Origin of the sequence: Sphingopyxis sp. (assembly GCF_965227415.1) — a bacterium.
Taxonomy (GTDB): domain Bacteria; phylum Pseudomonadota; class Alphaproteobacteria; order Sphingomonadales; family Sphingomonadaceae; genus Sphingopyxis.
In genome coordinates, this window is record NZ_OZ245749.1 from 230,686 (window position 1) to 288,356 (window position 57,671).

Sequence of the window (57,671 nt, forward strand, 5' to 3'; positions counted from 1 at the left end):
AGCAACTGCATGAAGGCGATCGTGTCGGCGGCGATATAATAGCCGCCGGTCGCGTGCATCGCCGGATTGCAGCTCCCCGAGACGTGGATCATCGCCGGCACGTCGAGCTCAACCATCTTCTCGTAAAAGGGATACCAGTAGCGGTCGGTCAGCGGCGGATGCGTGAAATGCCCGCCACCCGGATCGGGGTTGAGGTTGCAGCCGATGAAGCCGAGCTGCGTGACGCAGCGTTCGAGCTCGGCGATGCTGTTGGTCATGCCCGCCTTGGGGGATTGGGGTAGCATGCACACACCGGCAAAGGTGTCGGGAAACAGGCCGACGACACGTGCGATCAGGTCGTTGCAGCGGATTGCCCACTCCTTCGCCACCGCCTCGTCACCGACATGCGGTGCCATCGCCGAGGCGCGAGGCGAAAAGATGGTGAGATCGGCGCCGCGCTCCTTGATCAAGCGGAGCTGGTTCGCTTCGATCGTCTTGCGGATCTCGTCGTCGGAGATGTCGGGATAGGCTGGCGCCGCGACGTCGGTCTTAAAGGCCGATTTCTGCCCCTCTCGCCAGGCGTCATGGCCTTTCGGCAGTACTGTGTAATGTCCGTGGCAGTCGATGATCATGCCGGCTGCTCCTTTTTTTCGATATCGGCGGGTCCTGCGTCGATGACGGCGAGCTTGGCGGCGAGACTTGTGGGCGCCTCGATGCCGAGCGCGCCGAGCTCGCGCTGGCGCTCGATCGTTCCCCTTGTCATTGCCGGATCGACGCCAAGCGCTTCGAGCGTCTTTGCTACCTCTTCCATCTCGGCAGCCCGCCGGGAACCGTGAGCGAGCATGCGATCAAGCGCATAATCCATCTGCTCGCCCCAGGACGCGGGCTTTGAACTCGCGTCGAGCGAGCGGATGACGGCATCGACTACGCCGGCTCGGGTGGCGGCGAGCAAACACTCCGCCGTCAGTGCTTCCAGGCCCTTGACGACCACTGAACGGATCATTTTGATAGCGGAAGCATCACCGATGCCGGGACCGGCCACAACGACATTCTCAAATCCCAGCGCAGCGAGCATTGCCGCACCCGTCTCGGCTTCGGGACCCGAGACAAGCAGAGGCACGCGCAGCTTAAGGGGATGCACGGGTGCGAGAATGGCCAAATCGATGTAGCGCGCTCCGCTCCCCGCCACGAGACGGGCAGCCGCCCTTTTTGTCTCGGGCGAAACGCTGTTCCCGTCAAAAAACAGAGCGCCTGGCGCGAGGCTCGGCACAGCAGCGGCGGCTGCGCGGATTGCCTGATCGGCAGTTACAAGCGACAGAATCAGCCCCGCGCCGTCGGCGGCATCGACTGGGGTGGACCGTCCCGCAATGCCGTGCGCGGCATAGTCGCTCCATTTCGCCGCGCTTTCGCCGGGGAGGTCGGTCTTGCGGTCGTAGGCCCGGGCGCGATCGGACCAGTCGGCGCCCGACGCGAATGCGGCGGCCGCCTCTCCGAACCCGATAAAAGCGATGGCATCATGCATGTGCCGATCTTAATTGGTCCCGGCGGTCCGCTGCCAATCAAAAGCATGGCGCCGATATTACTTTATACGAATAGATGTTTCGAAGCTGTCACCTCCCTCGCGTAATAGTTGAAAGAAACGCTGCTGGCGGACCGTCGGGCGCCAGTCGGCCCTGATCGTTGCACCGATCGTGCGGCCGAGATCGCCCGGCGCCGGGCCAAAAGATCGCAGCCAGCCGGCTTCGAGCTCGACGGAGATCTGGTCGGCGGAAAGAAGCGTGAGATGATCGCTCGCGATGAGGATTTGCCGTATCATCAATCCCGAGCCGCATTCGATCGCGACGTGCGGAGCCTTTTCGCCCAGCTGCTCGAACATGCGACGCCAGAGCGTGCGCAGCGGAGTCGATTTGCCGGGCACGATCCATGGATAAGAGAGCAGGCGCTTCCCGTCTATCGCCCCGGACAGATTCTTAAGCGGGTGGCCGGCACGCCCCACGATCAGAGGAATATCACGAAAGAGGGGCTCAGTGACGAACTCCGCCGCGCTTTCCTGCCGGAGCGCGCCGACAAGAATATCGACCCTGCCGTCACGTAGAGGATCGACGAGTTCCGCGTGCGAGCCCTCGATGACCGCGAGATCGGTGCCCGGATGCTCGGCGTGAAAGCGCGCGATGACATCGGGCAGCAGGCGGGCGCGTGCCAGCGGCATCGCGCCGATCGTGATGCGACCGATCTCGCGACCTGCCAGCGCTGCAATGTCGACTAGCGCAGCTTCCAGCTCCACCACTGCGAGACGTAGGGAGCGAGCGATTGCCTGACCTTTGCGCGTCAGGATGAGGCGTCGGCCGCGACGGTCGAGCAGCGTGCCGCCGTAAGCCGCAGACAGGTCGGAAACCGCGCGGTGCAAGGAGGCCTCGCTCAGTCCCGTGGCGGCTGCGGCCGATGCATAGGTTCCGCCCGACGCAAAGGCGAGGAAGGCGCGGATTTGCGTCATGCTGGTTCGCCGGGATGCAATTAGTCGCAACGCGACTTCGGCCCGTGCCGCAAGGAGCGAGCAGGCCTCGGTCGGCTCCATTCCGTCGGGACGACGCAAAAAAAGGGGCATGCCGAGCGCGCGTTCGAGTTTGGCGATGCCCTGCGTGATCGCAGGCTGGGTGAGATGGACGGTGCGCGCTGCGCCGCTGACCGTACCGAGCGCGCGCACAGCTGTTACGGCGGCCAAGTGGCGGAGGTTGAAGTCTCGTATCTCCATTGCCGACCATTAGCACAAACTTATGGAGCGTGCAGCGAAGCAATTTGCAGATGCCGCCCGAGCAGGGCCATGTCGTCAGCCGATTTTTGGGAGATTGATATGAGCTGCATTGTCAAGCAGACGATCGAGCGTGCGAACCTCACGGTCATCGATGGGCTCGCCGCTGCCGGCGTTGCGACGGTGCATGAGGCGCAGGGCCGGATCGGACTTCTCGCGCATCATCTGCGGCCGATCTATCCTGGTGCGCGGATCGCAGGAAGCGCAGTCACTATTTCCTCTCCGCCGGGCGATAATTGGATGGTCCATGTCGCGATCGAGCAGTTGCAGGCCGGCGACATTCTTGTCCTTGCGCCCACCAGTGCCAGCGTAGACGGCTATTTCGGCGACCTCCTCGCGACCAGTGCCATGGCGCGGGGCTGTCGCGGCCTCGTTATCGACGCGGGAGTGCGCGACGTTCGCGACCTCACCCATATGGGATTTCCGGTCTGGTCGAAGGCGGTGTTCGCGCAAGGCACAGTCAAGAACACGCTGGGCTCGGTCAATGTACCGATCGTCTGCGCGGGCGCTGCCATCGAACCGGGCGACGTGATCGTCGCCGACGACGACGGCGTGTGCGTGGTGAAGCGCGATGATGCCGCGAGCGTGCTCGAGAAGGCGCAGGCCCGTGAGGCGGCCGAGGAAGGCAAGCGCCAGCGGCTCGCGTCAGGCGAGCTTGGCCTCGACATCTATAATATGCGCCCGCGACTTGAAGAAATGGGCCTCAAATATGTCTGACGGGGTACCCGTGATGTGGATGCGTGGCGGCACATCGAAGGGAGGCTATTTCCTGAGGGATGACCTGCCTGCCGACATCGCGGAACGCGACGCCTTTCTGCTTCGCGCCATGGGCTCGCCCGATCCGCGACAGATCGATGGCATGGGCGGTGCCGATCCGCTAACGAGCAAAGTTGCGGTCGTAGCCAAGTCGGAGCGTTCCGGCGTCGATGTCGATTATCTCTTCCTGCAGATCTTCGTCGACCAGGCGATTGTCACCGATGCGCAGAATTGCGGCAATATCCTTGCGGGGGTCGGGCCGTTCGCGATCGAGCGGGGACTTGTTGCGGCCCGTGACGGCCGAACCCGCATCGCGATCTTCATGGAGAATACGAAGCAGGTTGCCGTCGCAACGGTCGAAACGCCTCGCGGGCGGGTGCACTACGACGGCGACGCCGCAATCAGCGGCGTGCCCGGCACCGCCGCGCCGATCCCGCTCGCCTTCCGGGACACAGCCGGCTCGAGTTGCGGCGCGCTTCTTCCTACCGGCAACGGCGTCGATGTCATTGCCGGGCTCGCCTGCACCCTCATCGACAACGGCATGCCATGCGTCGTGATAGCCGCCGGTGACGTTGGCATCACGGGTCATGAGGACCGCGAGACGCTCGAAGCCGACGCCTCGATGAAGGCAAAAGTCGAGGCCATCCGGCTTGAGGCCGGGGCCCTGATGAACCTCGGCGACGTAGCCGATAAATCGGTGCCGAAGATGATGCTCGTCGCGGCCCCCGAAAACGGCGGCGCGATCGCGGTTCGATCGCTGATTCCGCACCGAGTCCACGCCTCGATCGGCGTCCTCGGCGCTGTCAGCGTAGCGACGGCTTGCCTGATCGAGGGGTCGCCTGCCGCGAACGTCGCCGCCGTGCCCGACGGACTCAGCAAGACGCTGGGCGTGGAGCATCCGACCGGTGTTACCGAATGCGTGGTTACAGTGGACGAGCAAGGTGCGCCCGTCGAAGCTGGCATGTTGCGTACGGCGCGCAAATTGATGGATGGAGTGATCTTCGCATGAGTATAGACGCCGATGGCCGCATCCGGAGCTGGGCACTCGCGCCATCGAATCCGCACTTCGCAGTTCCCGCCGGCGCGATCGACGCGCATTGCCACGTATTTGGCCCCGCAGCCGAGTTTCCTTTCAGTTCAAAGGCCAAATATAGGCCCCAAGACGCGGGTGCCGATGCGCTCTTCGCGTTGCGCGACCAGCTCGGCTTTCAACGAAATGTCATCGTCCAGGCGAGCTGCCATGGCACAGACAACCGCGCGACACTCCATGCTATCGCTGCCTCGAACGGCCGCGCTCGAGGGATCGCGGTGGTCGATCCCGCGATCGGCATCGAGGAGCTTGAGGCGCTGCACGAAGGCGGCATCCGCGGAATTCGCTTCAACTTCCTCAAACGTCTCGTCGACGACGCGCCGAAGGACAAGTTTATCGAGGTCACGAGGCGATTGCCGGCCGGCTGGCACGTCGTGATCTATTTCGAAGCGGACATCCTGGAAGAGCTGCGCCCCTTTTTCGAAGCGATCCATGTGCCGATCGTCGTCGATCATATGGGCCGCCCCGACGTGAGCCAAGGTCCGGACGGACCCGACATGCGCGCCTTCCGCAGGCTGCTCGACAGCCGGGACGACATCTGGTTCAAGGCAACCTGTCCCGACCGGCTCGATCCCGCCGGGGCTCCCTGGAACGATTTCGCGAGAGCGGTGGCGCCGCTCGTCTCCGATTACCGTGACCGCGTGCTCTGGGGCACTGACTGGCCGCACCCTAATATGCAGGACGCGATCCCCGACGACGGCCATCTCGTCGACATGATCGAGCGTATCGCTCCGACCGCCGCGCTCCAGCGCAGGCTTCTCGTAGAGAATCCGATGCGCCTCTATTGGGTGGAAGAGGTCGCCTAACCGGGCGCTGCCCTCTCTCCATGAACCGGCGGCCTCGGGAGAGGGCGCGCCGAAGAGCGGTCGCGCTGATCGTGGCTCCCCTCCACGTCTCCACTGTCCGCCGTCAGCGCCAATGGCACAGATTTGAGGTTGTGATTTAAGGAGGATTTGGGCTTCGTCGTAGTGACGAAGGAACGAAGATGAAGCCCAAATCCTCCTTGATAAAATCGGCGCCGAAGGCCCCAGCTGAGCGGGTGGTGAAGGACATACGGCGTGCGACGCGCCGGCACTTCTCTGCAGAGGACAAAATCAGGATCGTGCTGGAGGGGCTGCGCGGCGAAGACAGCATCGCCGAGCTGTGCCGCAAGGAAGGCATCGCCCAGAGCCTGTATTACACCTGGTCGAAGGAGTTCATGGAAGCGGGCAAGCGTCGTCTGGCCGGCGATACCGCCCGAGCTGCGACCACCGGCGAGGTGCACGACCTGCGCCGCGAAACCCGTGCCCTGAAGGAATGCGTGGCCGACCTGACGCTGGAAAACCGTCTGCTCAAAAAAAGCATGATCGCGGATGGGGGCGACGAAGAATGAGGTATCCCGCATCTGAGAAGCTCGAGATCATCAGGATCGTCGAGCAGTCGCATCTGCCCGCCAAGCGGACGCTGGACCAGCTCGGCATCCCCCGCCGGACCTTCTATCGATGGTATGACCGCTACCTCGAAGGCGGGCCGGAGGCGCTGGAGGATCGGCCATCGGCGCCGAGCCGGGTGTGGAATCGCATCGGCAACGATATCCAGCAGCAGATCGTCGAGATGGCGCTGGACCAGTCCGAGCTATCGCCCCGCGAGTTGGCTGTGCGCTTTACCGACGAGAAGCGCTACTTCGTGTCGGAATCGACGGTTTACCGGCTTCTGAAAGCCCATGACCTGATCACCAGCCCGGCCTTCATCGTGATCAAGGCAGCCGATGCGTTCCACACCAAGACGACGCGGCCGAACGAGATGTGGCAGACCGACTTCACCTACTTCAAAATCATCGGTTGGGGCTGGGTGTATCTGTCGACCGTGCTCGACGACTTCTCCCGCTATGTCATCGCCTGGAAGCTTTGCACCACCATGCGCGCCGGGGACGTCACCGACACGCTGGAACTGGCGCTTGAAGCCTCGGGCTGTTCGTCAGCCAGGGTCGTGCAAAAGCCCAGGCTGCTCAGCGATAATGGTCCGAGCTACATCGCCGAGGAGCTGGCCCAATGGATCGGTGCCAACGGTATGAGCCATGTCCGCGGCGCCCCGATGCATCCCCAGACCCAAGGCAAGATCGAGCGCTGGCACCAGACCCTCAAGAACCGAATCCTGCTGGAAAATTACTTCCTGCCCGGCGATCTGGAGACCCGGATCGAGGCCTTCATCGACCACTATAATCACCGCCGATATCACGAAAGCCTCGGCAATGTGACGCCCGCCGACACCTACTTCGGCAGGGCTGACGCCATCATCAAACAGCGCGAAAGGATCAAACGGAAGACCATCGAACACCGACGCTTGCAGCACCGCAAGCTCGCCGCTTAATATCAACCCCAGGACGAGGCCCGCGCTCCGCTAATCTACGCCGCGATCTGCGCCAAATGTTCTGACGACGGACACTGCTCCGTGTCGGGCTATGGGCAAACAGGGGACAAGCGCGACAATCCCGCGATCGACAATATCGTCCAGGCGACGAGCGGCATGATGTCAATCAATGCTGATCCCGATCAGGCTGCGCATATGACCAAATATACCGTCGTCGACAGCTACACGGCCACTATGGCTGCATTGGCAATCGTCACGGCATTACTGCAGCGCAAGCAGGATGGCCTCAGCCAGTTCATCGATGTGGCGATGATGGACTCGGCGATGACCCTGATGGCGAGCACGGCCGGTCCTTTCCTCGTCACGCGCGAGAAACCGAAGACGGCCGTCGGGCGCGGTTTTTCGAATTCACCCGGGAGCGGCCTGTTCGTCGGTAAGGGGGGGCGGCGTATCGCCCTTGGTGTGGTACAGGACCACCAGTTCGGAGCGTTCTTCAAGGCAATCGGCAGGGACGATCTCGGGTCGGATCCGCGATATAGAACCGCGCAGGGCAGGGCAGAGCACTCGGACATTTTGCGTGCCGAGATCGAAGCCGAGGTCGCAAAGCGCGACGTCGACGCACTTGAAGCACTGCTCGTGGGACATGATGTGGCGGCTGGCGTCGTGCGCGACCTCGAAGAGGCTGTCGGAAACCCCGACCTCAGGTCTCGCGGAGCAATCCAGTCATTGCCAATCCCGGGCTATGCCGGTGGTGTTGCCGAAGTGATCGGCCTGGGTTTCCGGTTTGAACATGACGGGCCGTCGCTCACGGTCCCGCCGCCTTATATCGGACAACATAGCGCAGAAATCCTCCGTGAACTGGGGTACGATCCGGACGAGATCGGGAGTCTCATTTCTAGCGGAGCGGTCAGCCAGTATGAGGAGCCGCATACTGGGTCAGCTTGACCGGGCCTGCCGAACTCGAACCTTTAATGCGCCATACCGGCTTGAAATGCCTTTGCTTCGGCGCTTCCAAAGCCCATGGACTCCTCGCCCGAACGGAGCCTTGCGCGAGGCGCGCGTCAGCCCGCTACCACGTGACTGGCCGTCAGTCCGATTTCGCCAAGCAGCCGGTCGATCCGCGCCAGGTCGATATCTCGACGATCCCCCCATTCAATCGTGATCGCGCGGGCCGCTACATCGTCGCACCCGATCCTTGCAGGTGCGAAATCCGCGAGCACTTCTTCCGACTTGATAACTGCCGCTCGCTGACGGAGCTTGAAGCGTTCGATCTTGCCGACCGGGGTAAGTGGCATCTCGTCGATTACGACGATCATCCGGGGGCGTGCCGGTGGTTCGACAAGTCCCTCCTCCACGGTCCGCTCAAGATCCGACAAATCTGCATTGTCGTGGCGAACAACGAACAATATCGGCAATTCCCCCGCATAGGCATCCGGCAGGCCGACCGCGGCGGCATGCCGGACTCCTGGATGGAGATAGGCAGCTTCCTCGATGGCGACAGGGTCGATATTGTGTCCGCTGCGAATGATGACGTCCTTGGAGCGTCCCAGAAGCTGCAGCTGGCCGCTCTCGTCGAACGCACCGAGGTCGCCTGAGCGGAGCCACTCGCCGGGCTCTCCCACCCGTCCGTCGGCCGTGCGATATCCAAGGAATAAATTTGGTCCGCCGATCCGCACCTCGCTCAGGCCCGGCGCGATCGGGTCGAGAGCGATTTTTAGTCCGGGCGCCGGATAACCGACCGCGTGGGCGCGGAAGATGCCATCAACGGGCTGCGCAGAGCAGATTCCTGCCAGCTCCGTCATGCCAAATACCTGGCTCATCGGTACGCCAAGCTTCCGCTCGACGCGCTCCACCAACTCCGCGGGCGCGGCCGCGCCTCCGGTCATGGCGCCACGCAGTGACTTCGGAGGTTCGCCTTCCGCACTGCCGATAACGGCTGACCAGCTCGTCGGCACGATGGATGGCACCGTTATGCCATGATTGGCGCACAAGGCCCAAAAGTGACGGACCAAACCCGGATCGCGCCCTCCGAAACGGCCGATCGTATAAACCGAAGCCCCCCGCGACAACGCCGAGAGCGTGACCGCAAGAGTTCCCCCCACATGAAAATGTGGAAGGGCACAAAGAATGCGATCGTCTTTGGACCACGCGCAGGCGGCCGCGGCCATTTGAGGTCCCGCCGCAAGCGCTCGCTCTCCGAGCTCTGCGAGCTTAGGGTTTCCTGACGTGCCCCCAGTGTGGAAAAGCGCCGCGACGCGGTTAGGGTCATTTGGCGGGGTTGCGGCGCTCGGCGTCGCATGCAGGAAGTCGTTCCAATTCAGAAGGTTTTGACCGGTCTTTGCCAAATGATCGGCCGATGCCGGGGTCTTGATTTCGATGAGCAACTCGAGGGGCTGCTCCAGCATAAGGACCTCCTGTAGCCGATCCCAGATCGGTAGCTCCGGATCGGGGCCATAGGCAATGCATGCACGTGCCCTCGCAAGGGCAAGCTGCTGCGCCAGCGCGGCGGGAGCGAGGAGCGGGTTAACCGGAAAGGCCGTTGCGACGGAGGAAGCCGCGACGAATGCGATCAATGTATCAGGCGTGGTTGGAGACAGGATGGCGACGGCGTCCCCCTCCTTCACTCCCGCCGACCGCAGTGAAAAGGCGACGCGATGGATGGCATCGATGACCTCCCGGAACGTCCATATACGAGGCTTATCGTCGAGGGGATTTTCAAGGTGAACCAGGGCTTGCCGGTCCGGAAAGCGCTCGGCTGCCTCCGCTATGACCTCCAACAACCGCGGGTGCAGTGCGATCTCCAATTCATCTGGGTCGTGCAATGTCTGATCCTCGTCCTAAAGCCGGGCTAGTCTGCCATCAATGTACGACCGCCCTAATATGCGGCCGGCGCGCGTACAAGGCCGTCGGTGACCGGCCCCCACCGAGTGGTCCGCGCGGATTGTTAGTGATGGGGTGGACGCCCCCCGACGGCATCAATGTGCCAAAGTGGAGGTGTTGAACACCACTTGAGGGAGGCGTCCATGTCGGAAGTTAGCATTATCGGGTTGGATATCGCAAAGAATGTGTTTCAGGCGCACGGAGTTGACGTTGGCGGGCGGAAGCTTTTCAGTCGGCGGATTGCGCGCAGCAAGGTCCTTGAGTTCTTCGTCGGGGTACCGCGTTGTCTGGTGGCGTTGGAAGCGTGCGGCGGTGCGTACCACTGGGCCCGGGAACTGGTGCGGATGGGCCACGAGGTTCGGATCATGCCACCAGCCTATGTAAAGCCGTTCGTAAAGCGACAGAAGAACGATGCGGCCGATGCCGAGGCGATCTGTGAGGCGGTGCAGCGACCGAACATGCGCTTTGTCGCGATCAAAAGCGAGGAGCAGCAGGCTTCGGCGCTGGTATTCCGTACCCGTGATTTGTTGGTCAAACAACGCACGCAGATCATCAACGCCATTCGCGGCCACATGACCGAGTATGGCTGGGTAGCACCTAAGGGCCCCTCTTGGGTAGCGATGCTACGCGACCTAATCGACGAAGAGATCGGCGCATCCTTGCCGCAGGCGGCTCGGGAGATGTTCCGGGTAATGCTCGGCATGCTCGACGAACTGGACCAACGAATCGCCGAGCTCGACAAGGAGATCGCACGCCGAGCTCGCGAAGATGAGGTTGCACGCCGGCTGATGACCATCCCGGGCATCGGCCCGATTGTAGCGACGGCAATCGCCGCCCTGGCCCCCGCCGCCGAGACGTTCAGGCGTGGTCGGGACTTCGCCGCTTGGCTCGGACTCACGCCACTGCAGAAGTCGACGGGTGGCAAGACGAAGCTCGGACGAACATCCAAGATGGGCGAACGCACTTTGCGGCGGTTGCTAATCATCGGCAGCAGTTCCGTCGTGCGCCAGGCTAGCAGGCGTGGCGCTCCCGAAGGATCATGGCTCGCCGGCATGCTAGCGCGCAAGCCGCGTATGTTGGTCACCGTGGCGCAAGCGAACAAGACCGCGCGCATTATCTGGGCGCTGTTAACGAAGAAGGAAGATTACAAGGCTCCGGTGGCTGCGTCGGCGTAAGCTGGGCAGTTCGCCAGAGGTCGTCGGAAGACGTAGGCGGTCGAAGGAGGGTATGGCACAACAGTCGGTGAGACGAGGCCGGGAGAACCAGTTCAATGCACGGTGCCAAGAGCACGCGTTAGTGATGTGGTTCCGGTCCGCGAACTCCCATACAGGCCCGCAGCGTAGATGCTGCTCAATGAGGCCGGACAGATGGCAGCATCCGACTACGTGCCCAAGCCCAATTTACCGCTTGCGTCTGTCGGGGCGTCCACAGATGCATTGACGCCTCCATCGCCAGTGTTGGCCGTAGGTGGAGCGAAGCGGAACCGGAGGGCGACACTGGCGATGGAACGGCCTCGGGCGCCGGTGGTCGATACCCGAGCGAGCTGTGCGGCCGGACGGTGTTGTAATGCCGCCGCCAAGCTTCGATCAGGATCTGGGCCTCGGCGAGCGAGTAGAAGATCTCTCCGTTGAGCAGCTCATCGCGCAGCGATCCGTTGAAGCTTTCGCAATAGCCATTCTCCCATGGCGATCCGGGCGTGATGTAGAGCGTCTTCACGCCGATCTGGGCGAGCCATTGCTGCACCGCCGTCGCGATAAACTCCGGGCCATAGCACATTGGGAAGCAGCCTTTCGAAGGGCCGCGATGCCTTGATGGAGACAAGGGCGCGTAGCGCCCGCCGGCTTCATCAAGGCAGTCATGACCAGCCAGCAGGTCTCTAAAGAGATGTTGTCGACACAACCCTTTGGAGGCTGACCGATCATGACCAAGTTTCATTCTACTCCACCCGACGCCGTGCTGGTAGCTATCGATATGTCCAAGCATCGCCAGGAGGTTCTTCTCGAACGACCGGAGGGCGGCCGCCGGCGCCGCATGACCGTAATGGCGACGAAGGCGGACTATGACCGGCTGGCGGACGATCTGACGACCATCGGTAGGCCCGTGATCGTCGGCTTTGAAGCAACCGGCAACTATCACCGCACGTTGGCGCATCGATTGCTGTCCGCCGGGTGCGAACTGCGCCTGATTTCGTCGGTCGCCTTGGCCCGGACACGCGAAGCGCTGCACAATGGCTGGGACAAGAATGATTCCAAGGACGCGCAAGTCATCCTGCACATGCTGAAGATCGGCGCGACCCAGCGCTATGTCGATCCGCTGGCGGCAGGGATCAACGATCTGCAGGAGATGTCGAAGACGCATGAAGCCATATCGAAGGCGAAGACCCAGACCTGGCATCGGATCCTCACGCATTATCTGCCACTGTATTTTCCGGAGATCGAGCGTTTCGCCGGCAACAGCCGGTCCGACTGGTTCCTGGCGTTGATCGAACGCTTCCCGACGCCGGGCAGCATCACCTCGATCGGACGCGAGGCGTTCACCGAACAGGCCTGGCCGCTGATCGGTCGCAAGGTCTCCAAGGCCCGGGTGGTCAACGATATTTACGAGACCGCCTGTGCATCGATCGCGCTGCCGATCGACGAAGATTCCACGGCGGTCACAATGTTCCGCATGGTCATCTCCCAGGCGCGCACCCTGATTCAGCAGCGTAACGAGATCGAGCGGATCGCCCATGACGCGCTGGCGACGAACAGCGATTATCAGCTCCTGCGCATGATCCCCGGTATCGGTCCGATCAACGCTCTGACGATCCTGGCCGAGGCCGGCGATCTACGCCGGTTCAGCCACCATCGCCAGTTCCTCAAGTTCTGCGGCCTCGACCTCGCTACCTACCAGTCAGGGATATTTCGGGGGCGGACGAAGCTATCAAAGTACGGCAATGCCCGGCTGCGACGCACCTTCTGGATGGCCACGCAGGTCGCGATCCGACAACCCAACAACAGCTTCCGTGACAAGCTCTCCCGCTATGTCGATGGCCATGCCGACGACCCCGATCGCCGCCGCAAGGCGATGACCGCTCTCACCGCCAAGATGGCGCGCGTCGTGCACGCCGTCATCAAGACGGGAACCGAGTACCGCCCGTTCGTCGAACGGGCGGACACCAGATGGAAGGACCCCTCTCTGCTGTGCCGTGAGGGCGCTACGGCGACCCTGTAGATAATGTTCGGGCCTTCCATCTGGCATGCGTATCTCATCTTAAGGACGGTGAGGACCACGATCCCGATGATCGATGGATCCTATGTTTGCTATGGCCGAGAGCGCCTTCCTTGACGATGGAAGCCATCTGGATCATAAAATCATCAGCGCCGATCACATTCGGCGCAACGAGATCTGCTGGCCTGTTCCCGCCGCTGCTTCCCAACATAGGACGTTGTCCGACCGTATATGCGCCGGCGGGCCGCGGGTGACGAACAACTCGGCGAGGGCCGCCAGCACGTCATCGCTCCTGAGCTTGCGCGCGACCGGCAGCGCCAGGCACTCCCGGCTCGCCTCGTCGATGATCGACAGGATCCGATATTTACGACCATCGTGGGTCCGCCCTTCGACGAAGTCGTAGGACCAGACATGGCCGGGATACTCGGGCCGAAGCCGGATGCACGATCCGTCGTTCAGCCAGAGCCGCCCGCGCTTCGGTTGCCTTTGCGGCACCTTCAGCCCCTCGCGGCGCCAGATGCGCTCGACCCGCTTGCGGTTCACATGCCACCCCGCATCGCGCAGCAACGCCGTCACCCGGCGATAGCCATAGCGACCATATTGCCGGGCCAGCGCGATTATATCCTCGGTCAGAGCTGCTTCGTCATCCGCCCCGCGGGGCGCCTTGCGCTGTGTCGAGCGGTGCTGTCCGAGCACGCGGCACAACCGCCGCTCGGACACCGGCATCATCGTCCTGATGTGGTCGATACAGCGCCTTCGGCGCGCGGGGCTCAGAAGTTTCCCCGGGCAGCCTCCTGCAGGATCAGCTTGTCGAGCGTCAGGTCGGATATCGCACGACGAAGCCGCGCATTCTCCTTCTCCAGATCCTTCATCCGACGCGCCTGATCGGTCTTCAGGCCGCCATATTCCTTTCGCCATCGATAATAGGTCTGCTCGCTGATCGCGATCCGACGACACGCCTCTGCCGTCGTCGCCCCCTGCGCCAGCACAACCTCCGCTTCACGCAGCTTGCCGATAATCTCTTCCGGGCGATGCTTCTTGCTCGGCATTCCATATCTCCTTCATGATCCAAAATATCATCAATTTTGGTCCACTCAGAAGGGGGCAGATCACCTTGCAGACCGTAGGCTCGACATGGACCGTTTGCGCGAAGTGGTCGATCTCGCGAACCACCAGCAGCAGATGTTCGATGAAATCCGGGCGATTATCGCGACTTCCCTCGCGACGCCGATCGCCATGCCAGAACTCTTGGGCAATTTACTGACACTGCAGTGGCAGCGCGGAACGAGTTGGGCTGCCGCCCAAGCCACCCGAATGCGTGATGAAATCAAGGCGCGGGCCGATGCAGGCCACGCAGTTTGTGCCGAGGAGCGCTATCGCCTCGGCCGGGTTGGGGCAGGCATGTGGCAGAACACCGGCTTTTATCGCATGTTCGAGGAAAGCCATGGCGCCGTTTTCGTCCAGAACATGTATCTTTCGATCGCAGCTGATGGATATCGGCGCTTCGGTCCGGATTTGGTGCGGGCTCTCGCAAGCCGATATTGCGCTTTCGGGCTGTTCGCCAAGGACTGGCCGGCCCGCGAAGCTCAGCTTGCACGCTGCGACGGGGTCGTCACCGTCAGGGACAGCCTCGACAGCATGGTTCGAAAGGCGTTCGAGCGGGTGAATATTCCCGTTCTCGCGCTCGATATCGACCTCGTCGATGGGCGGACCTGGGATGAAGAAGCTGTCAGGCTCGCGATGGATCGGTTCATAGCCGAAGAACTCGAGCCGAGACGGCAGGCGAGGGGCTGATTGTCGGGATCCCGCGATGCGCGTCGGTCTATGTTGGACACCCGCACGAAAGCTGCGCAATTCTGACCGCGCGGCGCGCGACAGCATGATCACCATATCCCGCCGGCGCCTTGACGGCCGGGAGGCCTCTCCAAGGAAATCTTCATGAACGATGACATGATCAGCTACCCCGAGCTGCCCGAAGCGGCCATCGGGTCAGGAATGGGCACAGTCGTCACATCCGGCGTCCATTGGCTACGCATGCCCCTATTCTCTAATTCCGCAGCGATAAACTGCTGGGCCTTGGAAGACGACGGCGGCTGGACGATCGTCGATAGCGGGCTCCACGATGAGCCCACCGAAACCGCGTGGAGCGCTTGGGCGGCGGGAGAGGCACGCGGCAAGCCGGTGCGGCGCGTTTTCGCGACGCATATGCACCCTGATCACGCCGGCATGGCGGGTTGGCTGTTGAGCCGCCACAAGGCGGTGCTATGGATGACCAGGCCCGAATATCTTCATCTCCATATGATAATGCACGCAAATCCGGCGACCGCCGCCAACGATCATCGCTTTTTCCAAAGCGCAGGAATGGATGTCGGAAAAATTGAAGATTTCAGGGGACGTGACGTTGATGTAGCCGGCGCGGTTTACGCCCTGCCACCTATGTATCGGGCGCTTTCCGACGGAGAGACCATCCGTATCGGTTCGCGCAACTGGGTTTGCATTACAGGGTGCGGCCATTCTCCCGAGCATGCGTGCCTCTGGAGTCCTGAGGATGGGCTCCTGCTTAGCGGCGATCAAATTCTCCCCGAGATATCCTCCAATGTTTCGGTTCTTCCGCTCGAGCCGTTCAACGATCCCCTGTCGGGCTGGCTCGCTTCGTTGCAACGCATTCGCGCGATTGTTCCCGACAATGTCCTGGTGCTTCCGGCTCACGGCAGACCGTTTTTCGGCCTGCATAAGCGTATCGACGACCTGTTGGTCAGTCATGAGCGAAAGATGGAGAGAGCCTTGGCAGCGCTTGATGCGCCGCGGCGAATTATCGATCTTTTTCCATTTCTCTTTCGCGCGGTTCCGTCCGGATTTATGCAACAGACGTTGGCAATCGGCGAAGCGTTTGCCCATCTTGCATGTCTTCGCACCCGAGGCTTGGCAAGCGTAGAGACCGATGCCGCGGGGGTGCTATGGTGGCGCCGCCTCTGCAGCCAGGCTGCTGACGCAGCCGATCCCGCCAAGGACTACCAGCCGCCGCCGACCATCCACGACATCGCTTGATCGATCCGGTCGGAGCCCCAGAAAGCTTCCCCGTCGATCACCAATGTCGGCGAGCCGAATATTCCCTGCCGGATGGCGTCGTCTATGTCCGACTTAAGCTCCGCTTTCACCGCCGGATCGTCCAGCGCGACGGCCAAGGCATCGGCGTCTATCCCCGCCTTCGCTGCGATCGCGACAACCGATTGCGGGGTCGATATATCGGCTCCATCCTGCATCCGGCAGCGATAGAGCGCCAGGATCAGCGGCTCGACCGCGTCGGGCGCAAAGCGCCGGGCCCAGACCGTCGCGCGCGCGGCGGCGACAGACGAAAATAAACCCCCGGCTCCTTTATGCAGTCTCAGCCCGTACAGGCGGGCCTGACGCTTCGCGTCGTGAAGCAGATAAGGGCCTTTCAGGGGCGTATCCAGCAACGGCGGCAAGCCCATCGCTTCCACCACGGTCGCTTTGAGCAATATCGGCCGCCATGTCACGCTCCGGCCGTGGCGCGCCGCCAGCTCGCCGATCCGCTCGGCGGCAATCCATCCGAAAGGTGAGATATAGTCGAAATAAAACAGGATCGTCGGATGCTGGTCAGCGTTCGTCGTGCAAATCTTGTCCGTCATAGTCCGGTCCTGGGCCTCTCGTTAAACGCGAAGGAGTTCGCCGACGATGCCATTACGCGCCTTGCCGCGCGGGCAGATATTGCTATATACAATAGCAATAAGATTTTGCCGCGGCAATGCGGTGCACTCGGAGGATGTTTGAGATGATGGTTGGCGCAGACTATTCGGGGAAAGTCGTTTTCGTGGCCGGCGGCACCAGCGGAATTAACCTTGGGATCGCCGAGGCTTACGCCAGCGCGGGCGCGAAGCTTGCTGTGCTGAGCCGCAGTCCCGAACGCGTGTCTGAAGCAGTTACCCGGCTTTCCAACGATGCCGAGACCTGCATCGGATTCGCTGCGGACGTGCGTGACCGGCCGGCAGTCGACAAGGCGTTCGCCGACGCCGCCGAGGCGCTGGGGCCGATCGACATCGTTGTGTCCGGAGCGGCGGGCAATTTCATCGTCGAGGCAGCTGATATTTCGGCGAACGGGTTCAAGACGGTGGTCGACATCGATCTGGTCGGCACATTCAATGTCTTCCATGCCTCGCTGCCGCATTTGCGCAAGCCCGGCGCATCGCTCATCGCCATTTCGGCACCGCAGGGTGCAAGACCTCAATTCGGCCAGGTCCATGTTTGCGCCGCCAAGGCGGGCGTCAACATGGTTGTCCGGTGTCTCGCTCTGGAGTGGGGGCCTCTCGGCATCCGCGTCAACGGAATCTCCCCAGGCCTCGTCGGCGGCACAGAGGGGCAAAAGCGTCTTTTCACCAGCGAGGAGCAGGAAGCCCGTTTCATTCGCGATCTGCCGCTTGGACGGCTCGGGAAGAACGACGACATTGCAGCGGCCGCAATTTACCTCTCGAGCGACAGCGCGAATTTTGTCAATGGTGTCATTTTGGACTGTGACGGCGGCTTGTCGCTAGCGGAAGGCGGATACAGCTTCCGCTCTGCATTGAGCTGAAACCGCCGCACTTTGCGCTCGTTCAGACAGAGCGCGGGCGTTGAAAAACACGCCAAAGTCCATACGGCGAGACGCGAAGCCTGCGGCGATGGGCCGAAGGGCCTAGGCCGATGTTGAGACAGGATGGATCCGAGCAGGCCGTTCGCGTACCCGCCCGGCGAAACGGGCCTTTGCAAGACACTCAGCCCATTCCTGAGACGGGTCGCTTTCGGCGACGATTCCAGCGCCGACGTCGAGTCGGCTCAAGGATGAACCCCGCGCGCAATGAACGGCGACGTTCATACTCGCCGCGTCGCGCGCCAGCCATCCGATGCTACCCGTGTACGGGCCGCGGTCCCAGCGCTCCAGCAATGTCAAACGGCCCTTTAATTGCGGGTTTCTGTCAAGCCTGATCGTTGATCCGAACCGGGGTCATGGTCCTTTTCGAGGTCATGGCCTCATGATGATGTCCGGGTCGGGTGCCTCAACGTGCGCAACGCGGTCCTGGAAGTCCGCAGCCGTTTGAACGAGGTCACCGCAACCACCGTCCCGGTGGATCAACGCAGATCTGATATCAGACCCGCGATCTCGGGGTGGGTATGACAGTCAGGCAGGCTGCTTTCCCCATTCGAACTCGGTTCCGTCCACCCAGATGCAATGGAGGATGATGGCGAGCTTTCGAGCGACGGCGACCTGCGCCTTCTTCATGCCACTTCGCTTTGCAAGCCGCAGCCCCCACGCCTTGAGCGAGCACCACCGCTTGGTTCGATGGAGCAGCACGCTGGCCGCCTCGAACAGATAGGCGCGTAACAGCCTGTCGCCCCAGCGCGAGATTTTTCCCGTTACGTCCATTTCACCCGATTGCTTTCGGCGGGGCGTGAGCCCGAGATAGGCACCGACCTTTGCTGCATTCTGGAAGCGGGTCGGGTCGTCGATCGTGTGACGATATGTCAGGGCCGTGACGACGCCTATGCCCGGCACCGTCATAAGTCGCCGCGTCGTTTCATCCTCGCGCGCGAGGTCGCGGACGATTCGGTCGATCTTTTCCAGTTCGCTGCAAGTCTGTTGGTGCACGGATAGCAGCGGGCAAAGAATGGTGCTGAGAGCATGTCCATCGGTGATGAGGTCGTTGACCCGCCGTTGAAACTGCCCGCCGGCAGCGCGTGGAAAGAGCAGGCCGCATTCCTTGAGCATGGAACGCATCTGATTTTCCAGATCGCGTCGGACTCGCACCAATCGGGATCGACACACGAGGATGGATCGCGCGGTCTGGCTTTCCTCGCTCTTGACGGCAACCTCTCTATACCAGCCGACCCGGACCAGCTCCGCCAGGCCACGAGCATCATTCTCGTCGCTCTTGTTCATGCGAACGGACAGGGCCGCGTGGGCGTGACGCGCATCGATGCAGACCACGGGCAAACCGGTGCGCTTGAGTTCATGCCAGAGCCAACTCGACATGGCGCCCGTCTCGAGGCCGACGCGTTCAGCATTGGGAGCTTTCTTGGCGATGACGGCCGCCAGTTCGCCCGGATCGGATTTCACCCGGCCTTGGTGTATGGGCCGTCCTGTCTCATCGACGATGCAAATCGACGTTTCCTTTTGCGACACGTCCAGTCCGACATAGTGCTTCATGGCGATGCTCCTCCGTTACGATGGTTTCTCGTATCCTGCAGCTGTCGCGCCCCAATGGGAACAACGGCAGCAATTACGTCATCGTGTTCAAAAGGGACCCCCGATCGGCGTCGAAGAGGGACCCCCTTTTCGGATAATATGATGCTGGTTTGTTGAAGATGGCCTTGCGCTGCGTGCGGCGGAGGGCGGGCGTAGCCCGACCGGAGGCGCGCGCAGCGCAAGATAGATTTTTGAAGGCGCCGAAGGTGGCTGTCAGCTGCGGTTTTTGAAGCGCCAGCTGTCGTTGCCCGTCTCGACGATATCGCAGTGGTGGGTGACGCGGTCGAGCAGCGCCGTGGTCATCTTGGGATCGCCGAACACGGTCGGCCATTCGCCGAAGGCGAGGTTCGTGGTGATGATGACGCTGGTCCGCTCATAAAGCTTGCTGATGAGGTGGAACAGCAACTGCCCTCCCGAGCGGGCGAACGGCAGATAACCGAGCTCGTCGAGCACGATCAGGTCGAGCCGCGACAGCTGCGCCGCCAGGGTCCCGCCTTTGCCGATCCGGGTCTCCTCTTCGAGGCGTGTCACCAGATCGACGGTGTTGAAGTAGCGGGCGCGAGCGCCCCTTCGCACGACATTGGCGGTGATCGCGATGGCGAGGTGGGTCTTGCCTGTCCCCGTGCCGCCGACCAGCACGATATTGCGGCGAGGCGGGAGGAAGGAGCCATCGTGAAGGGAGCGGATCATCTCCTCATTGATCGGTGTGCCCTCGAAGCTGAACCGCTCCAGGTCCTTCACCACGGGCAGCCTCGCAGCCGTCATCCGATAGCGGATGGAGGCTGCATCCCGGTGGGTCGCCTCAGCACGGAGCAGGTCGGTCAGTATCTCCATGGTGGTGCGCTTGCGCTGGAGGCCGGTGGTGACCGCCTCGTCGAACGCCGCCGCCATGCCCTTGAGTCCGAGGCCGCGCATCGTGTCGATCATATCATGCCGCTGCATCATAGCCTCGCAGCAGATCATAGCGGGCACAGTCGGCGAGCGGAGGATGCTGCAGCATCCGGTCTTCCGAAGTGACGATGCTGCTGGCCGACGCCGTTCCCGGCTCCGCGATCGTGGCCCGCACCGGCGGCGAGGAGTTTGTCGTCCTGTTGCCCGACACGGCCCTCTCGACCGCTTTGCTCGTCGCCAGTCTGGCAAGGAGCAGACTGGCCGAGGCCGACCTGGGCGATTTGCCGACATTCACGTTCAGCGCTGGCGTGGCGCAGCGGCAGGCCGGTGAGTCATTCATCGCCCTCAAGCGGCGTGCCGATCTCGCGACCTATCGCGCGAAGGCGGCTGGCCGTGACCGGGTCGAGGCCGAACCATCCCGCGACATGGCACTTCACTCCGCGTCCGTGGTCAGATTGGACGCGGCTCGGCAACGATAGGCGGAGCATCCTCCATCCTTCATCTGAGGGTCGAAGCCAGGCGCGCTGGATAGATCGAGGCGCGAACGCGATGCCGAAAGCTCGCCTTCTTTCGCGGCGCGAACCTCTTTCCGGGGTAACGGCCATCCGCTGTTTTGGGCAGCGCGTCCGTGCGGTGGGCGAGCGCTGGCAGCGGGAGAGGTCTTCTTCGCATACGCCTGTCGGCTGCGCTTGCGTTCAATCGCCGACCCCTCCGCGCTTCGGATCCATATGTCCGCGCCACGGTGGTGCATTTTGCAAGCCATGTTCCTATGGCTTAGGAGCATCATGCGTCTTCTGTTGCTCGCGCTATGGCCTAGCGGGATTGGCCGGGCGCGCATTGTTCCGGCCGCCCTGCATTTGCATCCATTGGGCGATTAGCGCCCCGGTGATCGGCCTGTAGAGCCTGGCTTCGCCAGGCAAGAGGGAGAGGGGAGCCAGGAGCTTCGTGGCAGATATGGAGCCGGGAGAGACTCTCGCGGCGGTCTGCCGCGGAGAATGCACATGGCTTCCAAGCAAAAAATCACGCTCGACCAACCGCAGGCCATCCCACTCGACCGGTTGCGGCTTTCGGACGCAAATGTTCGCCGGGTGAGACCCGGCGAGTCGGTTGCGGAACTGGCCGACAGTATCGCGCGGCGAGGGCTTCTGCATAATCTGAACGTACGACCTATTCTCGACGGCGAGGGGAAGGGTACCGGCGATTATGAAATTCCAGCCGGGGGGCGACGCTACCGCGCGCTCCAACTGCTCGTGAAGCAGAAGCGGCTCGCGAAAGACGCGCTTATCCCTTGCCGCGTGCGGGCCGCGAACGACGATATCCTCGCCGAAGAGGACAGTCTCGCGGAGAATGCGGACCGCGTGAATCTCCACCCGCTGGACCAGTTCCGCGGCATGCAGGCGCTCGCGGAAAAAGGAAAAGGCATCGAGGATATCGCCGCGCACTTCTTCGTGACGGCTGCCGTCGTCCGCCAGCGCCTGAAGCTCGCCTCGGTTTCGCCGAAGCTACTCGACATCTATGGCGACGACGGCATGTCGCTCGAACTGTTGATGGCCTTCACGGTATCGGACGACGCAGAGCGCCAGATCCAGGTCTGGGACATGATCGCCGGCGCCAGCCATCCGTCGCCGACCTGGGTCCGCCAGAAGCTGACCGAGAACAGCGTTCGCGTCTCCGACAAGCGCGTCCGCTTCATCGGGCTCGACGCCTATGTCGAAGCGGGCGGCAGCGTCGTGCGCGACCTGTTCGAATCCGATCACGGCGGCTGGCTCACCGATGTCGGCCTGCTTGACCGCCTCGTCGCCGAGAAGCTCGAGGCCGACGCGCTGCGGATCGGTTCGGAAGGCTGGAAATGGATAGATGCGGCGCTCGAGCATGTGTTCAATCCGGGCCGCGGCCTGCGGGCGCTCGCCGGCGACGAGGTGGCGATGACCGCCGAGGAGGAGAAGCGCGCTGCCGAGCTTGAAGCCGAAGGCGAGGCGCTCAGCGACGAATGGAGCGACGCCGACGACGTTCCCGACGAGGTCCACGCCCGGCTCGAGGAGATCGACGCCGAGATCGGCCGGATCAACGATCGCCCGATTGTCTATGATCCCGCCGAAATCGCCATCGCGGGTGCCTTCGTGTCGATCGACGTCGACGGCCGCCTGCGCGTCGAGCGCGGCTATGTGAAGCCGGAGGACGAGCCCGATGCCGAGCCTGCGGAGGATGACGGTGACGCCAATGGAGGCGATGCGGGCGCTGGCGGCACGGACGGTTCGGAAGGCACCGTGGGCAGCGGCTCCGCGGCAGCGTCGGCGTCGGTCGCCGGCGCCGCTGCTGCGGAGGCCGACGAGCCGGAGGACGCCTTGAAGCCGCTGTCCGACCGTCTCGTCTCCGACCTCACGGCTTGGCGCACCCTCGCGCTGCAGGAGGCCTTCGCGCTGTCGCCGGCGACGGCCTATGTCGCGGTGCTCCATGCGTTCGTCCTGTCCTGCTTCTTTGGATACAGCCGCGAAAGCTGTCTGCAAACGTCGATCAATTCGGTTCACTTCTCGAACGCCCCGGCGGGCCTGCGCGACTGCGCGCCGGGCCAGGCCATCGCGGCGCGGATCGACGAATGGCGGGGTCGCCTGCCGAAGACCGACAGGGAGGTGTGGGACTGGCTGCTCGACCTCAGTGACGAGGACCGGGCGAACCTTTTTGCGCATTGCGCGTCGCTCGGCGTCAATGCGCAGGCCGAGATTGTCCGCGGCTATGACGGTCGCGTCTCGGCGCACGGAATCGCACGCCGGATCGCGCACAGCGATGTTCTCGCGCGTGCGGTGGATCTCGATGTCGTCGCGGCGGGCTGGCGGCCGACCGCCGACGGCTATTTGAGCGCCGTTCCGAAACCGCGGATCCTCGCCGACGTCGCGGAAGCCCGTGGCGAGAACTTCGCCGGGATGATCGACCATCTCAAGAAAGGCGATATGGCCCGCGAAGCCGAGCGCCTCCTCGAAGATGCCGGCTGGCTGCCCGAACCGATGAGGACGCCCGGGCTTGAAGGCCCGCCGACGAGCGAAGCCGAAGCGGCCGTTCCCGCGAACGATGACACCGATGGCGAACTTCCAGCCTTCCTCGCCGGGGAAGGCGGTGATGGATTGCCCGATCCCGATGCGGTCGCTGCCGAATGACCCTCCGCCGCAGATAGCGGCGCAATGCACTCCCACCTCGAAAGCCCGGCCTCAAGCGCCGGGCTTTCGCCTTTTATGGAGAATGAAAATGCGAAAAGACTCGTTTGAAACCGCGCCGGCATCGCCGGTGCTTGTTGCGGGAGGCGATCATGGCTGACCGCGTCTCGGTATCTTTCAAGCTCGGCGGCATCTTGTCGCACGACGCTTATCGCGCGCTGGCGGAGGTGATCGCAGCGGAGGGGCTGTCGGTCGAGTGGGACGGACCTTCGTTCGAAGCCTCGCACCGCACGCCGGACCAACCGCTGGAGCTGTTCGCGAACGAAGTCGCGTGGGGCAAGGTCGAGGCACTCGAGACCTTCTGTCAGGACAACGGTCTGCCCTATCGCTTCTGGGCTGGCGGCTTTTTCGCCGAATGGAGCGCGGAGCGGATCGTGTTCCGGGGCGCTGGGGCTCCCGACAGCTTCATCGTTGACGAGTCCGACCGGGTGCTGATCGATCGGCATGAAGTCGTCCGGCGCGGCAGCGTCGAGGCGATCCTCGCCTATTTTGAGGAGGCCGAGTTCATGGTGCCGCCGCTTGTCGTCGAGGGCGTTCCCGTTGGCGCTGCCGACGCACCCGGAAAGGAGGCGGCCCATGGCTGACTATCATTCGCCGACGATCGTGCGGCCGGACATTCCGCGCAGCGCAATGACCCTTCTCGAGCACCGGTTGCTCATCGGCATGTTCAGCTACGAAGGCGAAGAGGACAGCGTCTACTTCTTCGCCGAGGATTATGTGAACGATCTGCTGCACCTGCCGATAACCGAGGTTGCCTGGCTGACCGAAGCCGATCCGCGGCCTCAGCCCGACAGCTATGCCGCGAACGCGGTCCGTGAGGCCATGGAAAAGCTCGATCCTGCCGACGAAGAGCTCGCTCTCGATATGTCGGCGATCGGCTATGAGGGAATCTTTCAGGACATCGTCAGGCGCTGCGATGCGCTCGACGACGTCGAGGTGGTGGCCGCCTGGACCTGCACCAAGATGCGGCCCGACGGTTTCGGCGGGATGGCAACGCTGATCACCGCCGACGCGATCGAGACGATGTCGACCGCGTCCTTCCTCGACGAGGCACGGCAGCGATTGCAGGCGGGCGAGCAAGCGTCCGCCTGACCCGTCGAAATCCCACTCGGGCCCGGCCGCAGTGCCGGGCCTTTTTCGTTTCAGGAGAGTGTCATGGCCGAGATTATCGAGACGACGGTCTACCAGTTGGAGGAGCTGGGCAAGGAGGCGAAGGAGAAGGCGAGAGACTGGTATCGTCGGGGCGCCTTCGACCACGACTGGTATTGGGCGGTCTATTCGGACTTCGAGACTATCTGCGAAATCCTCGGCATTGCCCTCGCGAGCGTACCGATCCGTCTCTTCGGCGGCCGCTCGACGCGGAAGCCCTGCATCTGGTTCTCGGGCTTCGCGAGCTAGGGCGACGGTGCCTGCTTCGAGGGCGACTATCGCTACACGCGTGGCAGCGCCGCTGCCATCCGCGACTACGCGCCGAAGGATATGGAGCTGCACCGGATCGCCGACGCGCTGCTGGCGATCCAGTGGAGCAACTTCTTCCAGCTCAGCGCGCGGATCACCCACCGTGGCCGCTATTACCACGAACATAGCATGGAGATCGGCGTCGAGCGCGACAGCCCGGTCTATCAGGCGATGTCATCGACCGCCGAGGACGAAATCGCCGAGGCGCTGCGGGATCTTGCCCGCTGGCTTTACGGAAAACTCGAGGACGAACATGATTATCTGAACTCGGACGAGGTGGTCGACGAGGCGATTGCCGCCAACGGCTACAGCTTCACCGAAGATGGAGAGAGGTTCGGATAGAGGAGAGGCGGGCCGGAAAGGGGTGAGCCACCGGGTTCGAGAGAGAGCGGCCGCTGGCTTGATCCCTTCCTTCCTGCTCTCCCGAGGATGTTCCCACATGCAGAATCTGGCCTCCCGCGCGGCGCCCGTCGCCGCGCGCCTTCTCCCGCGCGTTTCTCCCTCCGCCGCTGCGTCGCGGCTGCTTTCCGCCGGCGAGGCACTTCTTCCATTGCTCGAGGCGGGACGCGCCTTCGACACGGCCGCGCTCCGCGCGGCGATGATCGCGGCCTTCGGTGCCAGCGATGCCGAGGGCGGGTGGGACTGGAAGACGGCCTATGATGCCTGCGAGGTCGCGCAGATCCTGCTGCTCCGCCGCTATGGCACCGCCGCAGCGGTCCGGAAGCTGACCCCGATCGCGCAGCTCGCCATGTGGCAGCGGCTTGCGGGCCGCATCCCGACGCACACGCGGCGCTCGCTCGAGAGCCAGGCAATGCAGCAATATTCGACGCCGCTGCCCCTGGCGTTCGTCGCCGCTCATGCCGCGTCGATCCAGACCGGCGACACCGTTCTCGAGCCGTCGGCTGGAACGGGCATGCTCGCGATTCACGCGGAGCTCGCGGGCGCCCGCCTCGCGCTTAATGAGCTGGCGGAGCCGCGCGCGGACCTTCTCGACCTGCTCTTCGAGGGCTGCGCAGTCTCGCGGCATGATGCGGCATCGATCGACGATCGCCTCGACGCGGGCGTGCGCCCGACGATCGTGCTGATGAATCCGCCCTTCTCGGCGGTGGCGAATGTCGAACGGACGATGCGCGACGCCGCTCTCCGGCACATCGGATCGGCGCTGTCCCGGCTGGAGGACGGCGGCAGGCTGGTAGCGATCGTCGGCGCGAACTGCTCGCCCGACGCACCTGGCTGGCGCGATGCGTTCGTGCGCCTGCAGGAGCAGGCCACGCTGCTCTTCTCGGCGGCGATCGGGGGGAAAGTCTATGCCAAGCATGGGACGTCCACCAGCACGCGGCTTCTCGTCCTCGACAAGATGCCTGCACGCGATCCGTCGGCACTGGCGGCGTCGCATGGGGAGGCGGCCGACCTTGGCGAACTTCTACGATGGGTGCGCGCCTCGGTGCCGCCGCGATTGCCGCCGATGCCGCCCACGCCTTCGGCGCAGCCCGTCGCTTCGCGCTTGTCGGCCGCTTCCAAGGGCGGGTCCCACGGCATGGCGCGCCCTGTACCCGTGTCCGGGGCGCCGACACCAGCACCCGAGCTTTGCTACGACATCTGTGACCGGCAGGCGCCCGAGGGGCAGCTCGCCGAGGCGATCTATGAACCCTATGCGCTGCAGTCGCTCGCGATCCCGTCTGCGAAGCCGCATCCCACCGCGCTCGTGCAGTCCGCCGCGATGGCGTCGGTCGCGCCGCCGAAGCCCTCCTATCGGCCGCATCTTCCCGAGCATCTGATCGGCGACGGCATATTGTCGGACGCGCAGCTCGAATCGATCATCTATGCTGGCGAGGCTCATTCCGGGCACCTCTCGGGCGCGTGGACGGTCGACGAGACCTGGGACATGGTCACCGCGGCGAGCGAGGATAATGGAGAGGCCGTGCGCTTCCGCCGCGGCTGGTTCCTCGGCGACGGCACCGGCGCGGGGAAGGGACGGCAGGTCGCGGGCATCATCCTCGACAATATGCTGAAGGGCCGGAAGCGCGCGGTCTGGCTGTCGATCTCGGACCGCCTTCTCGAAGACGCCCAGCGAGACTGGTCGGCACTCGGGCAGGAGCGCCTGCTCGTCACGCCGTTGTCGCGCTACCGTCAGGGTAGCCCGATCAAGCTCGCGGAGGGCATATTGTTCACGACCTATGCGACGCTGCGCAGCCAGGCGCGCGAGGGCAAAGTGAGCCGGGTCGAGCAGATCGTCGAATGGCTTGGGCCAGACTTCGACGGGGTCATCGTCTTCGACGAGGCGCATGCGATGGCGAACGCCGCCGGCGGCAAGGGCGACCGCGGCGAGCAGAAGCCCTCGCAGCAGGGGCGGGCAGGGCTGCGGCTACAGCATGCGCTTCCCGATGCCCGCATCGTCTATGTCTCGGCGACCGGCGCCACCACGGTGCAGAACCTCGCCTATGCGCAGCGCCTCGGCCTCTGGGGCGGCAGCGACTTCCCGTTCGCGACACGGAGCGAGTTCGTTGCCGCAATCGAGGACGGCGGGGTTGCGGCCATGGAGGTGCTGGCGCGCGACCTCAAAGCCCTCGGTCTCTACGCAGCGCGGTCGCTCTCGTTCGACGGCGTCGAATATGAGCTGCTCGAACATGCGCTGACCGACGAACAGCGGCGCATCTACGATAGCTATGCCGGCGCCTTCCAGGTCATACACAACAATCTCGACGCAGCGATGGAGGCCGCGGGGGTCACGAGCTCGCTCCATGGGACGCTCAATGTCCAGGCAAAGTCCGCCGCGCGATCGGCGTTCGAGAGCACGAAGCAGCGCTTCTTCAATCATCTGATCACCGCGATGCAGACGCCGGCGACGATCGCGAGCATCGGGCGGGACCTCGAAGCGGGACATGCGGCCGTGGTGCAGATCGTCTCGACCGGCGAGGCGCTGCAGGAACGCCGCCTTGCCGAGATCCCGACCGAGGACTGGGGCGACGTGACGGTCGATATCACCCCGCGCGAATATGTGCTCGACTATCTCGCACACAGCTTCCCGGTCCAGCTTTACGAGCCCTGCACCGACAGCGAGGGCAATCTCTCGTCGCGTGCCGTCTTCGACGGCGAGGGAAATCCGGTCGTCAATCGCGAGGCCGCCCGTCACCGCGATGCGATGATCGAGAAGCTCGCCGCGCTACCGCCGGTACCGGGCGCGCTCGACCAGATCGTCCAGCATTTCGGGGCGGACGCCGTGGCCGAGGTCACGGGGCGATCGCGCCGGATCGTGCCTGTCGGCGGCGAGGACGGCGCCGTGCGCTTCGCGGTGCAGAACCGGCCCGCGAGCGCGAACCTCGGCGAGACCCATGCCTTCATGGACGATGAGAAGCGCATCCTCATCTTCTCCGAAGCAGGGGGGACGGGGCGCTCCTATCATGCCGACCTCGGGGCCCGGAACCAGCGCCGCCGCATCCACTATCTGCTCGAGCCCGGCTGGAAGGCCGACACGGCGATCCAGGGCTTCGGGCGCACCAATCGCACGAACCAGAAGCAGCCGCCGCTATTTCGTCCTGTCTCCACCGACGTGAAGGCGCAGAAGCGCTTCATCTCGACGATCGCGCGGCGCCTCGACACGCTGGGTGCGATCACCCGGGGCCAGCGCCAGACGGGCGGCCAGAACATGTTCCGCCCGGAGGACAATCTGGAATCGGCCTATGCGCGCGACGCGCTCCGTCAGCTCTATCAGCTGCTCGCGGGCGGCAAGGTCGAGAACTGCTCGCTGCTGACCTTCGAGGCGGCGACGGGACTTTCGCTGCTCGACGATGGCGGCCTCAAGGACGAACTGCCGCCGATCACGACCTTCCTCAACCGGATGCTCGCGCTGACGATCGATCTGCAGGACATTCTGTTCGAAACCTTCGAGGGACTGCTCGCGACCCGGATCGAGGGCGCGATTGCCTCGGGCACCTACGAGATGGGCCTCGAAACCCTGCGCGCCGAGAGTTTCACCGTGACCGCACGCGAGACCATCTATTCCCATCCCGGCACCGGAGCAGTGACGCAGTTGCTGACGATCGAGCGCAAGGACCGCGTCGCGCCGCTGTCGCTCGAGCACGCCATGGCGATCGTGTCGGGCTGGGGCGGGGAACTTGTCGTCAACGCGCGGTCGGGGCGTGCCGCCGTGAAGGTCCGGGCCCGAAGTCTCGTCGACGACGATGGCGCCGTCCATCGGCGCGTTGGACTGCAGCGGCCGCTCGAGAAGATGAAGATGCTCGCCGAGGACTTCGAGCATTCGCACTGGAGCCCCGTCGATGCGGGCACCTTTGCCACGGCGTGGAAGGCGGAACTCGGCGAGCTCCCCGAGTTCGAACTTTCGACGCTGCGCATGGTCGCCGGCCTGCTGCTGCCGATCTGGAAGCGGCTGCCCAAGGAGTCGACCCGCGTCTATCGCCTGCAGACCGGAGCGGGCGAGCGGATCATCGGGCGCAAGGTGTCGCAGGGCTGGGCGGCTGCGGCGACCGGCGAGGCGCCGGCGAAGCTCCCCGTCGCCGATGCATGGCGGATGGTGCAGGCGGGCGATGTCATACTCGCGCTCGCCGAGGGACAGAGCCTGCGGCGGGTCCGCGCGATGAACGACTGGCGCGTCGAACTGACCGGCTTCAACGATCTTGGCGTCGAACGGCTGAAAGCAATGGGCTTGATCTCCGAGATCGTCTCGTGGAAACTGAAGCTCTACGTGCCGGCAGGGGCTGCTGGCGCCGATGTGTTCGCTGTGCTCGTCGATCGGTTTCCGGTTGTGCGGGTGCAGGATCGCAAGGCCGCCTGAAGGAGCCCCGCATGACCAGTCCAGCATCCGATATTGCGCGCCGCCTCGGGGAGAATGCCGAGGCGGTGTGCCGCCGTTACCTTTCCCGCGGCCGCCGCGAAGGCCATTACTGGATGGTCGGCGATATCCGCAACACGCCGGGGCGGAGCCTCTATGTGCGCCTCGGCACAAGCAGCGACGGCGGCGCGCCGGGCAAATGGACCGATGCCGCGAGCGGCGACCATGGCGACCTTCTCGACATCATCGCGGCGAGCTGCGGCCATGCGAGCTTCCGCGAAACGCTCGAGGAGGCCCGGCATTTTCTAAGTCTGCCGTCACCGCCCGATGGTCCTCGAAATCCGGCACCGGCGAAAGCGCCGACCGGGTCGCCGGAATCGGCGCGGCGGCTATGGGCGGGTGCCAGGCCGCTGATCGGGAGCATCGCCGGTGCCTATCTGGCCGGCAGGTCGATCACCAACCTGTCCAACGGCGACCCGCTGCGATGTCATCCGCATTGCTTCTATCGCCCGTCGGACGAGGATGCGCCGGGCACGCGAGCGGTGTGGCCGGCCATGATCGCCGCAGTGACCGATCTTGCCGGTGTCCTCACCGGGGTGCACCGGACTTGGCTCGACGCCGAGACGAAGGAGAAGGCACCCGTCGCGTTTCCCCGCCGCGCCATGGGACATCTTCTCGGGCACGGCGTCCGCTTTGGCGTGTCGGGGCCGGTCATGGCGGCGGGCGAGGGGCTCGAAACCATGATGTCGCTGCGCCAGATCATGCCGCGTCTGCCGATGATCGCCGGTCTGTCCGGGGCCCATCTTGCCGCCATCGCCTTTCCCGATGCGCTAAGACGCCTCTATGTCGCGCGCGACGACGATCCCGCGGGCGCGGCGGCGTTGGCGACGCTCCATGAACGTGCGTCGCAGCAGGGCATCGAGGTTTGTCCGCTCGAGCCTCGGCACGGTGACTTCAACGGCGACCTGCAGGCGCTTGGACGGCGCGCCATGGCGGCGTCGCTTCGCCGGCAGCTCATGACCGGGGATCGACTGGAGCTTCACTGATCGCTCGCGGTTCGCCGGAAGGGGCAGGGACCGCATTCCCGCTCCGGAACCCTTCTGGCGGCGCGCGCCCGGCCTTCGCGAGAGGGCGACTGCGGCAGACGGTGCGGGGCCGCAATGGCGTTCGCGCGGCTATTTTCCGCCGGGGCCTGGCGGCCCCTTTGCACCGCGAAGCAAAATAGCCGCGCGCCCGCCATCCTCCGCTGGCGCTCCGGTCGCGGCATGCCGCGATGCAGCCCAGCCCCGCATGCCGCTCCCCGTCGCCACGAAGGCCGCACGAGGCGCGGCCCCAACAGACGGAGAACCATGATGCGCGAGAATGCCGCCCCCAACGATCCACCTGCCGAACCGGGCACGACGGCCTATCTGCTCCAGGAAATGCAGATCTTCGGACACCGGCCCTTCGAGGACGAACCCGACCCGAGGCCGCTTCCCGATGCCCATCTCGCCGGCGGTGCGATCATCGACATGTTCGACGCGCTGGCGGGATGTCTCTCCGAAACCCGCATCGAGCCCGATCTGGAAGATTTGCTCTGGAATCTCGTCAACATCTTCCACCGTGCCGGCGACCGTGTCGAAAGGCAGCTCGACGACAATGAGCAGGCACAGCGGCGGCTTCAGCGCGAGCAGGACGGCAGCGAAATCCGCTCGGTCGAGCTTGAACGGGCGACGCGCGAAGGGATTTCGCTGATCGAACGCCGCGACGCGATGGAATTCTTCCGCGAGGCCGCCGCGGAGCAGTTCCGCCTGATCCTCCGCAAGGCCTGGGCGCCGCGCACCGGATCGCGCGTCCATCACAGGACCCTGACCGCATCGCTGATCGACAGCCGCGACTTCCTCGATGCCCGGCTTCGCGAAAAGGCCGCTGCGCTCCTCCCCGAGGGCACGCGGATCGGATTTACCGGCGGGAGTGACTGCAACGATCATGGCGCCATCTGGGACGCGCTCGACAAGGCCCGCTCGCGTCATGGCGATATGATCCTTCTCCATGGCGCAACGCCGACCGGTGCCGAACGCGCCGCGGCTTGCTGGGCCGAGAGTCGCGGGGTGTCGCAGGTCGCTTTCCGGCCTGACTGGAACCGTCACGGCAAGGCGGCTCCCTTCAAGCGCAATGACCGGATGCTCGAGGCGCTTCCCGTCGGGCTCATCGTGTTTCCGGGAACCGGAATTCAGGACAATCTCGCCGACAAGGCTGCGAAGATGGGCATTCCGCTCTGGGACTTCCGAAAGGCGGGCGGCTGAGCCGCCAAAAAAGGCCGATTTCAGGAATTGGCCTCATTCTGGGTCTATCTCCGGAATATATTTGAAAAATATGGCTTTCCTCCGCACTTTCAAATTCTCCCAAGATCGCCTCGACCAGCAGCGATCGACCGTCGCCGGTCGGCCAGCCCAGTAAGAGGGCTCGGTCTCCGGCACTGACAGGGGCGAGCGGACCGAACGGATCGGAAAACGCCGGTCGGCGCGCCATGGGTCGCAATGCCAACGATCGACGCCGCGCACGCGTTTGCGCTCGACGTCTCTCGGGTGAAGGACAAGGCAGGTCTTGCCGATCTGCTCCTGGAGGCCTGTTCGCGAATGGGTTGCTCCTGGTTCGCGCTCAGCCACCATATTGACTTCCTCGCCGCGCCGGAACGCGGTGTGCGCGTCCACAATTATCCCGAGGAATGGGCCCTCTGGTTCGACGAGCAACGGCTCGGTGTCACCGACCCCGTGCACCGCGAGAGCCAGCGCAACATGTCGGGGTTCCTGTGGCACCATATGAAGACGGAGCGGCCCGAGGACGAAATCATCCTGGCCGAGGCGCGGCGTCATGGCATCGGCGACGGGCTCACCGTGCCCGCCCATCTTCCCGGCCATGCGCATGGCTCGGTGTCATTTGCGTGGAGGCCCGGCGCCATAGCGAGCGCCGACGCGCTGCAGTTCGCGAGGATGATCGGTGGTCCCGCCTTCGACGCGGCGCGTCTGATAGCCTATCCGGAGCTCGCGCACATCGGGCCGCGGCTTACCAAGCGGCAACGCGAAGTCCTGATCTGGGCGGCCAAGGGCGAGACAGTGCGGCGGATCGGGCTGCGGCTAGGTCTCAGTCCGGATACGGTACGCGAGCATCTGCGCAATGCCCGGCAGCGCTATGAGGCGAATGGCGGCATCACGTTGACCGTGCGCGCGCTTTACGACGGGGACATCAGCTTCGAGGACATCGCCAAGCGCTGAGAAAAATCACCGACACCCCCCTATCATGCTATGGTGCACCGGCAAAAAGCCCTTCAATTGGAACGCCTCTTTTCAAACGGAGGCAAATCCATGCTGCTTATTGTCGATTCCACCAACCGGGCGCTCGAGCATAAGGCGATGCGCACCATGTTCGAGGCGCGCAAGCGCGTCTTCATCGATCTTCTGAAATGGGATATTCCCGCGCTCGCCGATCGCTTCGAACTCGACCAGTTCGACGATGCCGACGCGACCTATCTAATCGTGACCGATACGGGGGGCGAGCATCTCGCCTCGGCGCGCCTGCTGCTTACCACGCGGCCGGCCCTCCTCGACAGCCTGTTCCCCGGCCTGGTGGCGAGCGAGGTGCCGCAAGGCCGAGATGTCCTCGAAATCACCCGTTTCTGCCTGTCGCCCGGCATCGGCGCACGGCAGCGGCGGGTCGCGCGCGACGCGCTGCTGGTCGCGCTTGCCGACTTCGCGCTCGCGAACGGCATCCGGACCTATACCGGCGTCGCCGAGCTCCCCTGGTTCCGCCAGATCCAGACCTTCGGCTGGGACTGCGAACTGCTCGGCGAGCCTGTCCTTCACCGCGGGCAGGCGCTCGTCGCGCTCCGCATCGACATCGACGGCTCGACGCCCGCAAAGCTCGCCGGCGCCGGGATCGTCAGCACGGCAGCTGCGGCCTCGGCCGCCTGCGCAGCGTGAGGAGGAGGCGATGATGATCAATCCCGCCGCGCTCGACGCGTCCGCTCCCCGATCCGCCGCTGGCGGCGAGCTGATGGATCAGGGCTATACGATCCTGCGCGGTGCGGCATCGCCATCGCTCATCGGGAGCGTCGCCGAGGATCTTGGCCCCCGCTATGCCGCCACGCCCTTCTGCGAGGGCGGCTTCTACGGCGAGCGCACCAAGCGCTTCGGGAGACTGCTGATCCGCTCGCCGCACATGGCCGATCTTGTCATGAACCCGGCGATCCTCGATCTCGCTGAGCTCGCGCTCGGGAACTGGTGTGAGCGGATCCAGCTCAACCTCGCCCAGGCGATCGAACTGCATCCCGGCGCATTGGCGCAATTTCCGCACCGCGATCAGGACATGTGGCAGGGAGCGCTCGGTGACGTCGAGTATCTCGTCAATGTCATGTGGCCGCTCACGCCTTTCACCGAAGAGAATGGCGCGACGCTGATCTGGCCGCGGAGCCATGGCGTCGAAGCGCTGGTGGAAGAGCCCAAGAAAGCGCCGATCATCGCCTCGGCTGAGCCGGGCGATGCGATCGTGTTTCTGGGGTCGACGCTCCACGGCGCCGGCGCGAACAGGAGCGCTGGCGTTCGCCGCGGCATTATCGTCAGCTACTGTCTAGGCTGGCTCAAGCCCTACGAAAACCAGTGGCTCGCCTATCCGCCCGAGATCGCGCGAGACTTTCCCCCGGACCTCGCGGCGCTGGCGGGCTACGCCCAGCACCGGCCCAATCTCGGAAATTTCGAGGGGCAATGTCCGTCGGTCCTGTTCCGAGGCTATCCCGCCGAACCGCTCGCCGCGGTCGATGCCCTGCGCCCCGATCAATCGGCGCTCCTCGCTGACTATGTCGCCTCGCAGCGGCCGGAAGGCGCGGGCGAGGGCGAGGGCGAGGACAGGGGCGGGGGCGGGGCGCTCGCGGCATGAGCCCGGGCGCCACCATGGAGCGCGTCTATCTGGACCTGAAGGCGCGCATCCTCTCGGGGGCTTATCCTCCGGGCACCCGCCTCGACGCCGCGCAGCTCGCGAAGTCGCTCGCTGCGAGCGCGACGCCGGTACGCGATGCGCTCTATCGCCTCTCCGGCGAGCGGATCGTCGAGAGCTGGCATCAGGAGGGGTTCCGGCAACCCCTCCTAGCCGAGGCCGATCTCTATCATCTCTATGGCTGGACGGGCGCATTGCTGGCGCTTGCCCTCAAGGGCCGGACACCGCGGCCCGATCTGCCCGGCGGGCTGATCGAGCTCGCGACTCACGATGGCTATCCGCAAGCGATCGAGTCTCTGTTTCGCACCATAGCAATCGGCAGCGCCAACCGCGAATTGCGCGATGCGATCGTCAATTGTGTCGAGCGGAGCATGACTTTTCGCAGTGCCGAGGTGCGAATTGACGAGCTTGCCGGCCCGGCGCTGGCGGCGATGGCCGAGGATTACCGCTTCGGACGGTGGAGCGCTTTACGCAGCAAAATCACCCGCTTCCATCGTCGGCGCGCTGCCTTTGCGGGCCGTGTTGCGGCCGAGATCCGGCCTCGCTCGGAGCCGCTCAGATAATATTCGGACGATATGAGTCGTATAAAATTCCTATTCGAGACGCGGGTCGTAGCTTTGGAACTGCCGCAATTCCGCGGCAATAGCCAAGGAGGGTCCCATGGACCGCAATGACATCGTCGAAGACGGCATCGAAGAACTCGGCATCGCGAGCGTCGAAACGCTCGGCCAGATCCCGAGCAACCCGGAAACCGAAGGCGTCCAGTTCCTGCTGGGCGGCGGCATTTCGGCCGAGTGACCGGTACGGGGGGCGCGAAGCGCAAGCCTCGCGTCCTCTCTCGGGCAATGAATTATCATCTTCCCTCCCATGTCAGCTTTGGTCTGCTTGGCGATCGCGCGGTAGCGCTTGATCTTGCCGCGGACCGATATTTCCTGATCGCTGCCCCGGAGGCCGCGGCGCTTCTCGCGATCGGTGGCGCGGCCGAAGGGCGCGCGCATCATTCCGAAATTGAAAGCCTCTTTCGTAAGAATTTGCTCTCCCATGGTGCGGGTATGCCGGTCGCACCAATAGTGGCGGAAACGCCTACTCAGTCCGCATTGGAGGTCGAGTCTGTCAAAGGGTCGGTCCCGCTGGCCGAAGTCGCGTGGTTCCGGGGGATGGCCGCGATCTCACTCCGCCTTCGCGGCCTTCAGGCGACGCTCCGCCGCGCCCGCGGCCATAAATGTGAACCCGTGCCGAAGGCCGGAGAGGGCGCCGAACGAGATGCTATTGCCTTGGCGCAGGCCTTTGCCGACCAGCGTCTCTTGCTTCCTGCAAGCCAGCTCTGTGTCCCGGACAGCCTTGCGCTCGCTCGGTCGCTATGGCGCCGCGGCATCGCTGCCGACATATATTTCGGCGTCCGGCTCGCACCCTTCATGGCCCATGCCTGGGTCCAGCATGGAGATATGCTCCTGTCGGACAAGCTCAATACGGTGGCGGAATATACACCGGTGTTCCGCCTGTGACCGTCCGGATCGCGATACTCCGAGAGGATCGGGCGGCGACGAACCTGCCGGCAGGCCATGTCCTCCTTGCAGAGGTCGGTGACGCGTCGATCATTGGCGCTTCTGACACCATGCTGTGGTCGTCGGGCAACGCCGCCTTGATCGGCTATGCGTTTCATCGGCACGATGGCTCACCTTGCAGCGCGCTCGCACCCGACGCCGTTAAGCAGCTCGTTCGCAGCGAAGGCGCTTGGGCCATCGCGAAGCTGTGGGGCAGCTATGTACTGGTCTGGGCAGACGATGAGGGAAGGGTGTTTCTTCTCCGCTCACCCCTGACAGGGCCGGCGCTGTTCCAGGTCGCTGACATCGAGCGGCCGCAGAGCGCAACGCGGGCGCGAGCCCATTGCGCCTTCACCGACCTATCGCTGGCGCGCTCGCTCGGTTTTGCACTCAACCGGCCCGACGTTGGGGTGGTCGATGCCTATCTTCGCTATCCACTCCTTCGCGGCCCAGGCGCAGGGCTCGCGGGGGTGACCGAGGTGTTGCCGGGGGAAATATCGCGTCTCGATCAGCCGGGGCGCCGCAGCTCAAGCTGGCTCCCTTGGGACTATGCGACTGCTCCGCCCGTTCGCGCCGATGCCCACGAGCTCGGCGAGATCGTGCGCGGCTGTGTCGCTGCATGGAGCGGGCGCTTCTCCCGCGTCCAGCTCGAACTTTCGGGAGGCATCGACAGCAGCATTGTCGCAGCCTGCCTGGCAGGGCGAGACTTGCCCTGGCGCGCGATTACCATGGTTACCGCGGAGCCTGACGGGGACGAAAGGGCGTACGCGCGAGCCGTCGCCGAACGGGCTGGCGTTCCTCTCGCCGAACTAATGCTGCCCCAAGACCCCGCCGACCCGATCGCGCCGCCGGCTTCGCTCCGCGTGCGGCCCGGCGGTTTCGGCCTCATCGCCCCGACCGACGCAGCCTTTCTGGCCTCGGCGCGGGAGTTCGGAGCCGATGCCATTTTTTCGGGCACGGCTGGCGATGGTGCGTTCGGATATCAGACCTCGATCGCGCCGGCCTTGGACGCGCTCGCCTATGAAGGGCCGCGAGCGGCATTCAGGGCGGCGCGCGACCAGGCACGGATAACCGGCGACAATATCTGGAGCGCGCTCCGTCATGCCATCCGTGGTTATTTCCGGGGCATCCGGCTTTGGCCCGTGGACGATCTTCTCCTGACTTCCACGCACGCATCCGAGCGGCCTTGGCACCCGTGGATGGTCGATGCCGAGCGGATCCCGCCTGGACAACGGCGCTATGGCCTCGGCCTGCTGTCGATACAGCCGTTCCTCGATGGCTATGATCGCGCGCGCGTCATGCCCAAGGTCGCTCCTCTGCTCTCCCAACCCTTGATCGAGTTCGGGCTCGGGGTGCCGAGCTGGCAATGGGGCGAGGGCGGGGTCAATCGCGCGCTGGCTCGCGATGCCTTCCGTAGGGATTTGCCCGACGTCGTTCTCAACCGTCGCAGCAAGGGTCGGATATTATCGATGTTCCTTCCCGCCTTCGAGCAGAACCGGAAGCGGCTATCGGCTTATCTCCTCGACGGGTGGCTTGCCGGGTCCGGGATCATCGATCTCGACATGGTTCACGCGATGCTGTCGGGACGCCGCGCTGCGGACTCCATCGACATGCTGCGGATACTCCAGTTCGCCGACATCGAAGGGTGGGCGCGCTCCATCGTCGGGGCCCGCGACGCGCCGTAACCCGATCGCGGGATCCGGAGAAGAGGAGCTGAAGTCGGCAGCAAAGGCCGTGCCGGGCGCGCGCCGGGGAACGGCGCCCGGCACGAACCTAGGGTGCGGGAGCTTGCAAGGACTGCCCCGCACGGAGCTTTTGCCAGCGCGAATACTGCGGCTGCTTACCGGGAGCGGGGTCTTGCTCACCCTTCAGCCAGAAGCGAAACCAGTCGAGATTGCGCTCATAGACGGCGCGCTTGTGAACCGGCTGATATTTGATGTGGATCTCGTCGGCGAAGGCAAACATCTCGGCTGGCTTTCCAGCCAGCCGCAGCTTGGTGTTGAATTCGACGAGATTGCGGACCTCGGACTCGGGGAGCTGCATCAGCAGCGGCGTGTCGATCGAAGCCACGTCCCACATGGGAGAAATCACGCGCCAGCGGAGCGGATCGGCATCGGGGTCCCCGGAGCGCCAGAATTGCTGGAAGGTCTTCGCGAAGCCCCGATCGGGAACGGCGTTCGACCAGTAATAGTGCGGGCCGACCTGCCCCGATGCGATCGTCGCCGCGGCGAATCTTCTGGATTTGCGGATCGCCCAGAGCGCAACGCTCGACCCGAAACTGAGACCACCGATACCGACGCGGGCTGGGTCGACGAGCTTTTTCGCGGCGAGGCCGTCGACCGCTTCGTTGATTGCCGACAGGGCGAGGTCGTAGCTCGCCTCCATAGGCGATCTCGCAGGAGGCTGGCGTCCGTTGATGCACAGCACCGAGATATGATGGTCGACGAGCGGGAGCATCGGGATCTCGTCGCCGACCCCGCCCTTCAGAAAGCCCGCACAGCGATAATATTGAATGACGAGGGGAAGGGGGCCGGTTGCATTCGCGGGGCGAAGCAAGATGCCGTCATGACCATTGGCCCACCGCATTGGCGTTGCAGCGACGTTTATCCTGCTTCGCAATGATGCGTTGGGATCGGCGACGATCGTCCGCTTGCCGTCTGACCACGCGATCCGCACAAGCCGGGGCGGTTCGACCGCGCTGCTCTCCGCACAGATCAGGGCAGTTGTGGCGATGGCACAGCGCGGCTGCCAGATCGGTGTACGCTCTGCCCCGTCGGTCGTTGCAACAAATCTCGCCGACGCATCTCCAGCCCGCCAGAGCCAGACCCTTTCCCGCGAGCCATATTCACTTTCGAACAGGACAAGGGTCTTGCTCCTTGGGAGCCGCGCAATGGCTGCGAGTCTGGGCGACCGGCACACGGGTGCCATGCATTCCACCGCGGTTCCGTTGGCGTTGGTGACAATGATCTTTTTGCTGTCGACGCCAGCAACGATCTCGGCCTTGCCGCCATCCGGGAAAGCGATCTCTCCACCTTGGACAGCGCGCACGTTGGTGTCGCTGGAGGTTGCCATATCGTGCGTAAGGGCGACTTCGATTTCGCGTTGCGGCGCGTCCCACAGGATGCGCGCGCGATCGAACCAATTGCGATTCCAGCGCTGGACGATGCGGCGGCCTCCCTCGATCTTCCCGCCCGCGACCGCTTGGCCGAGGTCGACGCTGTCGTCGACCAATACGCCATCGTCATAGGCTTCGCGCTCGGCCGCGGTCACCTCGGCGTGTGTCGCGCCAATCGTATAGCGGAGCCTCTTGCCGTCGCGCGAAGGGGTGAACGCGATGATATCTGCAGCATCGGAAATCTCGCGTTGAAGGTCGCCGTCGCGCCAGTGCCATATAGCGACGCCCTCGCCATCGAGGGCAAGAAATCGGAAGCCTCGCGAATCCTTGTCCCACACGGGAACCTGCTCCGCCAGCGATCCGGCTCCGTCATGGCGAGCCAAACCGGCACTCCCGGCGTGAATCGGACTCGCCCCGGCGACGTCGGCGACATACCAGTCGAGGTGCGTTTCATTCTCCGCAACCGACGGGCGAGCCACGCGAAAAACGACACGCTTGCCGTCCGGTGAAAGCGTCGGGCCCATGATGTCGGCGGTCTCGGCGAGATCGGTCGGGGTGATCGAGGTGCCGGCTTGCGCCGGCACCTCCACATTGGGAACCGCAAACGCCAGGATCGACGCTGCGACTACCATCCGATGATCGCCTGCAGCGACAAGGTTCGGCCGATGGCGCTCGCCTGCTCGGGGTCGTAGCCGATCGTCACGCCCGTCGTGCGGAACTGGGCATAGGGCGGGGCCTTGTCGAACAAATTGTTCACGTTGAAGGCGAGGCGAAGCGATCGAGCATCCTTCGTCGCTGCCGACTTGCCTATCCGGACGCCCAGCTGGAGATCGGCAGTCGTCCAGCTCTTGACCCGTTCAGCCGGCGTGACCGACAAATTGCGATAGCTCGCAACATGATTGACCCCGAGGTTCCCATCGAAGGCTCCAAGCGTGAGGCGGGCCGCTCCGCGGAGGCGCAGCTTCACTGGAGCGCCAAGCGTGCCCGCGACATTGTTGCGAGGTGCCGTGTCGGTAATCCGGTTGTCGATCGTGAACAGCCTTGTTCCACCGAGGGAGAGGCTGACGTTCCCGTTGGCAAGCGCTCGACTATAGGCAAGATCGAAATCCAGTCCCCGCACGGTCGAGCGCGACAGGTTGCGCGTCCGCGCATCGACGATGGCCATCACCTGGCCCTGCGTGATGCCGATCGGGTTCGAGAAGCTCGGATTGGCGAACAGCGATGCCACCAGGGCCGGATCCGGGCTGTCGTCGATCAGGCCGCCATAGATATCCCGCCGTGCGTAGAATTGCTGGAGGAAGCTGTTCGCCGACGCGATGCGATCGCGATAGCGGATGTCGAAATAGGTGACGCTTACCTTCGCGCCCGGCAGGAAAAGGGGCTCGAAGTCGGTCCCCACCGTCCAGCTCGTCGCCTTTTCCGGCCCGAGATCGGGACGAAAGCCAAGCAGGAGAAGGACTGCGGTCTGACCCGTCGGTGATGCTGGGTCATTGAGCCGAAACGTCTGGTATCGCGCATTGGCGGTCCCGACGAGTTCGTCGAAGAAGGGCGCCCGGAACGAGCGTCCATAGGAAGCGCGCAAGGCGAGGCCGGGCAGCGGTTCCCAGCGCACCCCGAGCTTGGGATTAGCCGTGTCCCCGACATCCGAATAATCCTCATACCGTCCAGCCGCCGAGAGGTTGAGCGACCCCGGAAAGCTGTCCCCGGCATCGAACATAGGGATCGCCAGTTCGCCATAGATGGCCTTGACGATGCGCTTGTCGGGCAGGCCGTTGATCCCAGCGCTTTGCGGTGTATCGGACACGAGATCGAACCGCTGCACATAGTCGAGACTGTCGCGACGATATTCGGCGCCGACGGCGAGCTTCACGTCGCCGGCAGGCAGGGCGAACAATGTGCCGTCGGCGCGGAGTGCCGAGGTCCAGTTCTTGTAGCGGGTGCGAACCGACAGGCTTCCGCGGAGGCTGTCGATCAGGGCGCGGTCATTGACCGCGCCATCGCCGAACAGATTGATCGCCTGCGCCCTGTTGGTTGCGGCTACCGCCCGGGCGAGGCGGAGCAGGTGAACGATATTGACCCCGTCATAACCCTCGCGCTGCTGGCCGTAGCCGCCCGAAAGTTCGACATTCCAGGTGCCGATATCGGCGCGGCCGCCGAAGGCGGTGTTTAGCGCCTTGACTGTCCCGCGCACCCCTTCGGGACCGAAATCGGCGACCGGATCATAATAGACGGTGATATTCTGGCCCGTACCGATCGGGTCGACATAATAGGGGTTGGCCGGAGTGACGACCTGCTGCGACACGCCGATGACGCGCCGCCGGGCCTCGAAATCGCGCTCGGCATATAGTCCGCGCGCGAACAGACTGATGTGGGCACCGAGGCTCTGTTCCCCGCTGGCGTAGAAGCTGATCGTTTCCTGTTTGGGAAGGATGTCGACATTCCGCCGCGCGTCGCCGCGCTGGAAGTCGCTGCTCGGGATGAGCTGCGCGCGGGTCAGGGCCGTTACGTTTTGACCGCGCGGAATCTGGAAGCGCTGCCCGTTGGCGGCGACGATCGTGCCCGGATTGTTGAAGTTCGACCGGAGGTCGGGGCCGCCGAAGGGTCTGAGGTCTTCGGTCGCGAAGGCACGCTCCTCCGATCCGAGATGCCCGCGGCTGTAATATTCGCCCGCGACGACGAGGTTGCCCGTGGCCCAACTCGTGCCGAAGATCTGGCCGACCTGATATTCGCCATAATCGCCATCGGCTGTGCCGACGCGGAAGCGGGTCTCGACGCCCTCTAAGCGATTGCGGAAACGGATGTTGACCACCCCGGCGACAGCGTCCGATCCATAGATCGCCGACGCGCCGTCGGTCAGGATTTCGAGCCGTTCCACCGCGAGCGACGGCAGGATCGAGATGTCCGCGAACGCCCCCGACGCACCGCCCAGCGCAGGCCGCGTCCCGTCGAACAGCGTGAGGGTCGATCCCGGCCCCAGGCCGCGAAGATTGATGGAGCTGCCATATCCGATATTGCTTGCGGCATTGCCGCGAGCGGACGTGCCGACATTCGCTTCGGCGGGGCCGCCCGAGAAATTCTGCGGGATCGTCTGAACGAATTCGGCAAGGGTGGTACGCCCGCTGCGGTCGAGCGCGTCGCGATCGACGGTCATGAGCGGCGAGCCGGTCGGGCCGCGGCCGCGAATCTGCGATCCGGTGACGATGATGGCCTCGTCAACGGGGGCGTCAGTCGAGTTGACCCCCGCCGCAACGTCGTTTCCCGCGCGCAATACCAGCGTTCCATCGACGAGTTCGACCGTGAGCCCCGTACCTGCAAGAAGACGGGTGAGGGCCGCGTCGCTCGACATCCGCCCACGGGCGGGTCTCGAGGTTCGTCCGTCGATGAGTTCGGCAGAGTAGAGGATCTGGCGTCCCGAGGCCGCGGTATATTTGCGGAGCGCGTCTCCGAGCGGCTGCGCGGCGATATCGAAGCTGCGCTGTTCCGTCTGTGCGACCGCAGGTGCCGACCAGAGTGCTCCGGTCGCGCAGCTCGATGCCAGTATGGCAGCCAGTAAAGTCTTTCGCATTCTTTCCCTCCCAGCGGCCCTTGTGGCCGCCTGAGGGGGCAAGACGTTGCGAGAGAAACTTACCCTAGTTTTTTATTTTGGCCGGAGGATGAAGCGGCCGCCGCTCTCCTGAACGTCGAGATCGAATGCGACGCCGAGCTTTCGGGACAGCGATCTTGCGTCCGCGACATCAAATGTGCCGCTGATCGGCTTCGCCGCGAGCGCGGTATCGGCAAGCTCGATCTGGACTGCGTTCACCCGGTTGGCGCGATCGATGACTGCGCCGAGAGGGAGCTTGTCCGCGATGAGGAGGCTTTCTGGGCTCTTGTCCGGAACGGGGACGGGGACGGGGCTCGTCATCACCGTTTCCTGCTCACGGCTCGGCGACCGCAAGAGTTGCGGACGGTTGTCCGCGACTGTGGCGCGCTGCCCTGGGCGCAGACGCAACGCGGCGGCGGGGCCTTGCGTCGCCCCTATTTCGACCGAGCCCTCGACAAGGTGAATGATGGGCGCTGCTCCGGTCAGGTCGACTTCGAACACCGTGCCGAGAGCGGTCGTTAGACTTCCATCTGCCTCGACCCGGAATGGCCGCGACGCGTCGTGGGCGACGGTAAAGCGCGCACGTCCTCCCGTCAGAATGACACGGCGCTCGTTCGGACCGAATCGGCGCTCGAACTTTGCCCCATCCATAAGGGCGACCCGTGTTCCGTCTTCGAGCACCACCTCACCAGTGGCATTCTCCGCGACGACCGGCTCTCCGCCGCGCTGGCCGAGGAATATCCATGCGAAGCCGAGTGACAATGCGAGCACGAGCGCGGCTGCGAGGGCCCAGCGGGGGTTGGAATTGGCTGGCCTTGCCGGCGTTTCTCGGTGCGCGGCGAGATGTTCGGGTGCAACTCCGCCGACTAGCAGCCAATTCTCTTCGGCGCGGGCATAGGCAGCGGCATTGTCTGGATCTGCAAGCCAGGTCTCGAACGCGGCGCGCTCGGCATCGGCGTCTGGCCCGCGCATCCGTACGAACCATTGGGCTGCTTCCGCTCGGCGGTCGCTCATTTATGGTCGGCCCGCGCCTTGTCGATCGCAAGCATCGCCTTCGCCATATGCCATTCGACGCCCTTCACCGTGATTCCCTTCGCTTCCGCGATCTCTTTATAGTCGAGTCCGTCGAAGCGATGCATCACGAATATAGAACCAGTTTGGGGGCTTAATCGCGCGATCGCTTGCTCGACCCGCCGGAGGGTCTCGCGCGCTTCAAGCGCCGCATGGGGGTCCGGACCGAGGACTTCGCTATCGTTGAAACTATGATGCTGCGACTGCATTCGCGCCTCGGCGCTGCGCGCACGGTCGGTGAGGAGGTTGCGCGCGATCCCGACGAGATAGGCACCCGGCTTCTCGACGAGCGACATGGCATGGCTCGACAGGGCCGCGAAGCGTCCAAGGCTCTCCTGCATGAGATCCCCGACATCTTGTTGGGGCGCACGCCTCCGCAGGTAGCGGGCTAGATCGTCCCCGTGCGCGCCGATCAACGCTTCGACGTGGGAGGCATGCCCAAGACCCGTCCAGTCGGATGGCGGAAGCGGATCTGTGCCGCCCAGGACACGGCCATCTTCTTTCTCGTCGTCGAAAGTCATTCCCATTCGCCTACCGGTCGGACGGAGGCGGCGATCGCAAGCCGGGCGGTAAGAACATATTCGGAAAAAATATGTGCCGCCGCCTTTGGCCCGAGGGCTTGGACATACGCGTCGGCCACCCGGCAAGGATGGGAATTTCACAAGGCTTTCCGAACGAGCTTCTTACAACTCGGCATCGCGCGCCTGCTTGCCCGATGCCGCTCCAGCATAGCCGGACGTAGCGGCAGGGCAAGCCCGCCATCGTGAGAATGATCCAGATTGAGTCGAGTTTTCATGAGCTAGATCCGTCCCATCGCCGGACGGTGCGGTCACCTCTGAGGTCTCCTCCCAGCGCGACATCCGGGGCTCATCCTGCGGTGTGAATGGCGCGTCCGGGCGCGCAACGGCGGCGCGGCACCTTTTTCCCCGGCCGCCGAGCGGCGGCCTCCTCGCGCGCGCTTCGCGCCCAAAAAGCCACCGCCCCGCCGCCCTCCGCTCTGCTTCGGCCCTGCGGGTGCGCGCCCGGCCTTCGCGCCATTCCTGGACCGCCGGTGCCCCGGGGATGGCCCCGGGCTTTGCAGGAGCAGACATCATGGGTGCGATCGGACTTGTCAGCGGAACGATGGAGAAAGGCTATATCGGCCAACTCACCACGATCACGATCCGCGTCCCCATCGAGATACGTCGCAACCCGTCCAAGACGGGCGATGTTCAGCCCGACTATCGCGTCTGGACCGATGGCGTCGAATGCGGGGCAGGGTGGATCCGCCGGGCCGAGGTGTCGGGAAACCTTTATGTTTCGCTCAGTCTCGAGGCGCCCGAGTTCGGACCGCGGCGAATCTACGCGCGGCTCGGGCGCGCTGCCGGCCAGGACAATCCCGATGTCTACGCGCTCATCTGGAATCCCGCCGATTGAGGCGCCAACCCCAGCTATCGTCGCAGGAGAATTCTCTTGTTTCCATTATGTTGCACGCCTCAGTATCGGACCCGCGCCAGCATGGTTGGGGGCTTCCGGATGGCGACAGGGGCCTTGTCTCTCCTCTCCGACTCCTGTCGGCCGTGCTCGCGACCCGCACGGCCGCACGGCGGCATCCTTGCATCCGGACCAATATCCGGGTGCAAGGGTGTCGCCACCTTGTTAGGGTGACCGCAATGCGGAGCAGCGTCGAACATCTTCCACCCCACAAGCAGCGGGAACTCGAACGGATCGTCCAGATCATCTTCGAGGAATTCGAGGATGCGCTTGCGCTCGCTACCCAGGACTGGAAGCGCAAGGGGCGCATTTCCAAGATCATTCTCTACGGCAGCTATGCCCGCGGCGGCTGGGTCGACGAGCCGCATACGGCGAAGGGCTATCAGTCCGACTATGATCTGCTGATCGTTGTGAATGACGACCGGCTCACCGACCGCGTCGAATATTGGTCGAAGCTCGACGACCGGTTGATACGGGAATTGTCCGTGACGAAGACGTTGCGGACGCCTGTCAACTTCATCGTGCACAGTGTGGGCGAGGTGAATGCGGGCCTGTCGCAGGGGCGCTATTTCTTCATGGACGTCGCGCGGGACGGGATTGCGATTTATCAGGCTGTTGACGATGAACTGCCGGAGCCACAGCCCAAGACGCCGCATGCCGCGCTGGAGATGGCGCGAGAATATTTCGAGGACTGGTTCCCTAGCGCAAACGAATTTGCCGATGACTTTCGATCAAATTTAGAACGTGGCCGATACAGGAAGGCAGCCTTCGAACTGCATCAAGCAACAGAGCGATATTATCATTGTGCGCTTCTTGTTTGCAGCTTCTATTCGCCTCACGTCCACAATCTTGCCTTTCTGCGAACGCAGGCAGAGCGTCTGGACCCGCGTCTGGCCGATGCTTGGCCCCGCGAGACCAAGGCCGATCGCTCGTGCTTTGGGAAGCTGAAGGAAGCCTATATCAAGGCGCGCTACTCGAAGCACTACCGGATCTCCGAAGAGGAGCTTGCGTGGCTGGGTGCGCGCGTCGAGGTGCTTGCCGCCATCGTTGAGACCCTCTGCGCCGAGCGCATCGCACAGCTCGAAGAGACCGCGCGCGAGGCTGGCTAGTCGGGCTAAGCGAGTGCGGTCATTTGCCTCGGAATCGCTTGAACTTCTCTTTGGCGTCGGCCGTCTCGACGGCGACGCCGGCATTTGCGCACTCGCCGCTACGCGGGGTCCCCGACTGGCAATTGGCGACGATCTTGCGCGCCTCGTCGAGATGGGCCTCGAAGTACTGGATGCTTCTCGGCTCCGCCTCCGCGCAACCGGTTAGCGACATGGCAACTGCAAAAATATTTGCCGATCGCATCTCAATTTTCCGAAAATCCTTGGAAAACAGACGATAAGACAGCGGTCCCGCTTCGGCGATCCCTCACAGCGCAGTTACATTCAAAATGAGCGCATTTCCTTATTGTGGTTAAGTCTCCGCCAGACACATATGCTATTCGGGGCAAATGCCGTCCTGCACCGGGGTGGGGTGATAGGCGTGTTCAGCAGATTTGCGGTCGGGGGGTATGTCAAGGTTCGAAATCTTTGTAGGGGTTCGTTGAGGTGGTCGGACAGCAAGATATTCGGCGAGAAAACTCAAGAAAATGCGTTCTGATTTGGTGAGATTGCCGAATTGTCATTGCTTGCAACACTCTATAAGCCTCTGCGAACGGTAAATCTGAGGTGGCAACAAGTTGCCAAGAATTTCCGATTGGGGCCGGGGGTGAAAAATTGTCTGTGCCAGCATGTGGTGAAGCAATGAGAAATCTGGACTGATGGAAGTTGACTCTCCACGCGGTTTCACCGTTGCCGCCCGGACTATCCTGGAACTCGGCGCGGAACTGATCAGCAGTGATTCCATCGCGCTCTACGAGCTTATCAAAAATGCCTATGACGCCGGCTCGAAGCGGGCCGTTATCGAGATAACCAACGTCTTTCGCCATAGTAGCCTTCGCAACCAGATGGCGCGTATCGACGCTGCCTGCGACGCGCTTGAGCGCCAGGAGGAAGGCGACGACGAGGACGAGTTCGAAGAAGTCCTGACCGAAGAAGAGCTTGTCGAAAAGCTCAGGGGCGAGGCGATCGGGCTGATCGATCCGACGGCACCGGTTGACGCGCGATCGGCCTTTGTAAGCCGCATCGAGGAAGCGCAATCGCTGCTCGAACTGAAGACCTGCCTGCAGCGCGCCTATGAGGGCGGAAGCCGGATCGAAATTCTCGATACCGGTGAGGGGATGTCCGCATTCCAGCTTCAGGACATTTTTCTGCGGATCGGCACTAGGTCGCGTCTAGACGGTGGCGGGCAGCGCCATTTCGTGGGCGGGAAGGGCATTGGGCGCCTTTCGGCGATGCGGTTGGCCGACAAGCTCGACGTCGTCACCACACGGTCGGGTGAGGATCGTTGGAATATACTTCAGATTGACTGGACCCGGTTCACGCATGATTCCGCCACCCGGCTGGAGGATATCGATTTCGCCCCCGAGTTCGGTGACGAAAAGGAAGACGAGAGCGAGCAGGGCACGAAGATCATCCTTACCCGGCTCAAGGCCGACTGGGATATCGAACGGGTTCGCCGCATCGTGACGAGTCAGATGGACCGTCTCTTCGATCCGTTTGGCGACAAGGCGCGTTACCCGATTTCGATATTGGTCAACGGCCAGCCGATCCCGATCCCCAGCTTCGACCGGCGCCTGTTGACGGAGGCGCAGGCCAAGGGCGAGATCAACTATTATGTCGACGAAACCGGACCGCATTTCGTCCTAAAGATCGAGTATCTCGCCTACGGCCGAGAAACGACGGTCGACTGGGATGAAAATGACCTGCTCGGGATCACCGCGAACGAGGATGTGTCGCTTGCGGCGATGCGCTCGCTCGGCAATTTCAAGGCGCATTTTCACTGGTTCAACCGGCAAAAGCTGACGCAGCTCGAAGGGGTCGGAACGCGCGCCGTCGTTCGCGATATCGTGAACCATTGGGCCAACGGCCTCCTGATGTACCGCGACGGCTTCAGGGTGAATCCTTATGGAGGGCCGAACGACGATTGGCTCGGTATCGATTTCAAGGCGCTCGGGTCGGCAGGGTACAAGGTCAACCGCAAGCAGCTCATCGGTGCGGTGAACATCACCTCGAAGGACAATCCCTATCTCATCGACCAGACCAATCGCGAAGGGTTGCGGGCAAACGAGGAGAAGGCCCTCTTGGTGCTTATGCTCCAGAAGGCGGTGACCGAGACGTTTCGCAACTTCCTCAATGCCGTCGAGCGCGAAGAGCGTGCGAAGACGCGGATGGATGTTAAAGACACCACCGCGTTTCTCGAGGGTGTGTCAGCTCGAACCAAGCGTACCCTCAAAAGCGTCCGGGCTCTCCTTCCGAGCGATCGCGGCGCGGACATGGATTTTCTCGACGCCACCTTCGGCGAGCTTGAAGAACGTCTGAAGACGGCTCGTGATGCGCTCACGACGGCAGCCCGCGAGCAGCGCGACCTCGTCAATCTGGCGGGTATCGGGCTGCTGGTCGAGATCGTTTCGCATGAGCTCGGCCGCGTTGCCAAGCGCACTCTCGATGTTATCGGATCGATCGATCGCAGCGACTTGGCGCGCAACGTCTCGACGACCTTCGATACGGTCGAAAGCCAGATGCTCGTTATCCGCCGCCGGCTCGACATGCTCGATCCGCTGAGTCCGTCGGGCCGGAACCGGCGCGAGGTGTTCGACCTTCGCGAGCTCGTCACCGAGGTTTTGGATTCTCATGAGAACCAGTTCCGTCGGCACGACATTCGCATAAGCCTCGATGCCGGGCCGCTTGAAAGCGGCAGTTTCAACATCAGGGCGGTCAAGGGCATGATCGTGCAGGTCATGGAAAACCTGATCGACAACTCGGTGTTCTGGCTGAAGCAAAAGCAGCGCGCGGACCCAAGCTTCAAGGCTAGGATTCTGGTCGAGATCGACGCGGCCGACCAGGAGCTCCGCTTTACCGACAATGGACCCGGCATCCCGGTCGCGAGAGCCGAGGAAGTCTTCATGCCCTTCGTGTCGTCGAAGCCGCCCGGAGAAGGAAAGGGTCTCGGCCTCTACATCTCGCGCGAGATTGCCCGCTACCACGCGAGCGAGCTCTACCTATTCGACGCGCCGCGGGACGGCCGTCTCAATACTTTCGTCCTCGATATTGATGGATTGCGTTGATGGACATTGATCAAGCCACTGCCATTTTTGCCGCGAGCGGGGTCGCCACGGCCCTCATTGTCGACGATGTGTTCGACCCGTTCGACGCCTATGAAGCCGAGGATCTCGAACGGGCCTTCAACCTGATCGAGAACACCGACGGTGTGTCGGAAGCTTTCGTTGCCGCCGGGGGGACGGCGCCGATCGATCCGGACGATCTGGGCCAGCAACTCCAAGCCGCCCAGCCGCTTGCACAGGCACTAGAAGCCGCGCGCATCGGCGCCGCGGGGCCGCTTCAGCTTCTCGGGAATGCGATATTCGGACGGATCGCAAATGACCGCGAGGGGCGCCTCAAGCCGCTGAATGATCTCGTGGCAGTGCTGACCACGCTGGGCGTCACGACCACGCAGGTCGGTAGCGACGGACCTGGCGGCCAGGACGCCGCGCACTATCCTCTCATCTTCATGGACTATTATCTCGGATCCAAGGGCACCCCTTCCGTGGAGCGATCCCGCCTGCGGATCGAAGAGATCGTGTCGCACTATGCGCCGGCGGAGATGCCCTTGGTCGTCTTGATGTCATCCGAGCTCAAGAAGGACAAGGAGGCCGGTAAATTCCGGGAAAAGGCCCAGCTTCTGGGGTCGCAGTTCAAGTTCGCGAGGAAGTCCGAGTTCGAAGACGACAATATGGAGTTCCTGAGCTCGCTTGCAGGAATGGTCCGCTTCCTTCCCCAGACAAGAACGATCGGTGCTTTCGTGCGATCCTGGTCTGGAGCGCTCACCGACGCTGTGACGGACTTCAAGAAGGGCGTCGGCGAACTTGATTTGCAGGACTATTTTCAGATCCGGACCAAATTGGGCGATGATGGTGCAGCGCATTTCGGAGACCATATCAGCGGTCTTTTCGACGGCTATTTGCGCCGCATCATCGAAGACAAGCCGGCGCTCCGTTCGGCAACCGCTTCGATGAACGCGATTTCCTTCGACGGGCGTCCTCCGTCCCCGTTCGCGCCAAGCGAAACCGTCGTGAAGATGGCCGACGCCGCTGCCTTCCAATGCCTGCCCGACGCTCCTGCACAGACGGCCGGCAAGCTCGATCTCGAGCTTGGCGACGTGTTCTTGCGCGAGACCGGCACCAGGTCAAAGCGGGTCAAGGAAGCCTGCGTCGTCATCTCGCAGGCATGCGATCTTGAACATGGCAAAACCAAGACTGTGCTTCTTCTAAAGGGCGTCGTCACGAAGCGGAGCAGCGCCAAGACAAATCGCGCCGGAACGAACCGCCCGATCATCCGGACCGACCTTTTCCTCCACGACGGCGAAAATCTGATCATCGACTGGGACGCGTCGGATCTCGTTACGCCGTCGGTCGACGGCTTCAAGTCGTGGGCGGACGACATGGCCTTCAAAAAAGTTGCTCGGTTGAGGCCGGTGCAGGCGCTCGCGCTCCAGCAGCGATTTGCGAGCCATCTGACGCGCGTGGGCTTGCCGGAGACACCGCCCGCTTATCGTTATCCGACGATCGAGGTCGTCATTCTCCGGGGCACCGCAAAGGAGCAGCTGTTCGCGCCGATCAAGGCCGGCGAACTGGCATGCGTTATCGGGGACGAGAAGCCCGAGGCGGTAATCCAGGAAGCGCTCCTGCTGCGCATCGCGACAACCCTTGATACCGTCGAACAGGATGGCTTGGATGCGGCGCAGCTCGGCAACGCGCGGGCGATGCTCGGCGATTGGCAGCAACGCCAGAAATTGCTCGGCCTTCGCTTGGAGGGAGGGAAGGCGCAAGTTGGCAATATCGCCGTGCTGGACCGCGAAGCTCCCCTAGCGGCTGCCGACGGATTGCCCAAGGATGCCTGGCTTGCGATCAACTTCTATCCGTGAGCCGGGCGCCGCGTCCGTATCTCATGATTAAGCGCGGCTTCCCAAAGACTGGCTAGATCGAGCAGATCAGGCAGCCTTCGGGCTCCTGCTCCTCGACTTCGGCTCCGCCCAACACTGCGGTGAGCGGCAGGTTGACGCGCTTGGCCGCACGGCGAGCTTGGCTCGCTTCCCAGTTTCGTTCGATCTCTTCCATGCGTTCGGGACGTTCCAGCTCGGAAAGCGATTCCTTGCTACACCATGTGAAACTCTCGCTCACTTGCGCGCTCCGCACTTCATACTCCTTGGCGCGCTCGAACAGGTCGGGGTGTTTGCGCTTGAGGCGGACCCATTCGATCTTCTGCTGATAGAAGCAGAAATAGCAGCCGGACCTGGAGCGCCCCCACTCCATATAGGGCGGAAGGCCGAGGCCACTGTCCTCGAGAATGCGTATGATGTCGGCGCGAACCAGCCCGTCCTCCTGGAACGGATAGACGGCCGTGATATTGGGCTTGGTGCTGATATAGCCGACGCGCTTCTCGTCGGCCCGAAGGCCGACATAGTTGATGGTCGGATCGTCGCCGATATAGGCTTCGAACGGTTTCAGCTTCAGCATCTTGGTGCACCAGCGCCGGTGATTGGACGGCAGCATGTCCCCATAGACGGCCAGCCAATGCTCGAACGTATCGTCGGGCGTCGTGCGCGTGACCGGCTGGCCAAGGATGCTCTCCAGCCTCGCCATATAGTCGTAGGTCTCCGGGAGCTCCTTGCCGGTGTCATGGAAGATATATTCCATGTTGGGCACGCGGTCGCGAAGATATACGGCGAGCGCGGCGCTATCCTTGCCGCCCGACAGACTAAGGATATGTCTCATCAGGCGCGACCCCGGTCGGCATTTTCGATGCCCTGGGCCTCAGCATCGCCGCCTTCTTCCATCGCCCTGAGGGAGACGAGCGCGGCCAGCTTGTCAAGGGACAGTCCGGCGTCCACCCCGAGCCGTATCGCACCGTGCAACGCGATTCTCTCGTCCTCGTTCAGGTCGGCGGTATCGACGATTACGGCGCGCTCCTCTCCGTCAGTTCGTGTCAACGAAATGCGAACGGCAGCGCCGCCTTGCTGACCGCACCCGAAGGCCGTAGCCTCCACTCGCTGGAACTGGCCGATGAGATTGGCCAGGCGCGACTGCCATAGCTCTACATCCTGGGCGAGCCAGCGTGCCGGAGGCTTGCCGATCACCGCGCCCCCGATGGCCTCGATCCACGGATCATCCGGCAGGGCATCGTCTGCGACCCGGATCACGAATGTCCGTAGTTGCTGCTCTTTTACGCGCCAGTTCAGCTGGGTGGCACGCTGACCAAGATGTGCGCGCGCCTCCGCGTTCAGACCCGCAAGAAGTTCGCCCCGCATCGTTTCCAGAAGCTTGGGGTAACAGGCGCGCAACTCGGTGATCGCGCTGTCGAGGGTCCGAGCGAAGGAGGCCGCGCGAGGATCGTCGGTCGCATCGTCCGTGCCGAAGGGAGCCTCACCGCAGGCCAGAGGCAAATCGACAAACAGGAGATCGATGGGGCTGCGCGCGCTGGTCAGCTTCTTGCGGACCTCGCGCGGAATGCCATCGAGTGTTGCCGAATGTTGAACGTGAAATGGCAGGTCGACGGCAAACCGGATCAGCGGATCAACTACCGCGCGGATGCCGCTTTCGACGACCGGCTGGTGAAGAATCTCCGCCAGTCTTTGGAAGACGTCAGCCCGGACGCCCACTAGCGCCGCCCACTGCAGCTCGAAATGCTCCGGCGATTTCAGGATACGCATGAACGCGGCACCATCGAGCTTCGTGCAATAGGTCCCTCGCTCGAAAAGTGAAACGCGGTGACCGGCGGCAACCAGGGCGGTTGCGAGCAGGATCGGTGCCAAGCCGCGGCGAACGCCATAGGGCTTTTCTTCGACCAGCGTGTAGAAGTCGATCAGAGGAATACGAACGGTATCGCTGGTCAGCAGCGAAAAGATCGCGTCGATCGCCGGCAGGAGCCGCAAGGGATCGTCATCCGGCCGCGGCGGCGCGATGATCCAGCGGCCCTCTTCTTCGCGGTGGAGCCGGCCTTTGCGCATGAGCGAGAGGTAGAGGGCCCGTTCCGGCGGGTTTTTGCCGGCCTTGAAACCGAGTTGCGGGTCTGCCGCACTGGCAAACATCTGCTCGATCAATCGCTGCCGTGCGCCGGCGCCGGCGCTGGTAAGACTGTGGCGGTTGACGAGCTCGTTCTCCACCAGCGGTGCAAGCTCATAGAGAGCGTCGCACAGGTCCGAAATTTCGGTGTGAATTGGGGTGTGCAAGACCGATTTGGCGCCAGCGTGGAACCTGTCGACTTGCTCCGTCGGCGGCTTGCCCCGAAGACCCAGCAGCGCCTCCAAGGCCCCGACCAGCCTCGTCTCAAGATCGGCCATGCCGCGCTCGATCTCGGCCAGCGCATGTGCGTCTTCCTGCAGCGCCGCTGCATGGGTGATGACCCAGCGGTGACGCAGGAGGTCAATCATTGCAGGGGCCAGATCATGAAGTGGCGGTGAAACGAGCGCGATGAGAGTCTTGTGCTCTCCCGTCGCCTCGATCGACCAGGCATGGGCGACCCGCCTGTCTTCTTCGCTGCCGCAAAGGATCGCCGTAACGCCGCCGTCGGCGTCGCGGTGGCCGCTGTATCCGGACAGCGACGATGCATGTGTGCAGCGAAGAGCGAACCGGCGGTTCGTGCCGGTCATCACCGAATGCCGGCGCGCAAGCACATGGCTTTGGATAGGCAGCGACGCCAGGTGGCGCGGCAATTCCCGAAGGACCGATCGGGCTTCGATTTCTTCCTCGGCCTCAGCCCAGATACGCGAAAGATCGACGCGGCGGCTGGTCCAAAGGCGAAGGTCAGGGCGGCCTGGACGTTGGAAGAGGAGGCCGCCTTCGGTCAGACGTGCGATGGCGCCTTCGACATCGCTTTGAGAATGGGCAGGATCGAGGCAAGCCGCGACAGTTGCCGCAGTCGCGGCGAGATCGGGCGCGTCTATCAGGTTGAGAACGCCGACCGTCTTCAGAACCGCAGTCTCCGTCGGATCGGAATCGGCTGCCCTGTCGAGCACGGCCTCGATGCGGCTCCAATCGCCGGCGCCGCTACGGCTGGTCAGCCTGTGCCCGAAGGACGACGCTATAAAATCAAAGAATTGTGCGATGTCGTAAAGGTTGTCACCAACTCTCGTGGCGGCGGCGAACGCGCGCAGGCTGTTTGGTTCCTCGCTCTGGGCGAAACCGAAGAGCGATCGCTCGTTCTGGCCATATGCCGCAAAGAAGCGGGCCATGACGGGAACGGCGGCCGGATGAATAGGCCAGCATGGAAGCTCTTCGGCGGCGCTCTTGGGCCCGAGCCAGCCAAGCGCCCGGACGCGGCGGGTTGCGCCGGTGCACTCCTTTCGAATCTTGGTGGGCAGGGCAGCCGTATCGACGGCGAGCGCGGAGCTCAACAGCGCCGCAGTATGAGAAAGCGGATGATCGAAAACGAGCTCTTCGAAACGCTCTGCGACCTTTTCCCATTCGGTACGGCGCGAGGTCCGCCAATCTTCGGCGTAGGACTGGAAGCCCTTGTGCAGGATCAGGATGACGCCAAGCGGCGCGTCGCCCGAGCGCGCGGCCGTCTCCGCCAGCGACTGGAGCCGAAAAATGTCAAATCCCTCGGCTTCGCCCGCCGTCTCGAGAAATTTACCCATCTCGTCGATCACCAGCAGAAGGCCATCGAACTTGCCGCTGGCACGAAGCGCATCGCGCAGGCAAAGGATGGCCTCGAAAGGATCGCGCAGATCGCGAAGCTTCGTCGCGTCCGCGGCGGAAACGTCTGCGTCGCCGTCTACTGCGGCGGCTATCGCGGCCAGAAGCGTTTCGGAGAAACCCAGTCGTGACCCGGTTACGAGGAGTGGGTACATCCTGGGGCACTGGTGCGCGAGCTTTGCCAATGGCATCGAAGGATCCGCGATGCGGGGATCCAGCATTTGGACGATGGCGAGTGCGAGCGCCGACTTGCCGACGCCAAAGTCTCCCAATATGCGCCAGGCGCGCCGGGTCGACCCGGGTTTCATGCCAGACAGGACTTCTGATGCACCCCGTTCGAGCCAGGGCGTCAGGACGAATGAGCGCCCCGCCGACGGGTCCTTCGCGTCCCGTTCAAGCGCGACGGAGCGATAAAACAGCCCGGGTCTGCCGAGGAGTTCGCTGATCATCGCTCTCTGCTTCACGCGTAAATCTCCCTCAGCCGGGCCTCGAGGTCGAGTGGCGCAGCTGCCGTTATTATTCCCGCGTCGCCCGACGGGCGGTACGTCCAAAGATGCGACGCTTGCTCGACATGATCCTGCAGATCCTCGACACGGAGGCGCAAGGTCGCGCCGGGAGAGCCCTCTGCGTAGGCAAGGTCGCGGAACGTCATGATGCTCTCGTTCGCACGCCGCTTGGCCCAGAATGCGGTCATGGCATAGTCGACGACCCTGCCGCCGACATCGTCGAGGCCGCTCGTATGCAACCCGAAGACAGGCTCGGCACGATCTGCTCCGCCGCGCCGGCGCCCAAGCCGTCTGAGGATGCCCAGATCGACCAACGGGCCATCGAGCGTGTCTTCGGGTGATGTCGAAGACAGCGACCCCACATAGCTGTGCAGAAAGATGTCGGCGTGCTGCAGAAGCGTGACGTCGCTGTGATCATAGCCCAGCCGTTCGCCCTCCATGCGCATCTCGGCAAGAAGCTCGCTGCGCGTGAAATCTGGGCGCATCCGTCTGAACAATATGTGTCGCCACGCAAAGAGCGGGGCCTCGATGGCAGTCGAAAGCTCCCAGTGGAGCAGCCACTGCGTCTCTACCCTTTCGAGATAGCGGTCATAACCATCCTGACCGAAGATCGCTTCGCCGAAGGGGAGGAGCTCCCACGAACCGCCTTTGGCCGACGCAACGTTGAAGGCCTCGAGCCAGAACCGTAGCGCTCGCACCATGTTCTTGCCCAGGCCGAGCTCGAAAATGGCGGCTTGGTCGTCGCTGAGAGCATCCGGATCCCTTGCAATGAGTCGGACGGCCTTCGGCAGCCAAGCAAAGCGGCAGGCAAAGGTTTCATGCCCGCTGAAGCGGGGACGGATGGCTAGGGCGGCGGTCATGCAACTCTCCGGGCGGGGGCTTGCGCATTCAGGGCAGGGGCGAGCAGTTCGACCGCCCGATCTACATCTTCGCTTGTGTTGAAACGGCCAATCCCGACACGCACGGCGCCTTCGCGAGCCCAATCGGGCAAGCCCATTGCAGTCAAGACATGAGACGGCGCCTGCGCGCCCGACTGGCATGCAGCGCCGGTCGAGACGGCCAGCGCTCCCCAAAGCCGGGACACGACGGCATCGCCGGGAATATGCGGGGACGAAATATGGAGGCTGCCGGCGATGCGCTCGGCGTCGGCTCCGTTCACCAGCAATCCCGGCACGGCCGTCATGAGCCGGCATTGAAGATTGTCGCGAAGGCACCGAATGCGCGCTTCGTCGAACTCGCTTTCTTCTGCCCTTAGCTGCACGGCAAACGCGAGTGCGATCGCCGACGGCGTGTCCGGTGAACCAAAAAGGCCGTGCGCCCAGTCGGCGGCACCACCGTGAAGTTCTCCAATCAATGCGCCGGTCCGGCGCGGGCCATAAATCTTTGCGCCGCTGAGCACGATCAAGTCAGCGTCCATTGTGTCGGCGATGTCGATCTTTCCCGCAGCCTGACTGGCATCGACCAAGTGGCGGGCACCCGCGCGCCGCGCCATTTCGCGAATAGCTGTTACGTTTGTGACCGTGCCGACCTCGTTATTCGCGGCCATCGTGCAGAGAAGATCGACGCCGCGGTCGAGGGCCGCCTCCACCGCATCCATGCGCACCAGTCCGCAGTGGTCGACGGGCAACGTCTCGAATATGATGCGTCCGGCACGTTCCGCCTGCCCGAGCGCGCTTAGCAGAGCGGGGTGTTCCGCAGCCGATGCCGAAATTTGGGGTAGACGCCCGGCGGTACGAAAAATGCAATCTTCAACCGCGAGCCACAGTGCGGCCGAAGCGCCAGGCGTAAAGCAAATCGACCGGCGCGACTGGCCGAGGGCCTTCAGAATTTCGGACCCGGCCTTGTCGATAGCCTCTTGCGCTTCGACACCGTCGCTATGCTCGGTGCTATGCGCATTTGCGCCGAAGACAAGCATGGC

Annotated in this window: 44 protein-coding genes and 5 pseudogenes (2 of these 49 only partly in view); 29 read left to right on the forward strand and 20 right to left on the reverse strand. The window is 63.5% G+C overall.

Annotation, left to right across the window (positions count from 1 at the left end; all coding sequences use genetic code 11):
- The 3 genes in view from ACO055_RS01065 to ACO055_RS01075 are tightly spaced (at most 57 nt apart) and all read right to left on the reverse strand, a layout consistent with a single transcriptional unit that may run on beyond the window.
- Positions 1 to 611 carry the 5' portion of an amidohydrolase family protein gene (locus tag ACO055_RS01065; protein WP_422060769.1) on the reverse strand. The gene continues 409 nt to the left of window position 1, outside the view, so only the first 611 of its 1,020 coding nucleotides appear in the window; it begins with the start codon at positions 609 to 611; the stop codon falls past the left edge of the window.
- On the reverse strand, positions 608 to 1,501 hold the full coding sequence (locus tag ACO055_RS01070; protein WP_422060770.1) for a DUF1932 domain-containing protein: 894 nt from the start codon (positions 1,499 to 1,501) through the stop codon (positions 608 to 610). Before ACO055_RS01070 ends, ACO055_RS01065 begins: the two co-directional genes overlap by 4 nt.
- A 57-nt stretch (positions 1,502 to 1,558) precedes the next feature.
- Positions 1,559 to 2,731, reverse strand: coding sequence for a LysR substrate-binding domain-containing protein (locus tag ACO055_RS01075; RefSeq protein WP_422060771.1), 1,173 nt, complete (start codon positions 2,729 to 2,731; stop codon positions 1,559 to 1,561).
- Between the two features lie 99 nt (positions 2,732 to 2,830).
- On the opposite strand from ACO055_RS01075, the gene ligK reads away from it, so the two are divergent.
- The 5 genes from ligK to ACO055_RS01100 all read left to right on the forward strand — a co-directional run bounded on the left by ligK (position 2,831) and on the right by ACO055_RS01100 (position 7,928).
- Positions 2,831 to 3,505: a 4-carboxy-4-hydroxy-2-oxoadipate aldolase/oxaloacetate decarboxylase gene (ligK, locus tag ACO055_RS01080; RefSeq protein WP_422060772.1), complete on the forward strand. Its 675-nt coding sequence runs from the start codon at positions 2,831 to 2,833 to the stop codon at positions 3,503 to 3,505.
- Complete coding sequence (locus ACO055_RS01085) at positions 3,498 to 4,553, forward strand: 4-oxalomesaconate tautomerase (protein ID WP_422060773.1); 1,056 nt, start codon at positions 3,498 to 3,500, stop codon at positions 4,551 to 4,553. The genes ligK and ACO055_RS01085 overlap by 8 nt, the downstream gene beginning before the upstream one ends.
- Positions 4,550 to 5,440 carry an amidohydrolase family protein gene (locus tag ACO055_RS01090; protein ID WP_422060774.1) on the forward strand — a complete coding sequence of 297 codons (891 nt, stop codon included), beginning with the start codon at positions 4,550 to 4,552 and terminating at the stop codon, positions 5,438 to 5,440. Before ACO055_RS01085 ends, ACO055_RS01090 begins: the two co-directional genes overlap by 4 nt.
- A gap of 179 nt (positions 5,441 to 5,619) precedes the next feature.
- Positions 5,620 to 6,983 (forward strand): IS3 family transposase gene (locus tag ACO055_RS01095; protein ID WP_422060775.1). Its coding sequence is split into 2 segments (ribosomal slippage): positions 5,620 to 5,967 and positions 5,970 to 6,983, totalling 1,362 coding nucleotides; the frame shifts between segments, so codons are not numbered across the junction.
- Positions 6,984 to 7,064: 81 nt separating this feature from the next.
- Entirely contained in the window at positions 7,065 to 7,928 is an 864-nt protein-coding gene (locus tag ACO055_RS01100) for a CaiB/BaiF CoA transferase family protein (protein WP_422060776.1), read from the forward strand.
- A gap of 116 nt (positions 7,929 to 8,044) precedes the next feature.
- Here the strand turns inward: ACO055_RS01100 and ACO055_RS01105 are convergent, their stop codons facing one another.
- The gene (locus ACO055_RS01105) at positions 8,045 to 9,805 is read right to left on the reverse strand and encodes an AMP-binding protein (protein WP_422060777.1); all 1,761 of its coding nucleotides are present in this window, start codon (positions 9,803 to 9,805) and stop codon (positions 8,045 to 8,047) included.
- A gap of 201 nt (positions 9,806 to 10,006) precedes the next feature.
- Here ACO055_RS01105 and ACO055_RS01110 point away from each other — a divergent pair, with 201 nt between their 5' ends.
- The gene (locus ACO055_RS01110; RefSeq protein ID WP_422060778.1) at positions 10,007 to 11,038 is read left to right on the forward strand and encodes an IS110 family transposase; all 1,032 of its coding nucleotides are present in this window, start codon (positions 10,007 to 10,009) and stop codon (positions 11,036 to 11,038) included.
- 175 nt (positions 11,039 to 11,213) lie between these two features.
- Here the strand turns inward: ACO055_RS01110 and ACO055_RS01115 are convergent.
- Positions 11,214 to 11,630, reverse strand: a pseudogene (locus tag ACO055_RS01115) (integrase core domain-containing protein); the annotation flags it as partial.
- Positions 11,631 to 11,783: 153 nt separating this feature from the next.
- On the opposite strand from ACO055_RS01115, the pseudogene ACO055_RS01120 reads away from it, so the two are divergent.
- A pseudogene (locus tag ACO055_RS01120) lies at positions 11,784 to 13,080 on the forward strand (IS110 family transposase).
- A 209-nt stretch (positions 13,081 to 13,289) separates the two neighbouring features.
- On the opposite strand, the pseudogene ACO055_RS01125 reads toward ACO055_RS01120, so the two are convergent.
- Positions 13,290 to 14,122: pseudogene (locus tag ACO055_RS01125) on the reverse strand (IS3 family transposase); the annotation flags it as partial.
- On the opposite strand from ACO055_RS01125, the gene ACO055_RS01130 reads away from it, so the two are divergent.
- Entirely contained in the window at positions 14,112 to 14,867 is a 756-nt protein-coding gene (locus tag ACO055_RS01130; RefSeq protein WP_422060779.1) for a 2-hydroxyacyl-CoA dehydratase, read from the forward strand. The pseudogene ACO055_RS01125 and the gene ACO055_RS01130 overlap by 11 nt on opposite strands.
- Before the next feature lie 144 nt (positions 14,868 to 15,011).
- A complete protein-coding gene (locus tag ACO055_RS01135) occupies positions 15,012 to 16,121 on the forward strand; it encodes an MBL fold metallo-hydrolase (protein WP_422060780.1) in 1,110 nt (369 codons plus the stop codon).
- On the opposite strand, the gene ACO055_RS01140 is transcribed toward ACO055_RS01135, so the two are convergent.
- Positions 16,085 to 16,723, reverse strand: coding sequence for a 2-hydroxychromene-2-carboxylate isomerase (locus ACO055_RS01140; RefSeq protein ID WP_422060781.1), 639 nt, complete (start codon positions 16,721 to 16,723; stop codon positions 16,085 to 16,087). The two genes, ACO055_RS01135 and ACO055_RS01140, sit on opposite strands and share 37 nt — an antisense overlap.
- A 134-nt stretch (positions 16,724 to 16,857) precedes the next feature.
- On the opposite strand from ACO055_RS01140, the gene ACO055_RS01145 reads away from it, so the two are divergent.
- Positions 16,858 to 17,661, forward strand: coding sequence for an SDR family oxidoreductase (locus ACO055_RS01145; protein ID WP_422060782.1), 804 nt, complete (start codon positions 16,858 to 16,860; stop codon positions 17,659 to 17,661).
- Between the two features lie 102 nt (positions 17,662 to 17,763).
- Here ACO055_RS01145 and ACO055_RS01150 read toward each other — a convergent pair whose 3' ends face one another.
- From ACO055_RS01150 to istB, 3 genes are all read right to left on the reverse strand, one after another.
- Positions 17,764 to 18,018, reverse strand: a complete 255-nt coding sequence (locus tag ACO055_RS01150; RefSeq protein WP_422060784.1) for a chorismate-binding protein — start codon at positions 18,016 to 18,018, stop codon at positions 17,764 to 17,766.
- A gap of 228 nt (positions 18,019 to 18,246) precedes the next feature.
- Positions 18,247 to 19,272, reverse strand: a complete 1,026-nt coding sequence (locus tag ACO055_RS01155) for an IS110 family transposase (protein ID WP_422060785.1) — start codon at positions 19,270 to 19,272, stop codon at positions 18,247 to 18,249.
- A 252-nt stretch (positions 19,273 to 19,524) separates the two neighbouring features.
- Positions 19,525 to 20,253, reverse strand: a complete 729-nt coding sequence (gene istB / locus ACO055_RS01160; protein WP_031304487.1) for an IS21-like element helper ATPase IstB — start codon at positions 20,251 to 20,253, stop codon at positions 19,525 to 19,527.
- 77 nt (positions 20,254 to 20,330) lie between these two features.
- Here istB and ACO055_RS01165 point away from each other — a divergent pair, with 77 nt between their 5' ends.
- The 15 genes and pseudogenes from ACO055_RS01165 to ACO055_RS01235 all read left to right on the forward strand — a co-directional run bounded on the left by ACO055_RS01165 (position 20,331) and on the right by ACO055_RS01235 (position 37,855).
- Positions 20,331 to 20,681 (forward strand): diguanylate cyclase, encoded by a 351-nt coding sequence (locus ACO055_RS01165; protein ID WP_422060786.1) that lies wholly within the window; start codon positions 20,331 to 20,333, stop codon positions 20,679 to 20,681.
- A gap of 522 nt (positions 20,682 to 21,203) precedes the next feature.
- Entirely contained in the window at positions 21,204 to 23,354 is a 2,151-nt protein-coding gene (locus ACO055_RS01170; RefSeq protein ID WP_422060787.1) for a ParB/RepB/Spo0J family partition protein, read from the forward strand.
- Between the two features lie 149 nt (positions 23,355 to 23,503).
- Positions 23,504 to 23,995 (forward strand): hypothetical protein, encoded by a 492-nt coding sequence (locus ACO055_RS01175; protein ID WP_422060788.1) that lies wholly within the window; start codon positions 23,504 to 23,506, stop codon positions 23,993 to 23,995.
- Positions 23,988 to 24,503, forward strand: a complete 516-nt coding sequence (locus ACO055_RS01180) for a hypothetical protein (RefSeq protein ID WP_422060789.1) — start codon at positions 23,988 to 23,990, stop codon at positions 24,501 to 24,503. Before ACO055_RS01175 ends, ACO055_RS01180 begins: the two co-directional genes overlap by 8 nt.
- 63 nt (positions 24,504 to 24,566) lie before the next feature.
- Positions 24,567 to 25,211: pseudogene (locus ACO055_RS01185) on the forward strand (antitoxin of toxin-antitoxin stability system).
- Between the two features lie 97 nt (positions 25,212 to 25,308).
- Positions 25,309 to 29,661, forward strand: coding sequence for a strawberry notch-like NTP hydrolase domain-containing protein (locus ACO055_RS01190; protein WP_422060790.1), 4,353 nt, complete (start codon positions 25,309 to 25,311; stop codon positions 29,659 to 29,661).
- An 11-nt stretch (positions 29,662 to 29,672) separates the two neighbouring features.
- Positions 29,673 to 30,704 carry a DUF7146 domain-containing protein gene (locus ACO055_RS01195; RefSeq protein ID WP_422060791.1) on the forward strand — a complete coding sequence of 344 codons (1,032 nt, stop codon included), beginning with the start codon at positions 29,673 to 29,675 and terminating at the stop codon, positions 30,702 to 30,704.
- Positions 30,705 to 31,010: 306 nt separating this feature from the next.
- The gene (locus ACO055_RS01200; RefSeq protein WP_422060792.1) at positions 31,011 to 31,943 is read left to right on the forward strand and encodes a DUF2493 domain-containing protein; all 933 of its coding nucleotides are present in this window, start codon (positions 31,011 to 31,013) and stop codon (positions 31,941 to 31,943) included.
- 234 nt (positions 31,944 to 32,177) lie between these two features.
- A complete protein-coding gene (locus ACO055_RS01205; RefSeq protein WP_422060793.1) occupies positions 32,178 to 32,912 on the forward strand; it encodes a helix-turn-helix transcriptional regulator in 735 nt (244 codons plus the stop codon).
- A gap of 90 nt (positions 32,913 to 33,002) precedes the next feature.
- Positions 33,003 to 33,617: an acyl-homoserine-lactone synthase gene (locus ACO055_RS01210; protein ID WP_422060794.1), complete on the forward strand. Its 615-nt coding sequence runs from the start codon at positions 33,003 to 33,005 to the stop codon at positions 33,615 to 33,617.
- Between the two features lie 13 nt (positions 33,618 to 33,630).
- On the forward strand, positions 33,631 to 34,569 hold the full coding sequence (locus ACO055_RS01215; RefSeq protein ID WP_422062386.1) for a phytanoyl-CoA dioxygenase family protein: 939 nt from the start codon (positions 33,631 to 33,633) through the stop codon (positions 34,567 to 34,569).
- The gene (locus ACO055_RS01220) at positions 34,566 to 35,189 is read left to right on the forward strand and encodes a GntR family transcriptional regulator (RefSeq protein WP_422060795.1); all 624 of its coding nucleotides are present in this window, start codon (positions 34,566 to 34,568) and stop codon (positions 35,187 to 35,189) included. Before ACO055_RS01215 ends, ACO055_RS01220 begins: the two co-directional genes overlap by 4 nt.
- 97 nt (positions 35,190 to 35,286) lie before the next feature.
- Complete coding sequence (locus ACO055_RS01225; RefSeq protein WP_422060796.1) at positions 35,287 to 35,424, forward strand: hypothetical protein; 138 nt, start codon at positions 35,287 to 35,289, stop codon at positions 35,422 to 35,424.
- 359 nt (positions 35,425 to 35,783) lie between these two features.
- A complete protein-coding gene (locus ACO055_RS01230) occupies positions 35,784 to 36,131 on the forward strand; it encodes a lasso peptide biosynthesis B2 protein (protein ID WP_422060797.1) in 348 nt (115 codons plus the stop codon).
- A complete protein-coding gene (locus tag ACO055_RS01235; RefSeq protein WP_422060798.1) occupies positions 36,128 to 37,855 on the forward strand; it encodes an asparagine synthase-related protein in 1,728 nt (575 codons plus the stop codon). Before ACO055_RS01230 ends, ACO055_RS01235 begins: the two co-directional genes overlap by 4 nt.
- An 88-nt stretch (positions 37,856 to 37,943) precedes the next feature.
- Here the strand turns inward: ACO055_RS01235 and ACO055_RS01240 are convergent, their stop codons facing one another.
- From ACO055_RS01240 to ACO055_RS01260, 5 genes and pseudogenes are all read right to left on the reverse strand, one after another.
- Positions 37,944 to 39,917: an Atxe2 family lasso peptide isopeptidase gene (locus ACO055_RS01240; protein ID WP_422060799.1), complete on the reverse strand. Its 1,974-nt coding sequence runs from the start codon at positions 39,915 to 39,917 to the stop codon at positions 37,944 to 37,946.
- A complete protein-coding gene (locus ACO055_RS01245; RefSeq protein ID WP_422060800.1) occupies positions 39,911 to 42,850 on the reverse strand; it encodes a TonB-dependent receptor domain-containing protein in 2,940 nt (979 codons plus the stop codon). Before ACO055_RS01245 ends, ACO055_RS01240 begins: the two co-directional genes overlap by 7 nt.
- Positions 42,851 to 42,922: 72 nt before the next feature.
- The gene (locus ACO055_RS01250; RefSeq protein WP_422062387.1) at positions 42,923 to 43,639 is read right to left on the reverse strand and encodes a FecR family protein; all 717 of its coding nucleotides are present in this window, start codon (positions 43,637 to 43,639) and stop codon (positions 42,923 to 42,925) included.
- Positions 43,640 to 43,804: 165 nt separating this feature from the next.
- Positions 43,805 to 43,882 (reverse strand): annotated as a pseudogene (locus tag ACO055_RS01255) (hypothetical protein); the annotation flags it as partial.
- Entirely contained in the window at positions 43,879 to 44,460 is a 582-nt protein-coding gene (locus tag ACO055_RS01260; protein WP_422060801.1) for an RNA polymerase sigma factor, read from the reverse strand. The gene ACO055_RS01260 and the pseudogene ACO055_RS01255, both read right to left, overlap by 4 nt.
- A gap of 571 nt (positions 44,461 to 45,031) precedes the next feature.
- Here ACO055_RS01260 and ACO055_RS01265 point away from each other — a divergent pair.
- Complete coding sequence (locus tag ACO055_RS01265; protein ID WP_422060802.1) at positions 45,032 to 45,355, forward strand: DUF736 domain-containing protein; 324 nt, start codon at positions 45,032 to 45,034, stop codon at positions 45,353 to 45,355.
- Positions 45,356 to 45,591: 236 nt separating this feature from the next.
- The gene (locus tag ACO055_RS01270; RefSeq protein ID WP_422060803.1) at positions 45,592 to 46,521 is read left to right on the forward strand and encodes a HEPN domain-containing protein; all 930 of its coding nucleotides are present in this window, start codon (positions 45,592 to 45,594) and stop codon (positions 46,519 to 46,521) included.
- Positions 46,522 to 46,540: 19 nt separating this feature from the next.
- On the opposite strand, the gene ACO055_RS01275 is transcribed toward ACO055_RS01270, so the two are convergent.
- Positions 46,541 to 46,732 carry an EexN family lipoprotein gene (locus ACO055_RS01275; RefSeq protein WP_422060805.1) on the reverse strand — a complete coding sequence of 64 codons (192 nt, stop codon included), beginning with the start codon at positions 46,730 to 46,732 and terminating at the stop codon, positions 46,541 to 46,543.
- Between the two features lie 484 nt (positions 46,733 to 47,216).
- Between ACO055_RS01275 and ACO055_RS01280 the strand changes: the two genes are divergently transcribed.
- Positions 47,217 to 49,622 (forward strand): ATP-binding protein, encoded by a 2,406-nt coding sequence (locus ACO055_RS01280; protein WP_422060806.1) that lies wholly within the window; start codon positions 47,217 to 47,219, stop codon positions 49,620 to 49,622.
- Between the two features lie 356 nt (positions 49,623 to 49,978).
- Positions 49,979 to 51,478, forward strand: a complete 1,500-nt coding sequence (locus ACO055_RS01285) for a hypothetical protein (protein WP_422060807.1) — start codon at positions 49,979 to 49,981, stop codon at positions 51,476 to 51,478.
- 52 nt (positions 51,479 to 51,530) lie between these two features.
- Here the strand turns inward: ACO055_RS01285 and ACO055_RS01290 are convergent, their stop codons facing one another.
- The 4 genes in view from ACO055_RS01290 to ACO055_RS01305 are tightly spaced (at most 11 nt apart) and all read right to left on the reverse strand, a layout consistent with a single transcriptional unit that may run on beyond the window.
- Positions 51,531 to 52,328: a phosphoadenosine phosphosulfate reductase family protein gene (locus tag ACO055_RS01290; RefSeq protein ID WP_422060808.1), complete on the reverse strand. Its 798-nt coding sequence runs from the start codon at positions 52,326 to 52,328 to the stop codon at positions 51,531 to 51,533.
- Complete coding sequence (locus tag ACO055_RS01295; RefSeq protein ID WP_422060809.1) at positions 52,328 to 55,696, reverse strand: hypothetical protein; 3,369 nt, start codon at positions 55,694 to 55,696, stop codon at positions 52,328 to 52,330. The genes ACO055_RS01290 and ACO055_RS01295 overlap by 1 nt, the downstream gene beginning before the upstream one ends.
- An 11-nt stretch (positions 55,697 to 55,707) precedes the next feature.
- Entirely contained in the window at positions 55,708 to 56,613 is a 906-nt protein-coding gene (locus ACO055_RS01300) for a DUF4007 family protein (protein WP_422060810.1), read from the reverse strand.
- Positions 56,610 to 57,671 carry the 3' portion of a cysteine desulfurase family protein gene (locus ACO055_RS01305; RefSeq protein WP_422060811.1) on the reverse strand. Its footprint extends 69 nt past the window's final position, so 1,062 of the gene's 1,131 nt are visible here — the last part of the coding sequence; its start codon lies beyond the right edge, outside the window; it ends in the stop codon at positions 56,610 to 56,612. Before ACO055_RS01305 ends, ACO055_RS01300 begins: the two co-directional genes overlap by 4 nt.

Bases quoted from the DNA above. Each gene is read 5' to 3' on its own strand.
- ACO055_RS01180 (WP_422060789.1), top strand. From the start codon at position 23,988: ATGGCTGACTATCATTCGCCGACGATCGTGCGGCCGGACATTCCGCGC.
- ACO055_RS01090 (WP_422060774.1), top strand. From the start codon at position 4,550: ATGAGTATAGACGCCGATGGCCGCATCCGGAGCTGGGCACTCGCGCCA.
- ACO055_RS01135 (WP_422060780.1), top strand. From the start codon at position 15,012: ATGAACGATGACATGATCAGCTACCCCGAGCTGCCCGAAGCGGCCATC.
- ACO055_RS01260 (WP_422060801.1), bottom strand. From the start codon at position 44,460: ATGACTTTCGACGACGAGAAAGAAGATGGCCGTGTCCTGGGCGGCACA.
- ACO055_RS01075 (WP_422060771.1), bottom strand. From the start codon at position 2,731: ATGGAGATACGAGACTTCAACCTCCGCCACTTGGCCGCCGTAACAGCT.
- ACO055_RS01215 (WP_422062386.1), top strand. From the start codon at position 33,631: ATGATCAATCCCGCCGCGCTCGACGCGTCCGCTCCCCGATCCGCCGCT.
- ACO055_RS01070 (WP_422060770.1), bottom strand. From the start codon at position 1,501: ATGCATGATGCCATCGCTTTTATCGGGTTCGGAGAGGCGGCCGCCGCA.
- ACO055_RS01205 (WP_422060793.1), top strand. From the start codon at position 32,178: ATGCCAACGATCGACGCCGCGCACGCGTTTGCGCTCGACGTCTCTCGG.
- ACO055_RS01170 (WP_422060787.1), top strand. From the start codon at position 21,204: ATGGCTTCCAAGCAAAAAATCACGCTCGACCAACCGCAGGCCATCCCA.
- ACO055_RS01210 (WP_422060794.1), top strand. From the start codon at position 33,003: ATGCTGCTTATTGTCGATTCCACCAACCGGGCGCTCGAGCATAAGGCG.
- ligK (WP_422060772.1), top strand. From the start codon at position 2,831: ATGAGCTGCATTGTCAAGCAGACGATCGAGCGTGCGAACCTCACGGTC.
- ACO055_RS01295 (WP_422060809.1), bottom strand. From the start codon at position 55,696: ATGATCAGCGAACTCCTCGGCAGACCCGGGCTGTTTTATCGCTCCGTC.
- ACO055_RS01110 (WP_422060778.1), top strand. From the start codon at position 10,007: ATGTCGGAAGTTAGCATTATCGGGTTGGATATCGCAAAGAATGTGTTT.
- ACO055_RS01175 (WP_422060788.1), top strand. From the start codon at position 23,504: ATGGCTGACCGCGTCTCGGTATCTTTCAAGCTCGGCGGCATCTTGTCG.
- ACO055_RS01245 (WP_422060800.1), bottom strand. From the start codon at position 42,850: ATGCGAAAGACTTTACTGGCTGCCATACTGGCATCGAGCTGCGCGACC.
- ACO055_RS01270 (WP_422060803.1), top strand. From the start codon at position 45,592: ATGCGGAGCAGCGTCGAACATCTTCCACCCCACAAGCAGCGGGAACTC.
- ACO055_RS01265 (WP_422060802.1), top strand. From the start codon at position 45,032: ATGGGTGCGATCGGACTTGTCAGCGGAACGATGGAGAAAGGCTATATC.
- ACO055_RS01155 (WP_422060785.1), bottom strand. From the start codon at position 19,272: ATGAAGCACTATGTCGGACTGGACGTGTCGCAAAAGGAAACGTCGATT.
- ACO055_RS01225 (WP_422060796.1), top strand. From the start codon at position 35,287: ATGGACCGCAATGACATCGTCGAAGACGGCATCGAAGAACTCGGCATC.
- ACO055_RS01300 (WP_422060810.1), bottom strand. From the start codon at position 56,613: ATGACCGCCGCCCTAGCCATCCGTCCCCGCTTCAGCGGGCATGAAACC.
- ACO055_RS01165 (WP_422060786.1), top strand. From the start codon at position 20,331: ATGCTGCTGGCCGACGCCGTTCCCGGCTCCGCGATCGTGGCCCGCACC.
- ACO055_RS01085 (WP_422060773.1), top strand. From the start codon at position 3,498: ATGTCTGACGGGGTACCCGTGATGTGGATGCGTGGCGGCACATCGAAG.
- ACO055_RS01220 (WP_422060795.1), top strand. From the start codon at position 34,566: ATGAGCCCGGGCGCCACCATGGAGCGCGTCTATCTGGACCTGAAGGCG.
- istB (WP_031304487.1), bottom strand. From the start codon at position 20,253: ATGCAGCGGCATGATATGATCGACACGATGCGCGGCCTCGGACTCAAG.
- ACO055_RS01240 (WP_422060799.1), bottom strand. From the start codon at position 39,917: ATGGTAGTCGCAGCGTCGATCCTGGCGTTTGCGGTTCCCAATGTGGAG.
- ACO055_RS01280 (WP_422060806.1), top strand. From the start codon at position 47,217: ATGGAAGTTGACTCTCCACGCGGTTTCACCGTTGCCGCCCGGACTATC.
- ACO055_RS01195 (WP_422060791.1), top strand. From the start codon at position 29,673: ATGACCAGTCCAGCATCCGATATTGCGCGCCGCCTCGGGGAGAATGCC.
- ACO055_RS01140 (WP_422060781.1), bottom strand. From the start codon at position 16,723: ATGACGGACAAGATTTGCACGACGAACGCTGACCAGCATCCGACGATC.
- ACO055_RS01290 (WP_422060808.1), bottom strand. From the start codon at position 52,328: ATGAGACATATCCTTAGTCTGTCGGGCGGCAAGGATAGCGCCGCGCTC.
- ACO055_RS01230 (WP_422060797.1), top strand. From the start codon at position 35,784: ATGGCCGCGATCTCACTCCGCCTTCGCGGCCTTCAGGCGACGCTCCGC.
- ACO055_RS01190 (WP_422060790.1), top strand. From the start codon at position 25,309: ATGCAGAATCTGGCCTCCCGCGCGGCGCCCGTCGCCGCGCGCCTTCTC.
- ACO055_RS01275 (WP_422060805.1), bottom strand. From the start codon at position 46,732: ATGTCGCTAACCGGTTGCGCGGAGGCGGAGCCGAGAAGCATCCAGTAC.
- ACO055_RS01200 (WP_422060792.1), top strand. From the start codon at position 31,011: ATGCGCGAGAATGCCGCCCCCAACGATCCACCTGCCGAACCGGGCACG.
- ACO055_RS01145 (WP_422060782.1), top strand. From the start codon at position 16,858: ATGTTTGAGATGATGGTTGGCGCAGACTATTCGGGGAAAGTCGTTTTC.